The organism is Pseudomonas turukhanskensis, assembly GCF_027922365.1.
In the GTDB taxonomy this organism is placed as follows: domain Bacteria; phylum Pseudomonadota; class Gammaproteobacteria; order Pseudomonadales; family Pseudomonadaceae; genus Aquipseudomonas; species Aquipseudomonas turukhanskensis.
In genome coordinates this window covers 227,626-285,296 of the sequence record NZ_BSFN01000002.1, presented here as the reverse complement: position 1 = coordinate 285,296, position 57,671 = coordinate 227,626, and the positions used below count along the sequence as shown (strand labels likewise).

Genomic DNA, 57,671 nt, shown 5'->3' with positions numbered 1-57,671 from the left:
ACGTCGGTGCCCAACTTGTAGCCAGCGTTGGCAACGGCTTCGGCGATGGCAGCCAGGGCGTCTTCGTTGGAGGCCAGGTTCGGCGCGAAACCACCTTCGTCACCGACCGAAGTGCTCAGGCCGCGAGCTTTGAGAACGGCTTTGAGGTGGTGGAAAATTTCGGTGCCCATGCGCAGGCCGTCGGCGAAGGTCTTGGCGCCTACTGGCTGAACCATGAACTCTTGAATGTCGACGTTGTTATCGGCGTGCTCGCCGCCGTTGATGATGTTCATCATCGGCACCGGCATGGAGTATTGGCCCGGGGTGCCGTTGAGGTTGGCGATGTGCGCGTACAGCGGCAGGTCCTGGTCCTGGGCAGCGGCTTTGGCAGCGGCCAGGGACACAGCGAGGATAGCATTGGCACCCAGGCTGGCTTTGTTCTCGGTGGCGTCGAGGCCGATCATCGCCAGGTCGAGGGCTTTCTGGTCTACCGGGTCTTTGCCCAGCAGCAGGGAGCGAATCGGGCCATTGATGTTGGCGACTGCCTTGAGTACGCCTTTGCCCATGTAACGGCTCTTGTCGCCATCACGCAGTTCCAGCGCTTCGCGCGAACCGGTGGAAGCACCCGACGGCGCGCAGGCGCTACCGACGATACCGTTGTCGAGAATGACGTCTGCTTCGACGGTCGGGTTGCCGCGGGAGTCGAGAACTTCACGACCTTTGATGTCGACGATCTTTGCCATTGTTGATAACACTCCAAAATATGACGAAAACGGCGCTGCAGAGAGGTTGATGCAGGCAGCTTGAAACCAAACCAGCCCGCTCGACGACTCTCTGACTCACGGGTCAGAGCTCGCCCGAGCGGCACTTTACCGAAAGTTGCTGCGCTTAGGCAGTCTCAATCGGCGGGAAGCTCTTGACCAGGTCGTCCAGGGCCTTGAGCTGAGTGAGGAACGGCTCCAGCTTGTCCAGGCGCAGGGCGCACGGACCATCGCACTTGGCGTTGTCCGGGTCCGGGTGGGCTTCGAGGAACAAGCCCGCCAGGCCTTGGCTCATACCGGCCTTGGCCAGGTCGGTAACCTGGGCACGGCGGCCACCGGCGGAGTCGGAACGCCCGCCCGGCATTTGCAAGGCGTGGGTCACGTCGAAGAACACCGGGTATTCGAACGACTTCATGATGCCGAAGCCGAGCATGTCCACCACCAGGTTGTTGTAGCCGAAACTCGACCCGCGCTCGCACAGGATGAGCTGGTCGTTCCCGGCTTCGACGCATTTGGCCAGGATATGTTTCATCTCTTGTGGGGCGAGAAACTGGGCTTTTTTGATATTGATGACCGCGCCAGTCTTGGCCATGGCCACAACCAGGTCGGTTTGCCGGGAGAGGAAGGCCGGCAGCTGGATGATGTCGCATACCGCGGCAACCGGAGCGGCTTGCTCAGGCTCGTGTACGTCGGTGATAACCGGCACGCCGAAGGTTTTCTTCACTTCTTCGAAAATCTTCATGCCCTCTTCCAGGCCTGGGCCACGGAAGGAGCTCACGGAGGAGCGGTTGGCTTTGTCGAAGCTGGCCTTGAACACGTACGGGATACCGAGTTTCTCGGTAACGCGTACGTACTCTTCGCAGGTTTTCATTGCCAGGTCGCGCGATTCAAGAACGTTGATACCACCGAACAGCACAAAGGGTTTGTCGTTGGCGATGTCGATGTTGCCAACCTTGATGACTTTCTGGGTCATGCCTTTCTCGCTTTCTGCGCCAGTGCGGCGTTAACGAAACCACTGAACAATGGGTGACCATCGCGCGGGGTGGAGGTGAACTCCGGGTGGAACTGGCAAGCCACAAACCACGGATGATCCGGTGCTTCAACCACTTCAACCAGGGCGCCATCGGCGGAGCGGCCAGTGATTTTCAGGCCGGCCTCCTGCAGTTGCGGCAGCAGGTTGTTGTTCACTTCGTAGCGGTGACGGTGACGCTCAACGATGGTTTCCTTGGCGTAGCAGTCGAACACTTTCGAGCCTTCGATCAGGTGGCAGTCCTGCGCGCCGAGGCGCATCGTGCCGCCCAGGTCGGACGCTTCGGTACGAATTTCCACACCGCCTTCGGCGTCTGCCCACTCGGTGATCAAGCCGACAACCGGATGGCCGCTGACTTTGTCGAATTCGGTGGAGTTGGCATCCGTCCAGCCCAGCACGTTACGGGCGAACTCGATAACCGCGACCTGCATGCCCAGGCAAATGCCCAGGTACGGAATCTTGTTTTCACGGGCGTATTGCACCGTGGTGATCTTGCCTTCCACGCCGCGCAGACCGAAGCCGCCCGGTACCAGAATGGCATCCACACCTTCGAGCAGACCGGTGCCTTGCTGTTCGATATCTTCGGAATCGATGTAACGCAGGTTGACCTTGGTGCGGTTCTGGATGCCGGCGTGGCTCATCGCTTCAATCAGCGACTTATACGCGTCCAGCAGCTCCATGTATTTGCCGACCATGGCGATGTTGACTTCTTTTTCCGGGTTCAGCTTGGCATCGACGACGCGGTCCCACTCGGACAGGTCGGCGCCGCCGCACTCCAGGCCGAAGCGCTCGACGACGAAATCGTCCAGGCCCTGAGCGTGCAACACGGAAGGAATCTTGTAGATGGTGTCGACGTCTTCCAGACCGATTACCGCGCGCTCTTCCACGTTGGTGAACAGGGCGATCTTGCGGCGCGAGGACACATCGATTGGGTGGTCGGAACGGCAGATCAGCACGTCAGGCTGCAGACCAATGGAACGCAGTTCTTTTACCGAGTGCTGAGTTGGCTTGGTCTTGGTTTCGCCGGCGGTGGCGATGTACGGCACCAGGGTGAGGTGCATCAGCATGGCACGCTTGGCGCCCACTTCCACACGCAGTTGGCGGATGGCTTCGAGGAACGGCTGGGACTCGATGTCGCCAACGGTACCGCCGATTTCCACCATCGCCACGTCAGCATCGCCAGCACCTTTGATGATGCGGCGTTTGATTTCGTCGGTGATGTGCGGAATGACCTGGATGGTGGCACCCAGGTAATCACCACGGCGCTCTTTGCGCAGCACGTCTTCGTAGACGCGGCCGGTGGTGAAGTTGTTGCCCTTGGTCATGGTGGTGCGGATAAACCGCTCATAGTGGCCAAGGTCGAGGTCGGTCTCGGCACCGTCGTGAGTGACGAACACTTCACCGTGCTGGAACGGGCTCATGGTGCCCGGATCGACGTTGATATAAGGGTCCAGTTTGAGCATCGTGACCTTCAGGCCCCGCGCCTCCAGGATAGCCGCCAATGAAGCCGAGGCGATGCCTTTCCCCAATGAAGAAACAACACCGCCCGTGACGAATATGTAGCGCGTCATGAAAAACCCTAGAAGTCTGCGTTTAGGCGGTTTGCGCCGCCGGGGAAAGCTGAAGGAGGGCTGCTGCCCACCCATTACCGACAAAGCCAAAGACGATGCCGTAAAAATTGATAGCCGTGCAGAGAATCCAGAAGACTCCGCATTAGCTGTATGAGACGGGAGCGTAGTCTACCGGAACTACCCTTTCAGCTCAAACGTTGGTCATTCGTCGGCGCCTGCCACTGCAATTGCCAGTGCACCTCAGCAGGGCCGCGGATTGCAGGCAGATTGGCCACCGCCAACAACTCATCATCACGGAACAACAATGGCAATCGAGCGCGAACAAATGCAGGAATTGCGTGTTCGTTCAGTAGCCGTTTGAGGTCGCGATGGCCACGGCCGGGAATATTGAGGACCTCGCCACCTTGGCGGTAACGAACCTGCAAGGGGCCTTGCGGTGCTTCGCCCTGAAAGCGCAGCTGGCCGTTGGCAGCCAGGTGCAACGCCTCAGTCGTCTCCAGCCAACTGGGCGGCTGTCTTGGTGCCCTCAGCCAATCACCGCTCAACCACCACAGCCGTCCACCTTCGCGATGCAACTCACCCTGCGCCAGGCGCCAGATGGGTTTGGCATCGCTGGCGGCATCGCGCAGGTCAGTCCAGCCGGCCCAGTGTTCGCTGTCCGGCAGCAGGGTCAGCGGCGCTAGCCAATGGCGCAGGGCATTGCGTTGGCGTTCTGGCGAGAGATCGAGCAGCGGCTGCAACGCCAGTGACGGCAGCCTGAGCCAACTGAAGGGCGATTGGCTTTGCGCGGGCGCCAGATCCAGCGCTGCCAGATCATCGAGCAAACCCTGCGCCTCACGCAGATGGGCCGCACTGCGCGCCAACGTCTGCGCGGCCTGTGGCCAATGCGCGGCAAACTGCGGGAACACTTGATGGCGCAGATGATTGCGTGCGTAGCTCGGATCGGCGTTGGTAGGGTCTTCCACCCAGCTCAGCCCGTGCTCCACGGCATAGGCCAGCAGTTGCTCGCGCGAACATTCCAGCAGCGGCCTGATCACCATGCCCCTCCCCAACGGCCGGCTAGCGGGAATACCGGCAAGCCCACGCACACCCGCACCCCGAAGCAAACGGAACAACAAGGTCTCGGCTTGATCGTCGCGGTGCTGGGCAGTGAGCAGCACCTCGCCCTCCCCCACCACCTGAGTAAACGCCTGATAACGCGCCTCACGCGCCGCCCGTTCCACGCTGGCAACCGGCGCGACCTGCACACTGATGATCTGCAACGGCACACCCAACCCGTCACATAATCGTTGGCAATGCGCCGGCCAACCGTCAGCCGCAGCCTGTAAGCCGTGATGGATATGAATAGCGTGAAGAGGTGGCAAGTGCTCGGTATGCCCGAGGGAAGCCAAGAGGTGCAGCAACACAGTGGAGTCCAGGCCACCGGACAAGGCGATATGCCAGGCCGGCGCAGCACGCCAGGGTGCCAGGCCAGCTAGCAACCTGGCGTGCAGACTCATTTAGGCAATGCCGTAGCTCATCAGACGGTCGTAGCGACGTGTCAGCAACGCGTCGATATCGAGCTTCTGCAAGGTGGCCAGTTGTTCGCCCAATGCCGCACGAATCGACTCAGCGGCTACCGCCGGTGCCGAATGCGCGCCGCCCAGTGGCTCGTCAATCACCTTGTCGACAATGCCCAGGCCTTTCAGACGCTCAGCGGTGATGCCCATGGCTTCGGCAGCTTCGGGCGCCTTCTCGGCGGTTTTCCACAGAATGGAGGCACAGCCTTCCGGCGAGATCACCGCATAGGTGGAGTACTGCAGCATATTCAGTTGGTCGCATACGCCAATGGCCAGTGCACCGCCGGAACCGCCTTCACCGATAACGGTGGCGATGATCGGGGTTTTAAGCCGCGCCATGACGCGCAGGTTCCAGGCAATTGCTTCGCTCTGCCCGCGCTCTTCGGCGTCAATGCCCGGGTAGGCGCCCGGTGTGTCGATAAAGGTCAGGATCGGCATCTTGAAGCGTTCGGCCATTTCCATCAGGCGGCAGGCTTTGCGGTAGCCCTCAGGGCGCGGCATGCCGAAGTTGCGGCGAACCTTCTCGCGCACTTCGCGGCCTTTTTGGTGGCCGATGACCATCACGGGCTGATCGTTCAGACGGGCAACACCGCCCACGATGGCCGGGTCGTCGGAGAAGTGACGGTCGCCGTGTAGTTCGTCGAACTCGGTGAAGATATGTTCGATGTAATCGAGTGTGTAAGGCCGGCGCGGGTGACGCGCGAGCTTGGCGATCTGCCAACTGGTCAGGCTGCCGAAGATGCTGGCAGTGAGCGTGTTGCTCTTGTCTTGCAGACGGGCAATTTCATCGCTGATGTTCAGCGAATTGTCGTTACCGACCAGGCGCAACTCTTCGATCTTGGCTTGCAGATCGGCAATCGGCTGTTCGAAATCGAGAAAATTCGGGTTCATAGTCATCCGTCTTGCGCCTGGCCGGAGCCGGCGGCTGAGTCCGTTGAGCGCCTTACCTTACGGGAACAGGCGCATTCAGGTCGAGGGTAAAAATGGGCGCCCATGCACAGCGAGCGCCACTCGCTTGTTAGCGATAGTGCAAAAAGACGTTGTCGCGCCCGAACTGGTCACGCAATGTTTGAATCAATCCATCCGCCGGGTCGATTCGCCAGCCCTCACCAAACTGCAACAAGGCCTTCGCTTCGCTGCCGGTGTAGTCGAGGGTGATCGGGCAACCGCCTCGGTGTTTCTTGCACAACTCGGCCAGCCAACGCAGGCGATCGCCCTTCAAAGCATCGCTTTTGACCCTCACACGCAGGCTTTCGGCCAGGCCCGTACGGGCATCCTCCAGGCTCATTACGCGCTTGGCACGCAGGCGCAGGCCGCCGGAGAAATCGTCGTTGCTTACCTCGCCTTCAACCACTACCAGGGCGTCGGTTTGCAGCAGCGCCTGCGCCGAGTTGAACGCGTCGGCAAACAAGGAGGCTTCAATACGCCCCGAGCGGTCGTCGAGGGTGATAAAGCCCATCTTGTCGCCCTTTTTGTTCTTCATCACCCGCAGGTTGACGATCAGACCGGCAATGGTCTGGGTGTCACGCGCAGGTTTCAGGTCGATGATGCGCTGACGGGCAAAGCGGCGAATCTCGCCTTCGTACTCGTCAATCGGGTGCCCGGTCAGGTACAGGCCCAGCGTTTCTTTCTCGCCGCGCAGACGTTCTTTAAGAGAAAGCTCTTTGGCCTTTTTGTGCTTGGCGTAGACGTCCAGATCGGCGTCGCCAAATACCCCGCCAAACAGGTCGGCGTGGCCGCTGTCATGGCTGCGAGCGGTTTGCTCGGCGGCTTGAATCGCTTCTTCCATCGAGGCCAGCAGCACCGCGCGGTTGCGGTCGATGTTGGCTTGATAGGCTTTGATTTCATCAAAGAAGTACGGACCCAGACGGTCCAGCGCGCCACTGCGGATCAGCGCGTCGGTGGTGCGTTTGTTGATGCGCTTGAGGTCGACACGTGCGCAGAAGTCGAACAGGTCCTTGAACGGCCCGGCCTGTCGCGACTCTACAATCGCCTCCACCGGCCCTTCGCCCACGCCCTTGATCGCGCCGAGGCCGTACACAATGCGGCCGTCATCGTTCACGGTGAACTTGAATTCAGAGGTGTTCACATCCGGCGCGTCGAGGCGCAGCTTCATGCTGCGGCACTCTTCGATCAGGGTCACGACCTTGTCGGTGTTGTGCATATCCGCCGACAACACCGCCGCCATAAAGGGCGATGGATAGTGGGCTTTAAGCCACGCGGTCTGGTACGACACCAGGCCATAAGCGGCGGAGTGGGATTTGTTGAAGCCGTAACCGGCGAACTTTTCCACCAAGTCGAAAATGTTACCGGCCAGGTCTGCGTCGATATTGTTCTTGGCGCAACCCTCAATAAAGCCGCCCCGTTGCTTGGCCATTTCCTCGGGTTTTTTCTTACCCATGGCGCGACGCAGCATGTCCGCCTCACCGAGGGTGTAACCGGCCATGACCTGGGCGATCTGCATCACCTGTTCCTGGTACAGGATGATGCCGTAGGTGGGCAGCAACACCGGCTTGAGGCCGTCGTACTGGTAGTCCGGGTGCGGGTAAGCCAGCTCGGCACGACCGTGTTTGCGGTTGATAAAGTCATCCACCATGCCCGATTGCAGAGGGCCCGGACGGAACAGGGCCACGAGGGCGATCAGGTCTTCCAGGCAGTCGGGCTTGAGCTTTTTAATCAGCTCTTTCATGCCGCGCGATTCAAGCTGGAACACCGCGGTGGTTTCGGCTTTCTGCAGCAACGCGTAGGTGGGCTTGTCGTCCAGCGGAATGAAGTCGATGTTCAGCGGCGCTTCGCCAACCTTGGCTTTGTCGCGGTTGATGGTCTTCAGTGCCCAGTCAATGATCGTCAGGGTACGCAGGCCGAGGAAGTCGAACTTCACCAGGCCGGCGGCTTCCACGTCGTCTTTATCGAACTGGGTTACCAGGCCGCCGCCCTCGTCGTCGCAATAAATGGCGGCGAAGTCAGTGAGCTTGGTCGGCGCGATTACCACACCACCGGCGTGCTTGCCGACGTTACGGGTAACGCCTTCCAGCTTCTTGGCCATCTCCCAGATTTCGGCGGCTTCCTCGTCGACCTTGAGAAAGTCGCGCAGAATCTCTTCCTGCTCGTAGGCTTTTTCCAAGGTCATGCCGACCTCGAACGGAATCATCTTCGACAGACGATCTGCCAGACCGTAAGACTTGCCCTGCACCCGCGCCACGTCACGCACCACCGCTTTGGCCGCCATGGTACCGAAGGTGATGATCTGGCTAACCGCGTTGCGCCCGTATGCCTGGGCCACGTATTCGATCACGCGGTCACGGCCGTCCATGCAGAAGTCGATATCGAAGTCAGGCATCGATACCCGCTCCGGGTTCAGGAACCGTTCGAACAGCAGGTCGTACTGCAGCGGGTCGAGGTCGGTAATCTTCTGTACGTAAGCCACCAGGGAACCGGCACCTGACCCCCGGCCCGGGCCGACCGGAATACCGTTGCGCTTGGCCCACTGGATAAAGTCCATCACGATCAGGAAGTAACCGGGGAACCCCATCTGGATGATGATATCCAGCTCGAAATTGAGGCGGTCGACGTAGACCTGGCGCTTCTCTTCATAGTTGGGCGTGGTCTCTTTCGGCCACAGCACCGCCAGGCGCTCTTCCAGGCCCTCGAACGAGATCTTGCGAAAGAACTCGTCCATGGTCATGCCGTCCGGCACCGGGAAGTTGGGCAGGAAGCTCTTGCCCAGCAGAATCTCGATATTGCAACGCTTGGCGATTTCGACGGTGTTTTCCAGCGCCTCTGGAATATCGCTGAACAACTCCCACATTTCTTCCGGCGATTTCAGGTACTGCTGATCGCTGTAAGTACGGGCGCGGCGCGGATCGTCCAGGGCACGGCCTTCACCGATGCACACACGGGTTTCGTGGGCTTCGAAGTCGCTCTGCTTGATAAAGCGCACGTCGTTGGTGGCCACCAGCAGGGCATCGCAGCGGCCCGCCAGTTCAACGGCCAAGTGCAGATATTCTTCGTCATTGACGCGGCTGGTACGTTGCAGCTCCAGGTAGAAGCGGTCGGGGAACACGGCCTGCCATTCACGCAGCGACGCTTCGGCTTCCTGGGTATTGCCGGCCAGCAGCGCCAGGCCGATCTCGCCCTCTTTGGCACCGGACAAGGCGATCAGGCCTTCGGAGGCTTCCTTGACCCACTCGCGCTCAATGATCACTTCGCCATTGCGCTGGCCTTCGGTAAAGCCGCGCGAGATCAACTCGGTGAGGTTGCGATAGCCCTTGGCATTCATCACCAGCAAAGTGATGCGGCTCAACGGGCCGTCTTCGTCTTTGCTGGCCAGCATCAGGTCCGCGCCACAGATCGGTTTGATCCCGGCGCCCATGGCGGCTTTGTAGAACTTCACCAGCGAGCACAGATTGCGCTGGTCGGTGACGGCCACGGCTGGCATACCAGAGGCGGCGGCGGCTTTGACCAGGGGTTTGACCCGCACCAGACCGTCAACCAGGGAAAACTCGGTATGCAAACGCAGATGAACAAAGGTGGCCGGCATGCTGATCCTATAAAGCGCAAAAACGACAAGGCCCGGATTGTACCGGGCCTTGGCGCAAACATCAGCTTGCGGTTGTTACACGTCGGTCAGATCGACACTTTCCAACGCGCGGCGTACCGGCGCGAAAGAGCGCCGGTGGATGGGCGTGGGCCCCAGGCGCTGCAGTGCGTCCAGATGCATCGCGGTCGGATAGCCCTTGTGCCCGCCGATGCCATAACCTGGGTATAGCGCTTCCATTTCCTGCATTTCTCGGTCACGGCTGACCTTGGCCAGAATCGAGGCCGCGGCAATGGCCGGCACCTTGCTATCGCCCTGCACCACCGAAGCGCTGGGCACCTTGAGCTTGGGGCAGCGATTGCCGTCGATCAGCGCCAGTCGCGGGGTCACGCTCAAGCCTTCAACGGCACGCTGCATGGCCAGCATGGTGGCGTGGAGAATATTCAGCTGATCGATTTCCTCGACCTCGGCACGGGCGATGCACCAGGCCAGGGCTTTTTCCTTGATTTCATCGAAGAGCTTTTCGCGCTTGGCTTCGGTGAGCTTCTTTGAGTCGTTAAGCCCAAGGATCGGCCGCGCCGGATCGAGGATCACCGCCGCCGTCACCACCGCGCCACACAGCGGACCACGGCCCACTTCGTCGACGCCGGCGACCAATTCTTCAACCAGAGTGAAATCCAGACCCAGTTGCATCAGCGCGCTCCTGCCAGCTCGAGAACAGCCTTGGCCGCCTCGGTGGAGGCGTCGCGGCGCAAGGTGCGGTGAATCTGGTCGAAGCCTTCGGTTTGTGCTTCGCCGCCGTTCAGCAGTGGCGCCAGCGTGTGGGCCAGTGCATCCGGCGTGGCAGCATCCTGCAACAGCTCGGGCACCAGGAGGCGGCCGGCGAGCAGGTTGGGGAGAGACACATACGGGCTTTTCAGCATGCGCTTGAGAATGCGATAGGTCATCGGCGCCACGCGGTAGGCCACCACCATCGGCCGCTTGTACAACAACGCCTCCAGGGTGGCAGTGCCGGAGGCGATCAATACCGCATCGCAGGCGGCCAGCGCGGTGTGCGATTGGCCGTCGAGCAAGGTAACGGGAATATCGTGGCCGGCCAATTGCGCTTCAAGCTGGACGCGCCGCTCGGGGCTCGCGCAGGGCAACACGAAACGTACGCCAGGGCGCAGCGCGCGCAGGCGCACGGCGGCGTCAAGAAACAACCCGCCGAGCCGCGAGACTTCACCGCCACGACTGCCGGGCATCAAGGCGACCACCGGGCCGTCGGCCGGCAAATTCAGTTCGGCGCGTGCAGCGGCGCGGTCAGCTTCAAGGGGAATGGCGTCCGCCAGGGTATGGCCGACGAAACGCACAGGCACCTGGTGCTCGTCGTAAAACTTCGCCTCGAAGGGAAACAGGGTGAGCATCAGGTCGCAGGCTTCGCGAATTTTCAGCACACGCTTCTGGCGCCAGGCCCAGACCGAAGGGCTGACGTAGTGCACGGTCTTGATGCCGGCACGCCGCAGCTTGAGTTCGAGGTCGAGGTTGAAGTCTGGGGCGTCGATGCCAATAAACACATCAGGCTTGGCCGCGATCAGCGTCTGGATCAGGCGCTTGCGCCGCGACAGCAGCTCCGGCAACCGGCCTAGCACTTCAACCAGGCCCATTACCGACAGCCGCTCCATCGGGAAATAGGAATTCATGCCCTCGGCCTGCATACGCGGGCCGCCTACGCCGATGAACTCAACCTCAGGATGCTGCGCCTTGAGGGCGTGCATCAGGCCCGCGCCAAGGATGTCGCCCGACGCCTCACCGGCGACGATGGCGATACGTAATGGAGCGCCCATGATCAGCGAGTGATGCCGCGAGACGATGCTTTGATGGAGTCGATAAACACCGCGACTTCCGGATATTGCGCAGCGGAGTCAGCCAACTCGGCGAGCGCCTTGTCAACCGTCAGCCCCTGGCGATAGACCACTTTATAGGCACGACGCAGGGCCTGGATGGCGTCTTCGCTGAAACCCCGACGGCGCATGCCTTCGAAGTTCATGCTGCGGGCTTCGGCCGGGTTGCCAAACACCGTCACGTAAGCGGGTACGTCTTTGCCGATGGCGGTACCCATACCGGAGAAGCTGTGGGCACCGATATGGCAGAACTGATGCACCAAGGTGAAACCGGACAGGATCGCCCAGTCATCCACGTGTACATGGCCAGCCAACGCAGTGTTGTTGACCAGAATGCAGTGGTTGGCGATGACGCTGTCGTGCCCGACATGGGCATAGGCCATGATCAGGTTGTGGTTGCCGATGGTGGTTTCCGCGCGGTCCTGAATGGTGCCGCGGTGGATGGTCACGCCTTCGCGAATCACGTTGTGATCGCCGATCACCAGGCGGGTGTCTTCGCCTTTGTACTTGAGATCGGGCGTGTCTTCGCCTACCGACGAAAACTGGTAGATGCGGTTGTGCTTACCAATGCGCGTGGGCCCTTTGAGAATCACGTGGGGCCCAATAACCGTACCCTCGCCGATTTCCACACCGGGACCGACGATCGACCAAGGACCGACTTCTACGCCGTCGGCCAGCTTGGCAGTCGGATCGATGATCGCTCGAGGGTCAATCAAACTCATAGTTTCCTTTCCGCACAGATGATTTCTGCCGAGCACACTTCTTTGCCATCAACGCTGGCGCGGCAGGCGAACTTCCAGATGCTGCGTTTGGAGCTGATGAACGTGGCTTCGAGGATCAACTGGTCGCCCGGGGTAACGGGTTGACGAAAACGCAGCTTATCGGAGCCGACAAAGTAGTAAAGAGTGCCATCAGCCGGCTTCACGTCAAGCATCTTGAAACCAAGGATGCCGGCCGCCTGGGCCATGGCTTCGATGATCAGCACGCCCGGCATGATTGGGTGCTCAGGGAAGTGGCCGTTGAAGAAAGGCTCGTTGATGCTGACATTCTTGTAGGCGCGAATGGTCTTGGTGTCTGCCACATCCAAGTCGACCACACGGTCTACCAGCAGGAACGGGTAGCGGTGCGGCAAGTACTCGCGGATCTGGTTAATGTCCATCATGTTCGGAAAAGCCTGTAATAGAGGAAGGGGACTGACGAATGCCGTCAGTCACGCATCAGATGAAGCATCGTCGGCCGGGGTCACGGCGGCCAGACGCTTTTCTAGCTGCTGCAGGCGACGCGCCATGTCATCCAGGGTGCGGAAACGGGCCGCGCTTTTGCGCCACTCCGCTGCCGGCTGCATGGCGGTGCCGGAAGAATACGAGCCAGGCTCGGTAATAGAGCGGGTCACCATGGTCATGCCAGTGACGAATACGCCATCGCAGATCTCGATATGCCCCACCAGCCCAACGCCGCCGGCAAGCATACAGTGCTTACCGATCTTGGTGCTGCCGGAGATACCGACGCAGGCGGCCATGGCGGTGTGATCACCAACCTGAACGTTATGCGCGATCATGATCTGGTTATCCAGCTTCACGCCGTTGCCAATGATGGTATCCGCCAGTGCGCCACGGTCGATGGTGGTGTTGGAGCCCACTTCCACGTCATCACCCAGGGTGACGCCGCCGATCTGGGCAATTTTCTGCCACACACCTTTTTCGTTGGCAAAGCCGAAGCCTTCACCGCCGATGACCGCGCCCGACTGAATCACCACGCGTTTACCAATGTGCACGTCGTGGTACAGCGTCACGCGTGGCGCCAACCAGCCGCCCTCACCCACAACAGTACGCGCGCCAACAAAGCACTGCGCGCCAATGGTCACGCCAGCACCGATCTGCGCACCGCTCTCGATCACCGCGTAGGCACCGACACTGGCAGAGGCATCAACCACAGCATCTGCCGCCACGATGGCCGTGGCGTGAACGCCGGCAGCCGCGCGCGGTTTGCGGTCGAACAGATGGGAAAGTTCGGCATAGGCCAGATAGGGGTTGGCCACAATCAATGCCGCGCCGGCATAGCCCTCGGCATCGGCCGCAGTCAGCAGGACCGCACCGGCTTTGCAATCGGCGAGAAATTTGCGGTATTGGGGGTTGGCGAGGAAGCTCAGATGAGCCGGGCCAGCCTCATGCAAGGTGGCCAGGCCGGTAATGCTGGTGTCCGCGGCGCCACGCAGGGTGGCGCCTAGACGCTCGGCCAACTGGCCGAGGGAGAACACTATCGCAGTCATGATTAACGCGACTGGTTCATGCGCTCGATGACTTGGCGGGTGATGTCGTACTGAGGTTTGACATCAATCACCGCACCGCGCTCCAGCACCAGGTCGAAGGCGCCGTTCTTGATCACGTCTTCAACGGCTTTATCCAGAGTCGGCTTAAGCTTCTTCAGCATTTCACGGTCGGCAGCGGCTTTGGCTTCGTTCAGTTCCTTGGACTGAAACTGGAAGTCGCGGGCCTTTTGCTTGAATTCAAGCTCCAGACGCTCACGCTCGCCTTGCTGCATTTTCTCGCCTTCTTTTACCAGGCGGTCCTGAATGCCTTTGGCGCTGGTTTCCAGAGACTTGAGCTTGGTCAGTTGCGGACCGAATTTCTTCTCGGCATCCACTGCGTATTTCTTCGCAGCGTCCGACTCGAGCAGTGCCTGCTGATAGTTCAGCACGGCAATTTTCATGTCGGCGAAGGCCGGGCCTGCCAGAACGGCAGCGCTTAACAGTACCAATTGGATCAACTTGCGCACGATGAACTCCTGCAAAACCGTTGTCGTTATAAATGATCAGGTAATTAGAACGTCTGACCGAGAGAGAACTGGAATACCTGGGTGTCGGCGTCGTCCGGCTTCTTGATCGGCATGGCCAAGCTGAAGCTGAGCGGGCCCAGTGCAGTAATCCAGGTCACACCAACACCTACGGAGCTGGCCAGACTGTTCAGGTCGAGGTCACAACCGCTATCACCACGTTTTTTCTGCGTGGAACTGCAGTTGGTATCAAACACATTACCCACATCCCAGAACAACGAGGTACGCAGGGAACGCTGGTCTTTCACGAAAGGCAGCGGGAAGAGGTATTCCGCACCACCCTGGATCAACACATTACCGCCGAACGGCAGCGGATCTTGGTCCGGGTCAGTGTAGCGACCGTATTTGTCGCGGCCACCACCAGGTACATAACTCGGGGTACTGCGCGGACCCAGGCTGCTGTCTTCGAAGCCGCGCACCGAGTTGAAACCACCGGCGTAGTAGTTCTCATAGAACGGCAGGCCAGAGGTGCCACCGTAACCGTCGCCATAACCCAGTTCGGTATGGAAACGCATGGTGGTGTTGGTGGTCAGCGGCGCGAAGATCTGGGCGCGGTAGTCCAACTTGTAGAAGGACAGATCGCTACCGGGCAACGTGGTCTCCAGCACCAGGCTTTGCGAGTGACCACGGTTGGCAAGTACACCACGGTTCAGGGTGGACTCGGACCAGCCGACGGAGCCTTTGAAGTTGAGGAAGTTATCCCCTTCCTGGTCGAGGAAGTTGATGATTTCGTCAACGGTGTAGTCACCGGTCTTGATTTCGTCTTCCTGCACGGTCAGACCGAAGGTCAGACGCGCAGTTTCGCTGATGGGATAGCCAACGGTGACACCACCACCAAAGCTGTCCACCGCATAGCTGGAAACGTCGGTGTCCAATTCGTCATAGTCGGTGGTGCGGTAGAAGGCGTTGTAACCCAGGCTCACGCCGTCGACGGTCCAGTAGGGGTCAACGAAGCCGAAGTTGTAGCGGGTCTGGTACTCACTGCGGGTCAAGCCGATGCTGACCTTGTTACCGGTACCGAGGAAGTTGTTCTGGCTAATCGAACCACCGAGGATCAAACCGGCGTTCTGAGCGAAACCGACGCTGGCAGTGATCGAACCCGAAGCCTGCTCTTCCACGCTGTAGTTCACGTCTACCTGGTCGTCGGTACCCGGCACTTGCGGGGTTTCAACGTTTACTTCTTTGAAGAAGCCCAGACGCTCCAGACGGGTTTTGGACTGGTCAATCAAGTAAGTCGAAGCCCAGCCACCTTCCATCTGACGCATTTCACGGCGCAGCACTTCGTCTTCGGACTTGGTGTTGCCACGGAAGTTGATGCGGTTTACGTAGGCACGTTTGCCCGGGTTGACGCCGAACGTGATCGACACGGTGTGGTCTTCGTCGTGCGCTTCCGGCACGCCGTTGACGTTGGCGAAGGTGTAACCCTCGTTACCCAGACGACGGGTGATGAGCTCGGACGTGGTGGTCATCAGCTTGCGCGAGAATACCTGGCCTTTTTTCACCAGCAGCAAGGCTTTGACTTCGTCTTCGGGCACCTTGAGGTCGCCGCTCAGTTTTACTTCACGAACGGTGTACTTCTGACCTTCATCCACGTTGACGGTGATGTAGACGTGTTTCTTGTCCGGGGTGATGGATACCTGGGTGGAGGAGATATCCATGTTGATGTAGCCGCGATCCAGGTAGTAGGAGCGCAGACGCTCAAGGTCACCGGAAAGTTTCTCGCGTGCGTACTTGTCATCGTTCTTGAAGAAGGACAACCAGTTAGTGGTCTTCAGTTCAAACAGATCAACCAGGTCTTCATCCGGGAACACCGTGTTACCCACGACGTTGATGTGCTGGATGGCGGCAACAGTGCCTTCATTGATGTTGATCTTCAGCGCGACGCGGTTACGCGGCTGGGGAATAACTTCTGCTTCGATCTCGGCCGAGTAACGACCCTGAGCCACGTACTGACGCTGCAGTTCGTTACGCACACCTTCGAGGGTGGCGCGTTGGAAGATTTCACCTTCCGACAGACCGGACTGGTTCAACCCCTTGAGCAGGTCTTCACTGGTGATGGCCTTGTTACCTTCGATCTCGATGCTGGAGATCGACGGACGTTCTACTACAGTAATGACCAGCACGTTGCCGTCACGACCCAGTTGAATGTCCTGGAAGAAACCGGTTTTGAACAGAGAGCGAGTGGCTTCGACCAACTGGCGATCATCGGCCGTTTCACCCACGTTCAGGGGCAAGGCGCCGAACACGCTGCCGGCGGAAACCCGCTGCAGGCCGTTGACGCGGATATCGGAGATGGTGAAGGACTCGGCGTGAACTTCGGCGATCATCAGTGCGAAGAGCACCACAGGTAGCAGCAGCAGACGTTTCATGAAGTCCTTTCTTATTCCAACTGACGATAAAAAATCTGCCGCAAAGGGCGGCACTTTTTGTAATTCGGTGAACGCTATAACGGTGAAACTCAGAACCGGCTCAGGTCATTGACCAAGGCCAGCAACATCACCCCAACCACCAGACTGATGCCGATTTGCATCCCCCACCCCTGCACTCGCTCCGACACCGGGCGACCACGCACCCATTCGATCAGATAAAAAAGCAGGTGCCCCCCATCAAGCACGGGAATCGGCAAAAGATTGAGAACCCCCAAACTGATGCTCAGATAGGCCAGGAAATTTAAAAAATCCCCTACCCCGGACTGGGCTGAAGCGCCCGCCACTTTAGCAATGGTTATCGGCCCGCTCAAGTTTTTTACCGAGAGCTCGCCAAAGAGCATTTTCTTCAGCGAATCAAGGGTCAACAGGCTCATCGTCCAGGTGCGTTTAAGCGCCTCGGACACCGATTCCAGCGGCCCAAAACTCACTTCACGAAGCATGTCGGCCGGCCACTCACCCACTTGCGGACCGGCACCCAGGTAGCCCGCCTGAGCCTTGTCGTTGCCCTTGGCAGCCAAGGTAATCGGCAGCTCCACCGGGTGCCCATCGCGCTGGACCACAAGCATCACGCGTTGTCCGGCACGAGGACGCACACCATCGATCAGTTGTTGCCACTCATCGAGCGCAACGCCATCGAGCGTCAGCAGGCGATCACCGACCTTGAGCCCGGCCGCCTGACCTGGGCCATCCGGATCCAGCGTGGCGATGATGGGCTCGATAGCCGGGCGCCACGGGCGAATACCCAGCGATGAAATCGGGTCTGGCTCATCAGCGCCCTTGAGCCAATCCTGCAGTTGAACGGTATGGGTGGTTTCAGAGGTGGAGCCCGGCTCGATCACCTGCACGGCAATCTGCCCGCTCTCGCCGAGACGACGCACCAGTTGCAGGCCGATGTTGCTCCAGCCGGTGGTGCGCTCACCATCGACCGCGACAATTTCCTGCCCCGCTGCCAAACCCGCCTGCGCCGCCAGGCTCTGCGGCTCGACCGCACCAATGACCGGGCGCACCTGCTGACTGCCCATCATGGCCAGCACCCAGAAAAAGAAAATCGCCAATAGGAAGTTGGCGATAGGTCCGGCAGAAACAATAGCGATGCGCTGCAGCACCGGCTTGCGGTTAAACGCGAAAGGAAGATCTTCGGTGGCGATGTGCGCGTCGGTTTCGCGCTCATCCAGCATTTTCACGTAGCCGCCCAGCGGGATCGCGGCTACAACAAACTCAGTGCCGTGTCGGTCATGCCAGCGAACCAGCGGGGTGCCAAAGCCGACGGAGAAGCGCAGCACCTTCACGCCACAGCGGCGGGCGACCCAGAAATGGCCGAACTCGTGGAAGGTAACCAGCACGCCCAAGGCGACCAGCAGACCGCAGACCATATACAGCATGTTCATTTACATCCTCCGAGCTAGCGCCCGTGGTGACTCAGCCAGTGTTCAGCCTGCGCTCGCGCACTGCCATCGGCGGCCAGCACGGTCTCAAGACTGTCTACCGGCTGGGCCGGCTGAGCGTTCAAGACCGCGTCAATCATACTCGCGATCTCGGGGAAACGAATGCGCCGTTCGAGAAACGCCGCCACCGCCACTTCATTGGCGGCGTTAAGCATGGCCGGCGCCGTGCCGCTTGCCTCGGCTGCCTGACGGGCCAGACGCAGGCAAGGAAAGCGCTGTTCGTCGGGCGGCAGAAAGTCGAGACGGGCTATGGCAAACAGATCCAGGGGCAGCACACCCGAGTCAATCCGCTCTGGCCAAGCCAGCGCATGACTGATGGGCGTACGCATATCAGGATTGCCCAACTGCGCCAGCACCGAACCATCGACGTAGTCGACCAGCGAGTGGATAACACTCTGCGGATGGATCACCACCTCGACTTTGGAAGGCGGCGAATCGAACAGCCAGCAGGCCTCGATAAGCTCCAGCCCCTTGTTCATCATGCTGGCCGAGTCGACCGAAATCTTGCGCCCCATTGACCAATTGGGATGGGCGCAGGCCTGTTCGGGCGTCACATGTTGCAGATCGCCCAGCGGCGTTTGCCGGAATGGGCCACCCGAGGCGGTCAGCAGAATTCGCCGCACCCCCACATTGTTAAGGCCGCGCGCGTAGTCAGTCGGCAGGCATTGGAAAATGGCGTTGTGTTCACTGTCGATCGGCAGCAATACGGAGCCGCTTTTGCGCACCGCCTGCATAAACAACGCGCCGGACATCACCAGCGCTTCTTTATTGGCCAGCAATACTTTCTTGCCAGCCTCGACGGCGGCCAGTGTTGGCTTCAACCCGGCGGCGCCAACAATGGCAGCCATCACGGCATCCACGTCAGGATGAGCCGCCACTTCGCAGAGGCCGCCCTCCCCTTCCAGCACCTCTGTTGCCAAACCGGCACCCTGCAAGGCACCGCGCAACTTGGCAGCCGCCGCTGCGTCAGCCACTACCGCATAGCGCGGACGATGCTGCAGGCACAACGCCTCAAGTTCGGCGAGTCGCGAGAAACCGCTAAGGGCAAAAACCTGATAACGCTGCGGGTGGCGAGCGATGACATCCAGCGTACTAAGGCCAATGGAACCAGTCGCCCCGAGAACGGTGATCTGTTGCGCCGAGCTCACAGCGAACCCCAGCCCGCACCCCAGAGCAACACGGTAAACAGAGGAATGGCTGCGGTCAGGCTGTCGATGCGATCCAGCACGCCGCCGTGGCCCGGCAGCAGGTTGCTGCTGTCTTTCAGGCCGGCCTGGCGCTTGAACATACTTTCGGTGAGATCACCGACCACCGACACCATCACGACCAAGGTCACACCGAGCAGGCCGAGCAAAAACTCGCCACCACTCCAACCACGGTACACGCCTACACCGACAGCGATCAGCAAACACGTGAGCAAGCCGCCAAAGACACCTTCCCAGCTCTTACCTGGACTGACCTTGGGCGCCAGCTTGCGCTTGCCAAAGGCACGACCGGAGAAATAGGCACCGATATCAGCACCCCATACCAGAATCATCACCGCGAAAATCAGCCAGTTCGCCAGCGGCCACTGCTTGATCAGCACCAGACCTTGCCAGGCAGGCAACAGAATCAGCAAACCGATCACCAGCTTGATGGGCGTACCCGCCCAATATCGGCTGCTCTCGGGAAAATTGACCACCAGAAAGGTCGCCGTCAACCACCAGCCCACGCCGACCAGCAGCACAACTGGCGCCAGGGCAGGAACCTGATAAAGCACGAATAGCAGAACAGCCACAGCAGAGGCGTAGGCCACGCGCACTGGCTGCGCTTCAAACCCGGCCAAGCGTGCCCACTCCCATGCACCCAAAGTCACCACCGCACCGATAAACAATGCGAAGGCCGAGCCACTAAGCAGAAAAAAACCGCCTAGAGCGATGGGCGCCAGAATCAGGGCGGTGATGATGCGTTGCTTCAACATTGTGCGCGTGCCTCAGCTGCCACTTGCTCGCTGGTTTTACCAAAGCGGCGCTGGCGGGTAGCGTAATCGGCCAGCGCATTGCGCATGGCGTCGTGTTTGAAGTCCGGCCAGAACAGGTCGGAAAAGTACAGCTCGGAATACGCCAGCTGCCAGAGCAGGAAATTGCTGATGCGATGCTCACCACCGGTGCGAATGCACAGGTCTGGCAACGGCTGATCGCCGGTTGCCAGAAGGCCCTGAAGCAAACGCGGGGTGATGTCTTCGGGCCGTAAATGGCCTGCCTGCACCTGGTGCGCCAACTGCTGAGCAGCCTGAGCGATATCCCACTGACCGCCATAGTTGGCCGCCACTTGCAGGACAAAACGGTCATTGCCGGCCGTCAGCGCTTCGGCTTCACGCATGGCGCTTTGCAGCTCCGGGTGAAAGCGCGAACGGTCGCCGATGATACGCAGGCTGATGCCATTGGCGTTGAGCCGCTTCGCCTCGCGCCGCAAGGCAGAGAGAAACAGCTCCATCAGGGCGCCGACTTCCTCAGCCGGCCGATCCCAGTTTTCACTGGAGAAGGCGAACAGGGTCAGCACCTCGACGCCTTCCTCGGCACACACCTCAATTACCGCGCGCACCGCATCGACGCCGGCCTTGTGCCCGGCAACGCCAGGCAGCAAGCGTTTCTTGGCCCAGCGGTTGTTACCATCCATGATGATTGCCACATGTCGTGGCACGCCCGGCGAACCGGTCTTGACGGTCTTTTCCATGACGAAACCGGCCGTTAAACGGCCATCAGATCCGCTTCTTTCTGCTTCACAGCCACTTCAATCTCGCCGACGAACTTGTCCGTCAGTTTCTGGATATCGTCGGCCGCACGGCGCTCTTCGTCTTCGCTGATTTCTTTCTCTTTCACCAGGTCTTTCAGCTGGCTCAGCGCGTCACGGCGAATATTGCGCACCGCTACACGACCATCTTCTGCCGCATCGCGTGCCTGCTTGGTGAAGCCCTTGCGGGTTTCCTCGGTCAGGGCAGGCATGGTGACCAGCAGCAGCTCGCCCAAGTTGGTCGGGTTCAGACCCAGACCCGAACTCTGAATGGCTTTGTCGACAGCACTGAGCATATTGCGCTCGAACGCGACAATCTGCAGGGTACGGGAGTCTTTAACGGTTACGTTGGCAACCTGGTTCAGTGGGGTATCGGCGCCGTAGTAAGGCACCATCACGCCGCCGAGCACGCTTGGGTGCGCCTGGCCGGTGCGGATGCGGCTAAAAGCGTGGACAAGCGATTCCAGGCTTTTTTGCATGCGCTCTTGGGCATCTTTCTTGATTTCGTTGATCATTGCTCGCCTTCCTCGATCAGGGTTCCTTCCGCGCCACCCACTACTACGTTCAGCAGTGCGCCGGGCTTGTTCATATTGAAGACCCGCAGCGGCATCTTGTGGTCGCGACACAGACAGATGGCCGTCAGGTCCATCACGCCTAGCTTACGGTCCAAGACTTCGTCATAGGTCAAACGGTCGAACTTTTCAGCATTCGGGTCTTTGAACGGGTCGGCGGTGTACACGCCGTCCACTTTGGTCGCCTTCAGCACCACATCGGCATCGATTTCGATGGCACGCAGGCAGGCTGCGGAGTCGGTGGTGAAGAACGGGTTACCGGTACCGGCGGCGAAAATCACCACGTCCCCGGAGTTCAGATGACGAATGCCTTTGCGACGATCGTAATGGTCGGTAACGCCAACCATGGAAATCGCCGACATCACGATAGCGGGGATATTTGAGCGCTCAAGCGCGTCGCGCATGGCCAGGGCGTTCATCACCGTGGCCAGCATACCCATGTGGTCGCCGGTGACGCGATCCATGCCGGCAGCGCTCAATGCGGCGCCGCGGAACAGGTTACCGCCACCAATCACCAGACCAACCTGTACCCCTATTCCGACCAGTTGGCCGATTTCCAGGGCCATGCGGTCGAGCACTTTGGGGTCGATACCGAAGTCTTCCGACCCCATCAAGGCTTCGCCGCTTAGTTTGAGCAGAATGCGTTTGTAGCGAGGTTGGCGACCACTCACCTGCTGAGCCATGCGTATCTCTCCTGCGGCGTTTGAATTCTGAACAGGCGATATGCCTGCATTGATCGAGCGCTTGGACAGCGCTCACGGCATTTGGTGCAGCACAGTGCACCAATACCTCTTACACATGCAATTGTCGGCCCCATTTCGACAAAGAGGCTGCGCGCGTGAGCGGGCAGCCTCTTCGGGGCGACAGGTAAAACCTGTCTTACTGCTTGCTGGCAGCCAGTTGAGCCGCTACTTCGTCTGCGAAGTTGGATTCAACTTTCTCGATGCCTTCGCCTACGCCGTAACGTACGAAGGAAACGATTTCAGCGCCGGCTTTCTTGGCCAGAGCACCAACGGTGACTTCCGGATCTTTAACGAAAGACTGCTCTACCAGGCTGGCTTCGGCCAGGAACTTGGAGATACGACCTGCAACCATCTTCTCGACGATCTCGGCTGGTTTGCCTTTGATCTTGTCTTCGTTGAGGCTCAGGAAAACGCCTTTCTCACGCTCGATGGCTTCGGCGGAAACTTCCGACGGCAGCAGGAACTCAGGGTTGCTGGCAGCAACGTGCATAGCGATGTCGCGAGCCAGTTCTGGAGTACCGCCTTTGAGCGAAACGATAACGCCGATTTTGTTGCCGTGAACGTAGGCACCCAGCACGTCGCCTTCAACAGCGGTGAGACGGCGAATGTTGACGTTCTCACCTACTTTGGCAACCAGCTCAACGCGGGCTGCTTCGCGGGACGCGATCAGCGGCTCAACGGAGGTCAGGTTTTCGGCCAGAGCCTGGTCGATGCTGTCGGCGACGAATTTCTTGAAGTCATCTTGCAGAGCCAGGAAGTCGGTCTGCGAGTTCACTTCCATGATCACGGCGCGCTTGTTGTCAGCAGCAACCTTGACCGCGATGGCGCCTTCGGCAGCCACGTTACCGGCTTTCTTGGCGGCCTTGATGGCACCCGAAGCACGCATATCGTCGATGGCTTTCTCGATGTCGCCGCCAGCCTTGGTCAAGGCCTTTTTGCAATCCATCATGCCTTCGCCAGTACGTTCACGCAGTTCTTTGACCAGCGCTGCAGTAATCTCTGCCATTTCGAAATCCTCTTGGATAAGTCCCACCCGGCGGGCCGGATGATGATCAATTCTAAGGTGGCAAAAAGGGGGCCTAGCCCCCTTTTTGCTAACCGAGAGACGCTAGAAGCGGTCTACTCAGCCTTCAGCTTGTTCAGCAGCAACAGGAGCCTCGACGAATTCGTCGGTGCCGCCGTTGGCGTTGCTGCGGCCACGCACTACTGCGTCAGCCATTGCACCCATGTACAGCTGAATGGCGCGAATGGCGTCATCGTTGCCTGGGATGATGAAATCAACACCTTCCGGGCTGCTGTTGGTATCGACTACGCCGATAACCGGGATGCCGAGCTTGTTAGCTTCGGTGATAGCGATGCGCTCGTGATCAACGTCGATTACGAACAGGGCATCAGGCAGGCCGCCCATGTCCTTGATACCACCCAGGCTGCGATCCAGTTTTTCCAGATCACGAGTACGCATCAAAGCTTCTTTTTTGGTCAGCTTGGTGAAAGTGCCGTCTTGCGACTGAACTTCCAACTCACGTAGACGCTTGATCGACTGACGGATGGTTTTGTAGTTGGTCAGCATGCCGCCCAACCAGCGGTGATCCACGAACGGCGAACCGCAACGTGCTGCTTCTTCAGCAACGATCTTGCCAGCGGAACGCTTGGTGCCGACGAACAGAATCTTGTTTTTGCCCGAAGCCAGTTTTTCAACGAACGACAGAGCGTCGTTGAACATCGGCAGGGTTTTTTCCAGGTTGATGATGTGGATCTTGTTGCGCGCGCCGAAAATGTACTTGCCCATTTTCGGGTTCCAGTAACGGGTCTGGTGGCCGAAGTGCACACCGGCCTTCAGCATATCGCGCATATTGACTTGGGACATGATAGTTCCTTGATAAGTCGGGTTAGGCCTCCACGTATCCCAATGACCAACCTTCAGCAATTAACTGCGAGCAATTAACTGAAAGGCACCCAGGCCATCGTGTCGATACGTGTGTGGGGTTTAGGCTTTCGAGCTGATGCCCGGAAAGCGGCGCATTTTATACCACAGCAAGCGGAGAAACGGAACCCGAAACTACGGTCCGGCTGGCAACAGGCCGGACACAAATCGTCCCACTACTATAAGGAAAGTATCCCGAGCCTGTAGGGAACCGCCCACAGCTGGATAGTTAGGCTGCTTGGAATGCTAGAATCGCGCTTTCCGTATTTTTGCCGAGCGCCAACGGGCGCTGAGAGAGCTTGTATGACCGTCACTATCAAGACGCCCGAAGAAATCGAAAAAATGCGCATCGCCGGCCGTCTGGCCAGTGAAGTGCTGGAAATGATTGGCGAATACGTCAAGCCGGGCGTGACCACCGAAGAACTGGACCGCATCTGCCACGACTATATCGTCAACGTTCAGCAGGCTATTCCTGCACCGCTGAACTACAAGGGTTACCCGAAATCCATCTGCACCTCGATCAACCACGTGGTGTGCCACGGTATTCCTAACGAGAAGCCCCTCAAGGATGGCGATGTGCTGAACATCGACATCACTGTGATCAAAGACGGCTACCACGGCGACACCAGCAAGATGTTCCATGTCGGCAACGTGCCGGAATGGGCCGTGCGCCTGTCCAGGATCACCCAGGAATGCATGTATAAAGGCATCGAGCTGGTAAAACCGGGCGCTCGTCTGGGTGATATCGGCGAAGTGATCCAGAAGCACGCCGAGAAGAACGGTTTTTCGGTGGTTCGCGAATACTGCGGCCACGGCATCGGCAAGGTGTTCCACGAAGAGCCGCAAGTGCTGCACTACGGCCGCGCAGGCACCGGGATGGAATTGAAAGAAGGCATGACCTTCACCATCGAGCCGATGATCAACCAGGGTCGCGCCGAAACCCGTCTACTGGGCGACGGCTGGACCGCCATCACCAAGGACCGCAAGCTCTCGGCCCAGTGGGAACACACCATTCTGGTGACCGCCACCGGCTACGAGATCTTCACCCTGCGCACCGATGACACCATCGCACGCACCTCGGCCTGATCGATCACGCAACCTGACTGCCCTTATATAAATAGAAAGGAACGCAACTGAATGCCGCAGGTGGATCCCGAGTTGTTCGACCGCGGCCAGTTCCAGGCGGAACTGGCGCTTAAAGCCAGCCCCATTGCGGCATTCAAGAAAGCCATCCGTCGCGCCCATGAGGTGCTCGACGAGCGCTTCAAGGAAGGCCGCGATGTCCGGCGTCTGGTGGAAGACCGTGCCTGGTGCATCGACCAGATCCTGCGCGAAGCCTGGGCCCAGTTCGACTGGAGCGAAGACGCCGATATCGCCCTGCTGGCGGTCGGCGGCTACGGCCGTGGCGAGCTGCACCCTTACTCGGACATCGACCTGCTGCTGTTGCTCGACAGCGCCGACCACGAAATCTTCCGCGATTCCATCGAACGTTTCCTGACCCTTTTGTGGGACATCGGCCTGGAAGTGGGCCAGAGCGTGCGCTCGGTAGACGAATGCGCCTCCGAAGCCCAAGCCGACCTGACGGTGGTCACCAACCTGATGGAAAGCCGCACCATTGCCGGCCCCGAGCGTCTGCGCCAGCGCATGATCGAGGTCACCAGCACCAGCCGGATGTGGCCGAGCAAGGATTTTTTCCTCGCCAAGCGCGATGAACAGACCGCACGCCACGCCAAGTACAACGACACCGAGTACAACTTAGAGCCGAACGTCAAAGGCTCGCCCGGTGGCCTGCGCGATATTCAGACCATTCTCTGGGTCGCACGCCGGCATTTCGGCACCCTGAACCTGCACGCCATGGTCGGCCAGGGCTTTTTGCTGGAAAGCGAATATTCGCTGCTGGCCTCCTCCCAGGAATTTCTCTGGAAGGTGCGCTACGCCCTGCATATGCTCGCCGGCCGCGCTGAAGACCGGCTGCTGTTCGATCACCAGCGCGCTATCGCCAAGCTGCTGGGCTTTGAAGACAGCAACGGCAAGCTGGCCATCGAACACTTTATGCAGAACTACTACCGCGTAGTAATGAGCATCTCCGAGCTCAGCGAGTTGGTGGTGCAGCATTTCGAAGAAGTGATTTTGCGCCACGAAGACAGTGGGCAGGTGCAGCCGCTCAACAGCCGCTTCCAACTGCGCGACGGCTATATCGAAGTCACCGCCGCCAGCGTGTTCAAACGCACACCGTTCGCCATGCTCGAAGTGTTCGTGCTGATGGCGCAAAACCCCGAGATCAAAGGGGTGCGCGCCGACACCGTGCGCCTGTTGCGCGAACATCGACACCTGATCGACGACGACTTCCGCCAGGACATCCGCAACACCAGCCTGTTTATCGAGCTGTTTAAGTGCGAGATTGGCATTCACCGCAATCTGCGGCGGATGAACCGTTACGGCATCCTCGGCCGTTATCTGCCCGAGTTCGGCGATATCGTTGGGCAGATGCAGCACGACCTGTTCCACATCTACACCGTCGATGCGCACACGCTGAACCTGATCAAGCACCTGCGCAAACTGCAGTACACGCCGATTTCCGAGAAATTTCCGCTGGCGAGCAAGCTGATGGGCACCCTGCCGAAGCCGGAACTCATCTATATGGCCGGTCTGTACCACGACATTGGTAAAGGCCGTGGCGGTGACCACTCGGAGCTGGGCGCGGTCGATGCGCAGGCCTTCTGTGAGCGCCACCAACTGCCGGCGTGGGACTCGCGACTGATCGTATGGCTGGTGCAAAACCACCTGGTGATGTCCACTACCGCGCAGCGCAAGGATTTGTCCGACCCGCAGGTGATCCACGACTTCGCCCAACTGGTGGGCGATCAAGTGCACCTCGACTACCTGTACGTGCTGACTGTGGCCGACATCAACGCGACCAACCCCACACTCTGGAACTCCTGGCGTGCCAGCCTGCTGCGCCAGCTGTACAGCGAGACCAAGCGCACCCTGCGCCGTGGCCTGGAGCACCCGGTAGACCGCGAAGAACAGATTCGCCAAACCCAGAATGCCGCGCTGGATATTCTGGTGCGCAGCGGCACCGACCCTGACGACGCCGAACAGCTGTGGTCGCAACTGGGCGATGACTATTTTCTGCGTCATACCGCCGGCGATGTGGCCTGGCACACCGATGCGATCTTGCAGCACACCTCCGCGCACGACCCGCTGGTATTGATAAAGGAAACCACCCAGCGCGAGTTCGAAGGCGGCACCCAGATTTTTATTTACGCTCCCGACCAACACGACTTCTTCGCCGTGACCGTGGCGGCCATGGACCAGCTGAACCTGAACATTCACGATGCCCGCGTCATCACCTCCAGCAGCCAGTTCACGCTCGACAGCTATATCGTGCTCGACACGGACGGCGGCTCGATCGGCGACAACCCGGCGCGCATCAAGGAAATTCGCGAGGGCCTGGTCAACGCGCTAAGCCACCCGGACGATTACCCGACCATCATCCAGCGCCGCGTTCCGCGCCAGCTCAAGCACTTTGCCTTCGCCCCACAGGTGGTGATTTCCAACGACGCCGGTCGCCCGGTCACCGTGCTGGAACTTACCTCGCCGGACCGTCCGGGCCTTCTGGCACGGATCGGCAGGATTTTCCTGGACTTTGACCTGTCGCTGCAGAACGCCAAGATCGCCACCCTGGGCGAGCGCGTGGAAGACGTGTTCTTCGTCACCGACGCCAACAACCAGCCGTTGTCCGACCCCGATCTGTGTGCCCGTTTGCAGGACGCGATCATCGAACAACTGTCCGACGCCGACGGCAACCGCGTCGAGCTCTCCCGAATCAGTATTTGAATAACGACGCCCGCACATGAATGACGCCCTGAACCACCTGCAGCCCTACCCGTTTGAAAAGCTTCGCGCCCTGCTCGCCGGTGCCCTGCCGCCGGCCGAGAAAAGCGCGATTGCCTTGTCGATTGGCGAACCCAAACACCGCTCGCCCGAGTTCGTGGCCAAGGCATTGAGCGATAATCTCGACCAGCTTGCCGTCTACCCGACCACGCTGGGTATTGCCGCGCTGCGCGAGTCCATCGCCACGTGGTGCGAGCGCCGCTTCAACGTGCCGGCCGGCTGGCTCGATGCAGGCAAGCACGTGCTGCCGGTAAACGGCACCCGTGAAGCGCTGTTCGCCTTCACCCAGACCGTGGTGCAGCGCAGCGACGACGGCCTGGTGGTCAGCCCCAATCCGTTCTACCAGATCTATGAAGGTGCGGCCCTGCTGGCCGGCGCCAAGCCCCACTACCTGCCGTGCCTGGAAGAAAATGGCTTCAACCCGGACTTCGACGCCGTGTCAGCCGATATCTGGCAGCGCTGCCAGATTCTGTTCCTGTGCTCCCCCGGCAACCCCACCGGTGCGCTGATCCCCCAAGCCACGCTGCAAAAACTGATCATGCTGGCCGATCAGTACGACTTCGTGATCGCCGCCGACGAGTGCTACAGCGAGCTGTATTTTGACGAAGCCAACCCACCGGCCGGCCTGCTCAGCGCCTGCGCCGCCATGGGCCGCAGCGATTTTGCACGCTGCGTGGTGTTCCATAGCCTGTCCAAGCGCTCCAACCTGCCGGGGCTGCGTTCCGGTTTCGTGGCCGGCGATGCCGCAATCCTGAAATCATTCCTGCTGTACCGTACCTACCACGGCTGCGCCATGCCGGTGCAAACCCAGCTAGCCAGCGTGGCCGCCTGGAACGACGAGGCCCATGTACGCTCCAATCGCGACCTGTACCGGGAAAAGTACGACGCCGTGCTGGATATCCTGCAGCCGGTAATGGACGTGCAACGCCCCGACGGTGGCTTTTACTTGTGGGCGAAAACGCCGATGGACGACGCCGACTTTACCCGTGAACTGTTCGCTAAAGAGCACGTCACCGTGGTGCCCGGCTCCTATCTGTCGCGCGAAGTGGACGGCTTCAACCCCGGCGCCGGCCGTGTGCGCATGGCCTTGGTCGCCCCCCTGGCCGAATGCGTGGAAGCCGCCACGCGGATTCGCGCCTTTATTCAGAGCAAGGCAAACGCATGAGCATCACCCTCTACGGCATCAAAGCCTGTGACACGATGAAAAAAGCCCGTACCTGGCTGGAGGAGCACAAGGTCGATTACGCCTTTCACGACTACAAAGCCGTGGGCATCGACCGTGAGCACCTGCAGCAATGGTGCAGCGAACATGGCTGGGAAAGCGTGCTGAACCGCGCCGGCACCACCTTTCGCAAGTTGAGCGACGCTGACAAAAGCGACCTCGACCAGGCCAAGGCGGTTGAACTAATGGCGGCCCAGCCATCAATGATCAAACGCCCGGTATTGGACTTGGGCAGCAAGACGCTGCTGGGTTTCAAACCCGAGAAGTACGCCGCCGCATTCGAATAAACCGCTGCCGGGCTTTGCCCGGGCAAGCGGCAGAAAAACACCGTGACTGCCGCCGCCAACCGGCGCGTCGACCTAATTCAGCAAGAGGAAACACCATGTCCAATTCCCTGTTCAGCCTGGCCTTCGGCGTCGGCACCCAAAACCGCGAAGGCAACTGGCTGGAAGTGTTTTACGCCCAACCGCTGCTTAACCCGGCAAGCGATCTGGTCGCCAAAGTCAGCGAAAAGCTTGGCTACCAAGGCGGCAACCAGGCCATCGCCTTCACCAGCAACCAGGCCACCGAACTGGCCGACCTGTTGAAAAACGTGGACAGTGCACAAGCGGCCCTGCTCACCCGCCTGGCCGAAAGCCAACGCCCACTGGTGGCCACCCTGCTGGCCGAAGATGCCGCGCTGACCTCCACGCCTGAGGCTTACCTGAAGCTGCACCTGCTCTCCCACCGTCTGGTGAAACCGCACGGCCTGAGCCTGGCGGGCATTTTCCCGTTGCTGCCAAACGTAGCCTGGACCAGCCAGGGCGCCGTGGACCTCAGCGAACTGGCCGAACGTCAGCTGGAAGCCCGCTTGAAAGGCGAGCTGCTGGAAGTGTTCTCGGTGGACAAGTTCCCGAAAATGACCGACTACGTGGTGCCGGCCGGCGTGCGCCTGGCTGACAGCTCGCGTATCCGCCTGGGCGCTTATGTAGGCGAAGGCACCACCGTCATGCACGAAGGCTTTATCAACTTCAACGCCGGCACCGCAGGCCCGGGCATGATCGAAGGCCGCGTATCGGCCGGCGTATTCGTGGGCAAGGGCTCGGACCTGGGCGGCGGTTGCTCCACCATGGGCACCCTGTCCGGTGGCGGCAATATCGTGATCAGCGTCGGTGAAGGCTGCCTGATCGGCGCCAACGCCGGTATCGGCATTCCGCTGGGCGACCGCAATACTGTGGAATCGGGCCTGTACATCACCGCCGGCACCAAAGTGGCGCTGCTGGACGACCAGAACCAACTGGTAAAAGTACTTAAGGCCCGCGACCTGGCTGGCCAGCCAGACCTGCTGTTCCGCCGCAATTCGCAGACCGGTGCCGTAGAAGCCAAGTCGCACAAGACCGCGATCGAGCTGAACGCAGCCCTGCATGCGCATAACTGATAGGTTTATTCCTATCTGAAATCTGCCCCCCCGTTACTCCCGCGCGGGCGGGAATCCAGAGTCGCTCATGTGACCACGTAACTGGATTCCCGCCCGCGCGGGAGTAACGGTGCAAGAACCCTAGCGGCGGTCATTCCATGCCAATCCTCTCTCCATGGCGCTCTGACTTCCCGGCCCTGGCCGCTCTCGCCGCCGATAGCCAGACCTACCTCGACAGCGCCGCCACCTCGCAAAAACCCCAGGCCATGCTTGATGCCTTGCTGGGTTATTACCGCGCGGGCGCTGCGAACGTTCACCGTGCCCAGCACCTGCCTGGCGAGCGAGCCACCCGCGCATTCGAAGAGGCGCGTGGCAAAATCGCGCGCTGGCTGAATGCGGCCAGTCACGACGAAATCATCTTCACCCGCGGCGCCACCGAAGCGCTGAACCTGCTCGCCTACGGCCTGGAAGAACACTTCCACGCTGGCGATGAAATTGTTATCAGCGCCCTGGAGCACCACGCCAATCTGTTGCCATGGCAGCAGCTGGCGCAACGGCGTGACCTGGCCTTGATCGTGCTGCCGGTCACCACCAGCGGGCAGGTCGATCTGGTTGCGGCCAAGCACCTGATTGGCCCGCGTACGCGCCTGTTGGCGGTTAGTCAGTTGTCCAACGTGCTGGGCACCTGGCAGCCACTGTCCGAGTTGCTGGCGCTCGCCAACACCCATGGCGCCATCACCGTGGTCGACGGCGCGCAGGGCGTGGTGCACGGCCGCCACGATATGCAGCAACTGGGCTGCGACTTTTATGTCTGCTCCAGCCACAAGCTGTACGGGCCCGATGGCGTCGGCGTGCTCTACGGCCGCGCCGCCACCTTGCAGCGCGTGCTGCCCTGGCAGTTTGGCGGCGAGATGCTGCTGCAAACCGATTACTACACGGCCAAATTCCGCCCGGCACCGCTGGGCTTTGAAGCCGGTACGCCGGCGGTGTCCGCCGTGATTGCCCTCGGCGCCACGCTGGATTACTTGGCCAGCCTCGATGGCGCTGCGGTGCTGGCCCACGAAGCCGCCCTGCACGCCGAACTGCTCGCCGGCCTTGGCGCGCGCCCAGGTGTGCGGGTTCTGGGAGCCCCACAAACTGCCCTCGCCAGCTTTGTAGTCGAGGACGTGCACAGCGCCGACCTCGCCCATTTGCTTACCGAACAAGGCATCGCCGTGCGCGCCGGCCATCACTGCGCCATGCCCTTGCTGCGGGGCCTGGGTTTGCCGGGGGCGATTCGGGTGTCGCTGGGGCTGTACAACGACAGCGGCGACCTACAGCGCTTTTTCGCCGCGCTCGATCACGCGTTGGAGATTCTCGGATGAGTGCCCTTCCCGCGGCTGCCGAACAAGCGCTTGAAACCTTTAGCCAACCCATCAGTTGGGAGCAACGCGCCCGCCTGCTAATGGCCTGGGGCGAGCAACTTGAGCCACTGACCGACGACGAACGCAGCGAGCCCAATCGGGTAGATGGCTGTGAAAGCCTGGTGTGGCTGGTGGGTCATTTCAGCGAGGGGCACTGGCAGTTTCGCGCCAGCGGCGATGCCCGTCTGATTCGCGGCCTGCTGGCCCTGCTGCTAGTGCGGGTCAACGGCTTGCCCGCCGACGAACTGAGCACGCTGGACCTGGCTGCCTGGTTTAGCCAGCTCGGCCTGGCCCGCCATCTCTCGCCTTCGCGCACCAACGGCCTGCAAGCCGTGCTGACACGAATGCGCGAGTTGACCCTTAACGCCCCTCGATAGAGGCGCCCGGGCCGATGGCCTGAACGGCGTCATTGGCTAACCAAGCCTTGGCTTCGGCGGAATGGCGCAGCGTGGCGTCGAGGAACGCCGTACTGACCGTCTGCACGTTAGCGACCTGATGGGCATCGAACCAGTTCTGGCTGTCCTGACCGTGGCCCATGGTGTCCGGGCGAGGACGACGCTTGGGCCCCTCACCACCGTCGGCGCCGGGTGGGCCGCCGGAGCCATCGCGGCCGCCAGCGCCGGCATCCATATCTGCATCGCGCTTGGGACCTTTACGGTCGGCTTCATCCGCGCTCGGCAATTCATCCAGCGAGCCACTGAACAATTGATGCTGGGCATTCTTGGCGATCAGTTGGTAACTGCCGGGGTTCGGATTACCCCGCCACATGGCCAGGCGCCGCTCGGGTGAATCCACCCAGCTAAACGGGTCTTCGTCATGCGGGCCGGTCACGCTCAGCAGCGGTGTATCCACGCGCGCCACCGGGCTGCCGGGGCCCACGTACGGGCTTAGCAGAATCACCGCCTTGGGTTGCCAATCCCTGAGCAGGCTATCGCCCGCCAACGCGGCGGCGGTCTGGGCGCCCAGGTCGTAACCGGCAAACACCACGTTGTTCCAGTCCACACCGGCCACCTGCGCGTCGCCGGCCTGGCCGCGCACGCGCAATTGGCTAAGCACCTGGTGAACCACGGCGATGCGTTCGTTCAGCGCCTTATCAGAATAGGCTCGCTGAGCAATGCCGCGGAATGTACCGGCCTGCGCTTCGCTACTGGAATAAATGCCACGGCCATACTGCTGCGGCTGAATCGATACCACGGCATAGCCGGCGTCGGCCCAGGTACGGCGCCATTGCAAACCAGCACGGGCGCCCTCGCCCAGGCCGGGCAGAAACACCACCAGCGGCGCGGCGTTGGCCGTTTGCGCCGGAGCCAGCCAACTGACTTCGATGGGTTGTTCGGCCACCGTGAAGTCGGCATCCCAACCCTGAGTTGGGTTCTGTTGGGGCGCCTGATAGGACTTTTCGGCGAAGGCCGCGATGGCCTCGTGGGGATTACGCAAGTCATTGGGTTTACTGGCGCACGCGCCTAGCAGCGCGCTGGCCAGCAGCAACGCTACGGGCAGGCGACAGGCCTGAAAAGAAAAGTTGGACATGCAAGGTATCCGCGAAGAAATCCGGCTAACCGGGGACCTGCGCAGTGTGCCTCAAGCGCTGTGAAAAGCGGGTAATGACTGGGTAATCGGCAGGTAAATTTCCTGATACACAGGGCCCGTGGGGTGGCTGTGCGCACTGAAGCGTTACGACTTAAATCGGCTGGTTGGCGGAGCGCACCCTACGAAAAACGCTACGAACGTTCCGAAGGGCGGCGAATGCCGGCCACCAACTTATCCACAGCTTTCGCCGCTGCCACCATGCCGAAGGTAGCGGTCACCATCATCACCGCGCCAAAGCCACCGGCGCAGTCGAGTTTGACACCGTCGCCGACGAACTTTTTCTCCAGGCAAATGCTGCCATCGGGTTTGGGGTAGCGCAGCTGCTCGCGCGAATACACGCACGGCACGCTGTAATGGCGGCCCGGCGTGCGAGAGAACCCGTAATCACGGCGCAGCGCCGAGCGTACGCTGGAGGCCAGCGGGTCGTTGACCGTTTTATTGAGGTCGCCCACCTGGATCAGCAACGGGTCGATCTGCCCGCCTGCACCGCCGGTGGTGATGATCTGGATCTTGCGCCGCTTGCACCAGGCAATCAGGGCCGCCTTGGCGTTAACGCTGTCGATGCAATCCACCACGCAGTCCAGCGCGGTGGTGATGTACTGGGCCATGGTGTCGCGGGTCACGAAGTCGCTCACCGCATGCACCACGCAATGGGGGTTGATGGCGCGGATGCGCTCGGCCATCACTTCGACCTTGGGCTGGCCGATGGCACCCTGCATCGCGTGAATCTGCCGGTTGGTGTTGGTAACGCAGACGTCATCCAGATCGAACAGCGAGATCTCGCCCACGCCACTGCGCGCCAAGGCCTCGGCCGTCCATGAACCCACGCCACCGATGCCGACCACCGCCACATGGGCAGCCGCCAGCCTGGCCAGGCCGTCGCGGCCATACAGGCGGGCAATGCCGCCAAAGCGTTGTTCATCTGTACCCATCACACCACCTCTATACCGCGCCCTTATAGAGAGACGCGTCCGGCAAATCGGCGCGCATTATATGAAGCGTCATCTGCACATGCCACGCCGCTGGTACAAGTATGGTTCAACACGTGCGCCGCGATGCTTGCCTATGCTTAACTGCCACCGGCACTTAGATCCCGCAACATGCCAGTAAAACGCCAGCTTGCCGTGGCCTGCGCCGAACTAAAAACAGACGACGCTGACCAAGGTTTGCGGGCAATAAACCCGGTAGCTATACAGCAATTTGACGCCGGAGTAGGATGCGCGCCGACCGGCGCTCGCCGGCATCTCTCCGTTCCACCCTTTGGAACCTGAAACGTCTATGTCATCGCGTAAATTTGGACTCAACCTGGTGGTATTCGTGGCAATCGCCGCGCTCTTCACCGGCATATGGGCGCTGTACAACCGTCCGGTCACTGCACCCGACTGGCCCGAGCAAATCTCCGGTTTCTCCTTCTCGCCGTTCCGGCTCGATCAGAACCCGCAGAAGGATCAATACCCCACCGACGAGCAGATGCGCGAAGACCTCGGGCTTCTCGCCAAGCACACCGACAACGTGCGTACCTACTCGGTAGACGGCACCCTGGGCGACATTCCCAAGTTGGCCGAAGAGTTCGGCCTGCGCGTTACGCTGGGCATCTGGATCAGCCCGGACGAGGAGCGCAACGAGCGCGAAATCGCCCGCGGCATCGAGATTGCCAACTCCTCGCGCAGCGTTGTGCGGGTAGTGGTGGGTAACGAGGCATTGTTCCGCCGCGAAGTAACCCCCAAGCAACTGATGGCCTTTATCGACCGCGTACGCGCGCAGGTAAAAGTGCCGGTGACCACCTCCGAGCAGTGGCACATCTGGGAAAAATACCCGCAGTTGGCGAACCACACCGACCTGGTGGCCGCGCACATCCTGCCTTACTGGGAATTCATTCCCATGGAAGACTCCACGCAGTTCGTGCTCGATCGTGCGCGCGACCTGAAACGTATCTTCCCGAAAAAACCGCTGCTGCTGTCCGAGGTGGGCTGGCCGAGCAACGGCCGTATGCGCGGTGGTGCTGACGCCACACAGGCGGACCAGGCCATTTACCTGCGCACCCTGGTAAACACGCTTAACGCCAAAGGCTACAACTACTTTGTGATCGAAGCCTTTGACCAGCCGTGGAAGGCCAGCGATGAGGGGTCGGTCGGCGCTTACTGGGGCGTGTTCAACGCGGCCCGACAGCAAAAATTTGCCTTCGAAGGCCCGGTAGTGGCCATTCCGCAATGGCGCGTGCTGGCCATCGGTTCGGTGGTACTGGCCATGCTCGCCCTGGCCTTGCTGCTGATCGACGGCAGCGCCCTGCGTCAACGCGGCCGCACCTTCCTGACCTTCGTTGCCTTCGCCGGCGGCTCGGTACTGGTGTGGATCGGCTACGACTACAGCCAGCAATACAGCACCTGGTTCAGCCTGACCGTGGGCTTGCTCCTGGGTATCGGCGCCATCGGCGTGTTTATCGTGCTGCTCACCGAAGCCCATGAACTGGCCGAGGCCGTGTGGGTGCACAAACGTCGTCGGCCGTTCAATCCGGTGATCGGCGACAGCACCTACCGGCCGAAAGTGTCGATCCATGTGCCGTGCTACAACGAGCCGCCGGAGATGGTCAAACAGACCCTCGACGCGTTGGCCGCCCTGGACTACCCGGACTTTGAGGTGTTGATCATCGACAACAACACCAAAGACCCAGCGGTTTGGGAGCCGGTACAGGCCTACTGCGAAAACGTCCTGGGCCCGCGCTTCCGCTTCTTCCACGTGGCACCGCTGCATGGCTTCAAAGGCGGCGCGCTGAACTACATCCTGCCGCACACAGCGCCCGATGCCGAAGTGGTGGCGGTGATCGACTCGGACTACTGCGTCGACCCCAACTGGCTCAAGCACATGGTGCCGCATTTTGCCGACCCCAAAATCGCCGTGGTGCAATCGCCGCAGGACTACCGCGACCAGAACGGCAGCGCCTTCAAAAAGCTCTGCTACGCCGAATACAAAGGCTTCTTCCATATCGGCATGGTCACCCGCAACGACCGCGACGCGATCATCCAGCACGGCACCATGACCATGATTCGCCGTACCGTGATGGACGAGCTGAAGTGGGCCGACTGGACCATCTGTGAAGACGCCGAATTGGGTCTGCGTGTATTCGAAAAAGGCTACTCCGCCGCCTATGCCTACGACAGCTTCGGCAAAGGCCTGATGCCGGATACCTTTATCGACTACAAGAAGCAGCGCTTCCGCTGGGCCTACGGCGCCATTCAGATCATGAAAGGCCACGCCCGGGAACTGTTCCGCGGCAAGAACACCGAACTCAAGCGCGGTCAGCGTTACCACTTCGTGGCCGGTTGGCTGCCATGGGTGGCGGACGGTCTGAACATCTTCTTCACCGCCGGTGCCCTGTTGTGGTCGGCGGCGATGATCATCGTGCCGCAACGTGTCGACCCGCCGCTGCTGATTTTCGCGATCCCACCATTGGCGCTGTTCTTCTTCAAGTTCGGCAAGATCGTGTTCCTCTACCAGCGTGCCGTGGGCGTTAACCTCAAGGACGCGTTCTGCGCGGCCCTGGCAGGTCTGGCGCTGTCGCACACCATCGCCAAGGCGGTGCTGTACGGCTTCTTCACCACCAGCATCCCGTTCTTCCGCACGCCGAAAATGCGCTCCAGCCACGGATTCATGGTGGCCATGGCCGAGGCGCGTGAAGAGGTGTTCATCATGCTGCTGCTATGGGGCGCGGCGATTGGCATCGGCATCGTGCAGGGTTTCCCGAGCAACGACGTGAAGTTCTGGGTAGCAATGCTGCTAGTGCAGTCCTTGCCTTACCTCGCGGCACTGATCATGGCGCTGCTGTCGTCCTTGCCCAAGCCGCCGGAAACGCCGGAAGTGGCGTTAGCCGAGTAATGTGATAGCAATGAAAAAGGGCAGCCAAGTGGCTGCCCTTTTTCATTGCCGCAAAAAAATGCATTTTTTCTACTTCACATCCTTCCTCCAGACGGAAGCACCTGACGCCTGCCAACGAGCCCGGCTGCATACGCAAAATTGCTAACGATTAGTCTTGGCCCACACCAATCGTTAAGGAAGTATGTCCATGGAACGTTTCCCTCGCCTACCAACCTCAGCCACCCCACCGCATGCTGTAACGAGCCACGGCGCTCGTTTTCAGCCTGGGCCTAGCTGGCTGTTGTTACTGGCGATGTCTCTGCCAGGCCTTACCATGGCCGAAATAAAATTGTCAGCTAATACCTCGCCTGGCCAAAAGATCGGCATGGCCAACGGCGTACCAGTCATTGGAATTGCCAACCCCACCAGCAAAGGCCTCTCGCATAATCGCTTTGAGCAATTCAATGTCGACAAACCCGGTGTAGTTTTCAACAACAGCCTGAGCGCCGGCACCAGCAAGCTCGCTGGCAACCTTGAAGCCAACCCCAACCTCGCCCAGGCCGCCAAGGCGATTCTTACCGAAGTGACTGGCAATAAGCCGAGCACGTTGGCGGGGACGATGGAAGTGTTCGGCGCCAAGGCCGATGTGATAGTGGCCAACCCCAATGGCGTCACCCTCAACGGCGTCAGCACCGTGAATATGCGCGGCTTCGTCGCGACTACCGGCGTGCCGGACCTGGCCGACGCGCGACACCTCAATGTGCAGAACAACGCAGCACAAGTGATAGTGGGTAACTTGGGGGTCGATACGCGAGACCTTAGTTACTTCGATATCGTCTCCCGCGTGGTGACGCTCAACGGCAGCGTGGGCACGCCGGACAGCAGGGCTGACGTCCAGGTTGTCGCCGGCCTGAATCGCTACGACAGCCAACTGCGCACCGCCTCCCGACTGCAGGGCACCGCAGAGAACACTCCGGGAATCGCGATAGACGGAAGCCTGGCTGGTGCGATGCATGGTGGCCATATCACGCTTATCAGCACTGAAAGCGGCGTCGGCGTTCGCCACGCGGGGCTGATACACAGCGAGCGAGACATTCGCATCATGGCCGACGGTGATATTGCGCTAACCCGGGTCGATGCCGGGCGCGACCTCACTGTGCAAACGAGCGGTGATTTGGCACTTTCAAAGATGAGTTCGATCGCTGGCATGACGGCCGCAGGCGATATTCACATCACCGCCGACGACGTCCACTTGAGCGCCGCCACCAACAGCAGCCGCTTTACCGCGAACGCCAAGACCTTAAATGTGCACGGCACCACGCTGAAAACCACTGCCAATGATCCACACACCGCGGCCCTGTCCATCAAGGTCGACGAGCTGAACCTGACAGGTACGCTCGTAGGTTATGACTACAACGGGCGCATTGCCCAGTTCGTGAAACCGCTCGATGGAGCTCTAGTCGTTCTTGAAAACGGCATACCCAACGGGACCCCCAGTAAGATAGTGAGCAGCGCAACGATCGAATCGGCAGGCGGCATGGACATCACTGCCAGGCGGCTCAATAACACGCGAGGCATTATCGACAACCATGGTAGCCAAGGCCTGCGCATTGCTGCCGACACGCTGAACAACACCGGCATAGTGCGAAGCAATGCCGCGATTGATGTGGCCACCCAAACCTTCAATAACCACTGCACTCGCGGCGCGATGCAGACGTTTTGTGGCGGCATTTTCGGAGGTACAACGGCCGTCCTAAAAACCGACGCGCTGTATAACGAGGGGGCGTTGAGCGCCGCAGGAGATTTGACTCTGCACCTGGGACACGGGCGCCATACCAACGCGTACTGGGCTGAGTTCTATTCTGGCAACAACCTGCTAATCACTCGCCGAGCACCGGGCATTACCGCCGACTTGCTGAACTACGGCCAAATTGCCGCCAAAAACAACCTGATTATCAACCAGGACAATGTCACGGTTGGCAAAAGTGGCTCACTGGCGGCGCATGGAGACGTGCGTGTACGCGCCAACTCCTCTTTCAGCAACAGCAGCAACTGGGTGGTAGCCGGCAATGACCTTACCATCACAACGCAGGTGATGCGCCTGTGGGAAGGCTCTAACCTGCTGTCCGGGGGCAGTTTAAGCCTGAGCGCGGATACCAGCTTTGCCAGTGAACAAGGCTCGGGAATAGTCGCTCGGCAAGGTGATATGACTCTCACCGCCGGCCACCTTTACAACGGCGGTAATATGTATTCCGCAGGAGGCAACCTGGTCGTTCGTGCGGGTGGAAATCTGACTAACACCGGCACCGTTCTAGCCAGCAATGACACCCACATCAGCAGCGATGGCATTCTGCGAAACACGGACTCTGGCATTATCGCCAGCGACGGCGCCCTATCCCTGACCGCCAAAGGCAACATCTTCAATACCAACGGGTCCATTATTGCGGGCGAGGACGTAACGTTCACTACCCCTGGCAGCATTCTCAACGATGGTGGCTCGTGGATCGACGGTATGCTGCTGACGTTCAACGGCGGCGTCCTGCACAACCGAGCGCACTCGGTCATCTATGCTCATGAGCGGCTGGAACTCGGCGACGGCATCACACTGCTTAACACCGATGGCGCCATGATCTCCATCAATGGCGAAATTCACTCGGAAGCCGAACCGGGGAAAACGTTGCTGTAACCTTTCCCGCGCTAGCCGTGCCCATGATCGGGCGCGACTAGCGCGAGGCGCGTTCAGTCAATACGAAACGAATCGGCATCCAGATGCGCCGGGAAGCGCTCGCGGTACGCTGCCAGGTCGGTGGCTTTGAGGGTTACGTGCAATACGCCGTCGCCGGCTTGAGCCTCAAGCAACGGTTCGCCCTGAAAGTCGAGCACTTGGCTATCACCGCTGTAAGGGTGGCCTTTACCATCGTTGCCCACACGGTTTACCGCAGCGACAAAACACAGGTTTTCGATGGCCCGCGCTGGCAGCAAGCGATTCCAGTGCAAACGCCGTGCAGCGGGCCAGTTAGCGGTGTATAGAAGCAGATCGGTGTCATGGGGGTCGCGGCTCCACACCGGGAAACGCAGGTCGTAGCAAATCAGTGGGCGAATGCGCCAGCCATGCAATTCCATCTGCACCTGACGTTCTCCGGGGCTGTAGTGCTTGTGCTCGCCAGCCATGCGGAACAGGTGGCGTTTGTCGTAGTGCAGCATTTCGCCATCAGGGCGAGCCCAGAGCAGGCGATTGCGGTGGCTGCCGTCAGCAGCCTGAATGATCACGCTGCCGGTAATCACCGCATCGAGCCGTTTGGCTTGCGCACGCAGCCAGGCGTAACTGGCGCCCTCCTCCGGTTCGGCCAAGGCTTCGGCGTCCATGGAAAAACCGGTGGTAAACATCTCCGGCAATACGATCAGGTGCGCGCCCCGGGCTTGCTCCAGCAACGCCTCGAAATGGGCAAAGTTCGCGGCCGGGTCATGCCAGACCAAGGTAGTTTGCACCAGGGCGAGTTTGAGATCGGGCAGATTTTTTATATCGCGCCCGCTGTTTAGATTCGACATAGCTTCTCCGCTGCCTGAATCAGGGTCTCTTCACGCTTGGCAAAGCAGAAGCGCACCAGACGCAGATTCTTCAGAGGCTCCTGATAGAAAACCGAAATGGGGATGACCGCCACGCCGTGCTCGCGGGTCAGCCATTCGGCCATCGCTACGTCATCGAGGTCGTCACGAATGGCCGAATAGTCGGCCAGTTGGAAAAAGGTGCCGGCGGCGCGGGTGAAGCGAAATTTCGACTGTTCCAAGCGATCGCAGAACAGGTCGCGCTTGGCCTGGTAAAACGCTGGCAGCTCGCTGACGTGCTGCGGGTTGGCGGCCATAAAGTCAGCCAGCCCCCATTGCAGCGGCGTGACGCCACAGAAGCTCACGTATTGGTGCACCTTGCGCAGCTCCGTGCTCAACGCGGGCGGCGCCACCACATAGCCAGTTTTCCAGCCGGTAACGTGGTAGCTCTTGCCGAACGAGCTGACTACGAAGGCGCGCTGATAAAGCTCCTCATGGGCCAACACGCTGTCGTGTTTGGCGCCGTCGAACACCAAGTGCTCGTAGACCTCGTCGCTGATCAGGTAGATGTCGCGGGCGCGAATCAGCTCGGCCAGTTGGTCGAGGTCACGGCGGGTGAGCAGCGCGCCGCTGGGGTTGTGCGGGCTGTTGAGAATGATCAGGCGGGTGCGCGGGGTGATGGCATCAGCCAAGCGTTGCCAATCGATGGCAAAGTCCGGCTGGCTCAGTGGCACATGCACACAGCGACCACCGGCCAGATCTACCGAGGGCTCGTAACTGTCGTAGCTGGGGTCGAAGACGATCACTTCATCGCCGGCACGGATCAGGGTTTGAATCGCGCAGAAAATCGCCTGAGTGGCGCCGGGAGTGATGGTGATTTCGCTATCGGCGCTGACGCTACGGCCGTAGCAGGCAGCAATTTTCAGCGCGACTTGTTCACGCAATGCCGGCAGGCCGGTCATGGGCGCGTATTGATTGTGGCCGCTATGCACATGGCGGGCGACGGCGTCGAGCAATGCCTGCGGGCCATCGAAATCGGGGAAGCCCTGGGACAGATTCAGCGCACCCACCTCGTTGGCCAACTGCGACATGCGCGTGAAAATGGTGGTGCCGATGTTGGGCAACTTGCTGGTGATCATCACACTTTCCTGTTTGATCTGTCACGGCACGGCTGGAGCCATAGGGACAGGCAGGATAGCGGATCAACTGGGCATGAAAAAGGGCACCCGAAGGTGCCCTTTTGCATATCGCTAGAACCTTTTAACCGCACGGTTTTGCGAGCGTAGGGCGAATATCACCGCTCCCACTTGCGAATCGGCGGATATCCGCTGCGCGGATATTCGCCCTACACCAGCGAGCGTGGAACACACTCTCAACGCAGCAATGTCGACGCGCAGCCGACCTTATTTCTTATCGCGGCGTTTCTTGTCGGCTTTTTTGTGGTGCGACATAAGCCGGCGCTTCTTGTTGACTTGGCGATCAGTCAGGGTGTTTTTCTTGCCTTCGTACGGGTTCTCGCCGCCTTTGAATTCGATGCGAATCGGCGTACCGACCAGCTTCAGTACACGACGGTACGTGTTTTCCAGGTAGCGCACATACGACTTCGGCACCGCCTCCACCTGGTTACCGTGAATCACGATCAGCGGCGGGTTGGCACCGCCCAAGTGGGCGTAACGCAGTTTAATACGGCGGCTGCCAACCATGGGCGGTGCGTGCTCGCTCACGGCATCTTCGAGAATCTGGGTCAGGCGGCTGGTCGGCCAGCGGGTAACCGCCGACTTGAAGGCGTTCTGTACCGACTGATACAGATTGCCCACACCGGTGCCGTGCAAGGCCGAAATAAAGTGGATGTCGGCAAAGTCGACGAAGAACAACCGGCGTTGCAGCTCGGTTTTCACGTAGTCGCGCTCGCTAGGCTCCATGCCGTCCCATTTGTTCAGGGCGATAACCAGAGCGCGGCCGGACTCCAGGGCAAAGCCCAACAGGTTGAGGTCGTGGTCGACCACGCCTTCGCGGGCGTCCATTACAAAGATCACCACGTTGGCGTCTTTTATGGCCTGCAGGGTTTTGACCACGGAGAATTTTTCGACTTCCTCGTGGATCTTGCCGCGCTTGCGCACCCCCGCGGTGTCGATCAGGGTGTACTTCTCTTCGTTGCGCTCGAAGGGAATGTAAATGCTGTCGCGGGTAGTGCCGGGCTGGTCGTAGACGATTACCCGGTCTTCACCGAGCATGCGGTTGACCAGGGTCGACTTACCGACGTTAGGGCGACCGATGATGGCGATCTTGATGCCGTCTTTCTCACTCGGGCCGGGAATGCGCTTGGCTTCCTGACCTTCGGCAACGACTTCCTCTTCCTCGCCTTCGGCCGGCTCTTCCACGTCCTTGGGGAAGCCGCCCAGGGCGATTTCCATCATCTGCGCGATACCGCGGCCGTGGGCGCCGGCAATCGGGATGGCATCGCCCATGCCCAGTGGCGAGAATTCGGCGCGGGCCAGATCGGGGTCAATGTTGTCGACCTTGTTGGCCACCACGTAGGAGGTTTTATTGCGCTTGCGCAGGTGCTCGCCAATCATCTGGTCGGCGGCGGTAAAGCCTGCGCGCGAGTCCACCAGGAACAGGACAACGTCGGCTTCTTCAATGGCCAGCAGCGATTGCTCGGCCATCTTTTCGTCCATGCCATGCTCGTCACCGGAGATACCGCCGGTGTCGATCAGGATGTAGGTTCGCCCTTGCCATTTGGCTTCACCGTACTGGCGATCACGGGTCAGACCGGCCAGGTCGCCAACGATAGCGTCGCGACTTCTGGTCAGGCGGTTAAACAGGGTGGACTTGCCGACGTTAGGACGGCCCACCAGGGCGATTACGGGAACCATACGGCCCCTCCACTCAATTGCAGAAAATACAAAGGCCGCTACCGTCAAACGGCAGCGGCCGAACTCATTGTTGCGCAGGCCTACTGCCTGACGAAGCCCACCATCGCGGCGGTCATCGTCAGCGCGGCAAGTCCTACTTCTTGATGGTCAGCGCAACCAGCTCACCGCTGTTACCGAAAGCATAGAGCCAATCGGCGACCACCAATGGGCGAGCGCGCAGACCGTCACTGTCGATACGGGTGCGGCCGACGAAACGACCATCTACCTGGCTGACCAGGTGCAGATAGCCTTCGAAATCACCAAAGGCTACGTAGCTGGAGAACACTTCCGGCGCCGACAGCTGACGACGGGCCAGCGCTTCGTTGCTCCACAGCGAGGACGCGGAACGCTCGTCGACGCTTTCTACAGTGCCGTTGGCCAGGCACAGGTAAACGTTGCCGATGCTTTCAGCCAGGCCGACGTTACTGGAGGCTTCTTTCTGCCAGATGATGCGGCCATTGGAAGCGTCCAGACCGGCAACGCGACCCTGATAGCTCACAGCGTAGAGGGTATTGCCGGACAGCAGCAGGCCGCCGTCGATATCCACCACGCGGTCCAGCTCGGAACGGCCTTGCGGCACAGCTACGCGTTGTTCCCAGGCCGGCAGACCGCGCTGGGTGTCCAGGGCAATCACCTTACCGGTCGACAGGCCGGCGTAGGCCAGGCTGTCAGTCACGATAGGAGCACCCGTACCACGCAGGGTCAGTACGGCCGGGGTGTTTTCGTAGATCCAACGCTGGGCGCCGGTGCTGGCTTCAAGGCCGATCACGCGGTCGTCCTGGGTTTGCACCACTACCACATCACCGTTGGTGGCCGGCGGTGCCAGCACTTCGCTGGTTACCTTGGCGCGCCATTTCTCTTCACCGGTGGCGCCGTCCAGGGCAACCACTTCACCCTTCAGGGTGCCGACCAGCACCAGGCCGCTACCGGCGCCGACAGCGCCCGATACCGGCAGGTCGAGGTCGGTTTCCCACAGCTTGTCGCCAGAGAAACGGTTGATCGCCATGACTTCGCCATTTACGTCGGCGGCGAAGATGGTGTCGCCGTCGATAGCAGGGACCAGCATATTAAAAGTGTCGCCCTGGCCATCGCCAACCGAGCGGCTCCATTCTTTATGCAGTTCGACTTCTTCGGTGAAGTCAGGCAGCTCGGCCGGTGGCAGTTCTTTCTTGCTAGTGCTGCTGCAACCCGTGGCAAGAACGGCCAGGGCCAACAGTGCGGCATATTTCCAGCGCATCACTTCACGCATCCCCTTTGGCCAGATCGTCGAGCTTCATTTGCAAGCCACCCACTGCCGCTTCATCGGACAGGGCTGCCTTGGCCTTCTCGTATGCACTGCGGGCGTCGTCGTTACGGCCGACTTTCACCAGCAAATCGCCTTTGAGCTCTTCGCGGCTGGCAACGAACGCTTTTTCAGCATCGCCATCAAGGAGCTTGAGGCCCTCTTCGGCCTTGCTCTGAGCAGCCAGAACACGGGCCAGACGCTGACGCGCCAACTCACCGATGGTGGCATCGGCAGGTTTGGCCACCACGCTTTGCAGCTCGGCAGCCGCGTCGTCGAGCTTGCCGGCGTCCACCGCAGTCTTGGCAGCGAATAGGCTGGCGTACTGGGCGTAATAGGTGCCGGCGTATTCGCTTTTCAGCTTGTTGGAAAGCTCGGCAACCTTGGCCACATCCGGTTTGCCGGCTGGGTCAAAGGTGGTTTCCAGCAGTTGCTGATAGAGCATCGAGGCATTCTGCGCCTGGGTGCTTTGATACTTGTGCCAGGTGTTCCAGCCCACCACGACCGCCAGGGCCAGCACGCCACCGGTCAACAGCGGCTTGCCGTTGCGGTCCCACCAGTCCTTTAGGTCCGCCAGTTGTTCGTCTTCGGTACTCGACACGCCAATGCTCCTTAAACCCGCTGAATGCTCAAACCTTGAGTTTAAAACCCGGTTGTTTTTGAACCTGCCTGTCAGCCTTGCTGCAAGCTGGTTTCCAGGTGCTCGGCCAGAGCATCCCAGGCAATATTTTGTTGTTCGCCCTGACCACGGAGCGGTTTGAAACCTACCACTTGCTGACCCAGTTCGTCTTCGCCCAGAACCACAGCGAACAGCGCACCGCTCTTGTCGGCTTTCTTCAGCTGGCTTTTGAAGCTGCCTGCGCCGGCATTGACCACCAGACGCAAGCCCGGCACCTGATCACGCAGACGTTCAGCCAGTTGCAGCCCGGCGAGTTCAGCGGCATCGCCAAACGCACACAGATAAACGTCTACCTGACGGGCGATTTCTTCCGGCACTTTTTCCAGGGTTTCGAGCAGCAGAATCAGGCGCTCGATACCCATGGCAAATCCCACGCCGGCAGTCGGCTTGCCGCCCATCTGCTCGACCAGACCGTCGTAACGACCACCAGCACACACGGTGCCCTGGGCGCCTAGCTTGTCGGTAACCCATTCGAAAACGGTTTTGCTGTAGTAATCCAGGCCGCGTACCAGCTTGGTATTGAGTACGTAGGGAATGCCGGCTGCATCCAGACGGGCCTTCAGGCCCTCGAAGTGCAGGCGCGAGGCCTCGTCCAGGTAGTCGGCCAGCTTGGGAGCGTCGGTGAGCAGGGCCTGGGTTTCCGGCACCTTACTGTCGAGCACGCGCAGTGGGTTGCTGAGCAGGCGGCGTTTGCTGTCTTCGTCGAGTTGGTCGGCACGGGCCGACAGGTAAGCCACCAGGGCTTCACGATAAGTGGCGCGCGCCTCGCTGGTGCCCAGGCTGTTGAGCTCGAGTTTGACTGCGTCACGAATGCCCAGCAGGCCCCAGAGACGCCATGTGAGCACGATCAGCTCCGCATCAATGTCCGGGCCGTCGAGGTTGAAGACTTCCACACCAATCTGGTGAAACTGGCGATAACGGCCTTTTTGCGGACGCTCATGGCGAAACATCGGGCCGATGTACCAGAGCTTCTGCACCTGACCGCCGCCGGAAATACCGTGCTCCAGCACCGCGCGTACGCAGCTGGCAGTGCCTTCGGGGCGCAGGGTGAGGGAGTCGCCGTTGCGGTCGTCGAAGGTGTACATCTCTTTTTCGACGATGTCGGTGACTTCACCGATAGAGCGTTTGAACAGTTCGGTGGCTTCAACGATGGGCATGCGAATCTGCCGATAGCCGTAGCCATCGAGCAGGCGTGCCACGCTATTTTCGAAATAACGCCAGAGCGGGGTTTGCTCCGGCAGGATGTCGTTCATGCCACGGATGGCTTGCAGGGACTTACTCACACAGAATCCTTAACGTTCTTTTTATCAGCCACGGGCGATAAGCGCTGCGTCGGCTTCGACCTTTTCGGCCGCTTTCTGGCGGATCAGCTGTTCGAGCTCATCCACCAGATTGTCGTTGGTCAGCTTGGAGGCCGGCTTGCCGTCGATGTACACCAGATTGTTCGGCGTGCCACCGGTCAGGCCGATATGAGCTTCCTTGGCTTCGCCAGGACCGTTGACGATACAGCCGATTACGGCCACGTCCAGCGGAACCAGCAAGTCTTCCAGGCGCCCTTCCAACTCGTTCATGGTTTTCACCACGTCGAAGTTCTGCCGCGAGCAGCTCGGGCAGGCAATGAAGTTGATGCCGCGCGAACGCAGACGCAAGGATTTGAGGATGTCGTAGCCGACTTTCACCTCTTCAACCGGGTCTGCCGCCAGCGAGATGCGGATGGTATCGCCAATTCCGTCGGCAAGCAGCATGCCCAAGCCCACGGCCGATTTCACCGTGCCCGAACGCAGGCCACCGGCTTCGGTGATACCCAGGTGCAGCGGCTGTTCAATCTGCTTGGCCAGCAAGCGGTAGGCCGCTACGGCCATAAACACATCCGAAGCTTTTACGCTGACTTTGAAGTCGGGGAAGTTCAGACGGTCTAGGTGCTCGACGTGGCGCAGGGCGGATTCCACCAAGGCTTCGGGCGTAGGTTCGCCATACTTCTTCTGCAGGTCTTTTTCCAGCGAGCCGGCGTTGACGCCAATACGGATGGGAATACCGCGGTCACGGGCAGCTTCTACAACTGCTTTTACGCGGTCTTCACGGCCGATATTACCCGGGTTGATACGCAGGCAATCGACCCCAAGCTCAGCCACGCGCAGGGCGATCTTGTAGTCAAAGTGAATATCGGCAACCAGCGGTACTTTTACCTGCTGCTTGATCTTGCCGAACGCCTCGGCGGCATCCATGTCGGGCACGGAAACGCGCACGATATCGGCGCCGGCTTCTTCCAGGCGGCGGATTTGCGCGACGGTTGCGGCCACATCGCAGGTGTCACTGTTGGTCATGCTCTGCACGGCAATCGGGGCATCACCACCGACCGGCACGGAGCCGACCCAGATCTTGCGCGAGACGCGACGGATGATTGGTGATTCGGCGTGCATGCTTATTGTCCCAACTTGATACGGGCGGTTTCGCCACTGGTGAACGGTGCGGCGTCAACCGGCTGGCCGTTGTAGCGCACCTGAGCGCCGCGGGCAAAACCCAGGCGCAGTTCAAGCGGCGCCTTGCCGGAGACTTCGAGTTTTTCACCAGCACGCTTCAAACCGCTGACCACCACCTTGCCGTTGGCATCGGTAAGCGAAATCCAGCAGTTGGCGCTGAAATCGATTGCGACCACACCTTCGCCAGCGCCAGCAACTACGGGGGTGGCTGGCGTAGCAGGCGCCGCTGCTGGCGCCGGCGCCACCGGAGCGGTGGGCGTAACCGGGGCAGCAGGTGCGGGTGCGGCTACGGTCGGAGCAACTGGCACGGCAACACTGCCAGCTGGCGCGGCAGGTGCGGCAGGCGCTTGGGTAGCGGCCTGGGCCTCCGGTTGGGCAGCCAGCTCCGGCGACACTTGCGCTGGCGCGCTTTCGCCCTGGTCTTCAGCGTCGGCTACGGCTTGATCTTCCGGCTCGTCGAGCGGGTGAATTTCGGTAGTGCCGTCAGCACCATCCACTTCTACATGGCCCAGGCTGATGCCTGCCGTTTCACCACCACGGCTCGCCGACTGGTCCTGCCACCAGAGAAAGCCACCGCCGGCCAGCGCCAGCAACAGCACAAAGCACACCAGACGCAGCAGGTTCTGCGACAAGCGCATCGGTTCTTCGATGCGACCCAGACCATGAACATTGCTGCCCGTGGCATTGGTGCCGGTGTATTGGTCGAACTCCTGAACGATCAGGGTCTGATCCATACCCAGCAATTTGGCATAGGCGCGGACGTAGCCACGGGCAAAGGTATGGCCTGGCAATTGATCGAACTGGCCGGCTTCCAACTGGCCAAGGCGCTGGCTGGTCAGGTTGAGCTGACCGGCAACATCAGCCAGGGACCAGTTCTTGTTTTCGCGGGCCTTGCGCAACGTCTCGCCAGGGTTGCTGCGAGAAACCGCTAGAGCTTCGGGATGCACCGCTTTCATCATTGCTCCGACATGTATTGCTTGTATTCCGGCGTACCGGGATAAAGACGTTTGAGCTGCAGACCGAGCGTTGCCGCTTTGTCCCGGTCGTCAAATACCTTGGCCAGACGCACACCCAACAACAGGCTCTCGGCGTTCTGCTCGCTGAGCTTGCTGAAACTGTCGTAGTACTTGCGTGACGGCACGTATTGTTTCTCGTCGTAAGCCAGCTTGGCCAATTCCAGCTGCGGACGGGCTTGACGCTTGTTCAAGCGGATGGAGCGCTCGAAATACTGCTTGGCGCCATCGCGGTCGTTGAGTTTCAGCGCCACCATGCCCAGATTCTGGAACACCCGCGAACGCTCGGGGTACATGTTGTCTTTGACTGCCTGCAGGTAGCGTTCCTTGGCTTCGGCATAACGCCCCTGGTCGTACAGGAACACTCCGTAGTTATTCAGGAAACGCGAATCCGGGCGGCTGGCGATGGCTTTGTGAAAATGCTCATCGGCTAGCTCCGGCTCCATTTCGGTCTGAAACAGAATCGCCAGCGCACCGTTGGCATCGGCGTTGGAAGGGTCGATTTCCAGTGCTTTTTTCAGGGGCACCTTGGCCTGCTCGGTATTGCCCTGGTTCAGATAGCCGATACCCAACTGAATATACGCATCACGCGCTTCATCACGCCCTTTGTCGGTCTTCATCGGATCGACATGACCCGTCGATACACAGCCAAACAGTAAGCCAGTGAACAGAAGCAGCAGCGCAGTGCGCAATGTCATAGGTTTCCTACCTTAGGTTCGGTTTGTAGCAGCGTGCGCGGCGTCGGCTTCGGCGTTCAGTTGACGCACCGCGATATAGCGTTCGCTACGGCGAGTGCGGTCCATGACCTGGCCGACCAGTTGCCCACAAGCTGCATCAATGTCCTCGCCGCGCGTGGTGCGCACGGTGACGTTGTGCCCTGCTTTATACAGCAGGTCCTGGAAGCGACGAATACTGTTGTTGCTGGGTCGCTCGTAACCGGAGTGAGGGAACGGGTTGAACGGGATCAGGTTGATCTTGCAAGGAATGTCCTTGAGCAACGCGATCATTTCCTCAGCGTGCTCGGTGCGATCGTTGACGTCCTTGAGCAGCGTGTACTCGATGGTCAACACGCGTTTTTCGCCAAGGCGCGCCACATAGCGCTTGCAGGCAGCCAGCAGCATCGCCAGAGGATACTTCTTGTTGATCGGCACGAGTGTGTTACGCAGCGCATCGTTCGGTGCGTGCAGCGACAAGGCCAGGGACACGTCGATGACTTCGCCAAGCTTGTCGATCATCGGCACCACGCCGGAGGTGGACAGGGTCACCTTGCGTTTGGAGATGCCGTAACCGAGGTCGTCCATCATCAGTTTCATGGCGGCGACCACGTTGTCGAAGTTCAGCAGCGGCTCGCCCATGCCCATCATCACCACGTTGGTGATGGCGCGATCAATCTTCGCCGGCACACTGCCGAACGATTTGTTGGCGATCCACACCTGGCCGATGATCTCGGCCGCCGTCAGATCGCTATTGAAACCTTGTTTGCCGGTAGAGCAGAAACTGCAATCCAGCGCGCAGCCAGCCTGCGACGAAACGCAGAGGGTGCCGCGGTTACCCTGGGGAATGTACACGGTCTCGACACAGCTGCCGGACGCCACGCGCACTACCCATTTGCGGGTTCCGTCGGTGGAGATGTCTTCACTCACCACCTCCGGCCCACGAATGAAGGCTCGGGCCTCGAGCTTCTCGCGCAAGGCCTTGCCCACATTGGTCATGGCGGCGAAATCATCGACGCCAAAGTGGTGAATCCACTTCATCACCTGACCGGCACGGAAACGCTTCTCCCCGATAGAGTCGAAGAATTCTTCCATCTCAGGCTGGGTCAGGCCCAGGAGATTGATTTTGCCGGTAGCTTCAGTCATGTCTTCACCCTCGCCCGTTCGCTGATCAGCGAGTACGTGCAGTTACTTCGGTAGCAGCGAAGAAGTACGAGATTTCGCGAGCAGCAGCAGCTTCGGAGTCCGAACCGTGAACGGCGTTGGCGTCGATCGAGTCGGCGAAGTCAGCGCGGATGGTGCCGGCAGCAGCTTCTTTAGGGTTGGTAGCGCCCATCAGTTCGCGGTTTTTGGCAATGGCGTCTTCGCCTTCCAGAACCTGAACAACAACCGGGCCGGAGATCATGAAAGCAACCAGTTCGCCGAAGAAACCGCGAGCGCTGTGCTCAGCGTAGAAGCCTTCAGCTTCGGCTTTGGACAGTTGTTTCATTTTCGAAGCAACGACGCGCAGGCCGGCTTTTTCGAAACGGGTAACGATCTCGCCGATTACGTTTTTAGCAACGGCGTCGGGCTTGATGATGGAGAAAGTACGTTGAACAGCCATGTGAAGCTCCAGAAACTATGAGTTAAGCCAAAAATTAAACCCGCGAATTATACGCGGGTTCCGGTTAAATGCGTAGGGCTCGCGCCCAGCCGTGGTGCGGCCGAATGTGACGGATTCAGTCGGCCTCTTCGATCCAGGCCGATTGAATAGCCTCCAGGACCTTCTCGCCACCGCGCTTGGGATCGTCGCTGAATTCCGGCAGCGCAATCACCCAGCGCTGCAGGTCGACGAAATTGACGTAGCGCGGGTCTACATCCGGCTTGCTGTCTGCCAGTTGAATGGCGATTTCCAATACATCAGTCCACTTCAGACTCATGTCAGTTCCTTGAAATCAGTGCGGCGCTTCGGCAGCGTGGTTGAGCGAGTATTTAGGGATTTCGACGGTAATGTCTTCGGTGCCGACAATCGCCTGGCACGCCAGCCGCGACTGCGCCTCCAGCCCCCAGGCGCGATCAAGGAAGTCTTCTTCCAGCTCGTCGGCCTCTTCCAGCGAATCGAACCCTTCGCGCACGATGCAATGGCAGGTTGTGCACGCACAGACGCCACCACAGGCGCTTTCCATCTCGATATGGTGCTCGTGCGCCAGATCCAGAATAGACGTACCCGGCTCAGCCTCTACAACCATGCCGTCGGGGCAAAACTTCGGGTGGGGCAGAAATATGACCTGCGGCATCAGTTATCCTCGATTTCGTTCAGATTGCGCCCCGCCAGCGCGGCTTTCACCGTCGAGTCCAGGCGGCGGGCAGCAAAGGCGTCGGTCACCTGCGACAGCCGTTTGGTCTGCTGCTCGATGGCGTAACCATCGGTACCTTTCATCAATTCACTCAGTTCCTGCACCTGCAAGTCGATGACCATGCGCTCATCGGCATCCAGCAAGCGCTCGCCGTCGGCTTCCAGCGCCGCCTGCACTGCTTCGATCAGACGCTGGGCATCCACTTGCTGCTCGCGCAGTACGCGGGCGACCTTGTCGTCACCGGCATTCTGGAAAGAATCCTGCAGCATGCGGGCGATTTCGCCGTCGGTAAGGCCGTAGGACGGCTTAACCTGAATGCTTGCTTCAACGCCAGATGCCAGCTCACGCGCCGCAACGCTGAGCAAACCGTCGGCATCGACCTGGAAGGTCACGCGAATTTTCGCAGCGCCGGCGACCATCGATGGAATGCCGCGCAGCTCGAAACGTGCCAGCGAGCGGCAGTCGCTGATCAGCTCACGCTCACCCTGCAACACATGAATCATCATGGCCGTCTGGCCGTCTTTGTAGGTGGTGAAGTCCTGCGCACGCGCCACGGGAATAGTGGTGTTGCGCGGAATGACCTTCTCCATCAGGCCGCCCATGGTTTCCAGCCCCAGGGACAGCGGAATCACGTCGAGCAGCAACAGCTCTTCGCCATCGCGCTTGTTGCCGGCCAATGTATCGGCCTGAATGGCGGCGCCGATGGCGACCACTTGATCCGGGTCGATATCGGTCAACGGCTGACGGGCAAACAACTCGCCCACCACAGTGCGTACACGCGGCACACGGGTCGAACCGCCAACCATCACAACCGCTTCGACTTCTTCAATTTCAATACCGGCATCGCGCACCGCGCGGCGACAAGACTTGAGGCTGCGCTGCAGCATCGGCTCGATAAGGCTGTCGAAATGGGCGCGGGTCAGCTCGCCGCTCCACTGGCCATAGCTGACGGCCACTGCATCGGCGCTGGTCAACGCTTCCTTTGCGGCACAAGCGGCCTGCAAGAGACTGCGCTGCTCGCCCGGCGCGATATCAGCGGAAATACCCGCTTGTTCGACGATCCAGCCGGCAATCGCATGGTCAAAATCATCACCGCCCAGCGCGCTGTCGCCGCCGGTGGCAAGCACTTCGAACACACCGCCGGTGAGGCGCAGGATCGAGATATCGAAGGTGCCGCCGCCCAGGTCATAAATCGCGACCACGCCTTCAGCTTTTTGATCGAGACCATAGGCAACTGCCGCAGCCGTTGGCTCATTGAGCAGGCGCAGCACGTTGAGCCCAGCCAAACGCGCGGCGTCTTTGGTGGCCTGGCGCTGGGAGTCATCGAAATAGGCCGGAACGGTGATAACCGCGCCCACCAGTTCGCCACCCAATGCGGCTTCGGCCCGCACGCGCAGCACTTTGAGAATATCGGCAGACACCTCTACCGGGCTTTTCGGGCCCTGCACGGTGTCGATAAACGGCATGTGGGATTCGCCGCCGACAAAGCGGTAGGGCAATTGCTCGCCCAACTGCTTCACATCTGCCAGGCCACGGCCCATCAGGCGTTTGACCGACAACACGGTATTGAACGGATCACTCGCTGCCGCGGCTTTGGCCGCGCGGCCCACTTCAACGCGGTCGCTGTGATAACGCACCACCGAAGGCAAAATGACCTCGCCATCGGCATCGGCCAACGGCGCGCAAATGCCACTGCGCAGCGCGGCTACCAGCGAGTTGGTGGTGCCCAGGTCGATACCAACGGCCAGGCGGCGTTGGTGCGGTTGCGGGCTTTGCCCGGGTTCAGCGATCTGCAGTAATGCCATGCTTGTCTGCGCATCAGGCGCGCCACGGAAGCGGCGCGGAAGTTAATCGTCGAGGCGCTCTTCCAGCTGGCGCACTTCGTAGCTGAGCTTGTCGAGGAACTGCATGCGACGAACCAGGCGCTCGGCCTCTTCATGGCGTGCAGTCACATCCCAACAGGCTGCAAAACTGTCATTGAGCTCTTCCTGAGCAACCTTCAAGCGACGCTTGAAAGTAGCGACGCCGGCAAGGTCGACACTGTCTTGCAACTCTTCCAATTCCTCACGCCATTGCATTTGCTGCATGAGGAACTCGGGGTCTTGCACAGTGACTTCCAGCGGCAGCTCGTGACCGCGCAACGCCAGCAGATAACGCGCCCGTTTCGGTGCGCTTTTCAGCGTCTGATAGGCCTCGTTCAAGCTCGCGGAATGCTCCAGCGCCAGACGCTGCTCGCGCTCGGTGGCGTCGGCAAAACGGTCGGGGTGAACACTGCGCGCCAGCTCGCGGTAACGCGCGGCCAGTTGATCGAGGTCCAGACGGAAGCTGGGTTGCAGTTCAAACAACGCAAAGTGACAAGGGGTACCCACAGCGAGCCTCAGATGTTGAAGCTCTCGCCGCAGCCACATTCACCGCGCACGTTAGGGTTGTTGAACTTGAAGCCTTCGTTCAAACCTTCTTTGACGAAGTCCAGCTCCGTACCATCAAGGTAAACCAGGCTTTTGGGGTCGATAATCACTTTCACGCCGTGACTTTCGAACACCTGATCTTCGCTTTGCGCTTCGTCAACGAACTCCAGGACGTAGGCCAGGCCCGAGCAACCGGTGGTGCGAACACCCAGACGAATGCCGTCACCTTTGCCACGCCCGTCGAGGGAGCGGCGAACGTGTTGGGCCGCCGCTTCGGTCATGCTGATAGCCATGAGAACTCCTTGGTCGTAAACGACTGCTGGTTAGAGCAGGCCTTTCTTCTGCTTGTAGTCGCGAACGGCAGCCTTGATGGCGTCTTCAGCGAGTACCGAGCAGTGAATTTTCACCGGTGGCAAAGCCAGTTCTTCGGCCAGCTGGGTGTTCTTGATGGTCTCGGCTTCATCCAGAGTCTTGCCCTTCATCCACTCGGTGGCGAGGGAGCTGGAAGCGATAGCCGAGCCGCAGCCGTAGGTCTTGAACTTGGCGTCTTCAATCACGCCTTGATCGTTAACCTTGATCTGCAGGCGCATCACGTCGCCGCACGCCGGTGCGCCGACCATGCCGGTGCCGACATCAGGATCTTCCGCGTCCATCTTGCCGACGTTGCGCGGGTTCTCGTAGTGGTCGATGACCTTTTCGCTATAAGCCATTTTGAAGTCCTCTAAATCTCATCAGGGTGCCGCTCTTTGGCAGCTTATTAATGTGCCGCCCATTCCACCTTGGAAATATCGACACCCTCTTTGAACATGTCCCACAGCGGCGACAATTCGCGCAGCTTGGTGACGGCCTCGCGAACTTTCGCAGCGGCGTAATCAACCTCTTCTTCGGTGGTGAAGCGGCCGAAGGTGAAACGGATGGAGCTGTGTGCCAATTCGTCGTTGCGGCCCAAGGCGCGCAGTACGTACGAAGGCTCAAGGGACGCCGAGGTGCAGGCCGAACCGGACGAAACAGCCAGGTCCTTGAGCGCCATGATCAGCGACTCGCCTTCTACATAGTTGAAGCTCAGGTTCAAGTTGTGCGGAACGCGCGCGGTGCTGCTGCCGTTCACATACAACTCTTCCAGACCATCAACCTGCTTGAAGAAACGCTCGCTCAGGGCCGCAATACGCTGGTTTTCCTGGGCCATTTCTTCTTTGGCAATACGGAATGCTTCGCCCATGCCGACGATCTGGTGGGTCGCCAGGGTGCCGGAACGCATGCCGCGCTCGTGGCCGCCACCGTGGGTCTGAGCTTCCAGACGAACACGTGGCTTACGGCTGACGTACAGCGCGCCAATGCCCTTGGGGCCATAGGTTTTGTGCGCCGAGAAGGACATAAGATCGACTTTCAGCTTGCTGAGATCGATCTCGACCTTGCCGGTGGACTGCGCCGCATCAACATGGAACAGCACGCCACGCGAGCGGGTCAGCTCGCCAATCGCAGCGATGTCGTTTATCACGCCGATCTCGTTGTTGACGTGCATGATCGAAACCAAAATGGTGTCTTCACGCAACACCGCTTCGATCATGGCCGGGGTGATCAGGCCATCTTCCTGCGGGTCGAGATAGGTCACTTCGAAACCTTCGCGCTCCAGTTGGCGCGTGGTATCGAGCACCGCTTTGTGCTCGATCTTCGAGGTGATGATGTGCTTGCCTTTGCTCTTGTAGAAGTGCGCGACACCTTTGATGGCCAGGTTGTCGGACTCGGTGGCACCGGAGGTCCAGACGATTTCGCGCGGGTCGGCGCCCACCAGCTCAGCCACCTGACGGCGACCGTTCTCTACTGCTTCCTCGGCTTTCCAGCCAAAGACGTGGGAACGCGAGGCCGGGTTACCGAAGTTACCGTCGACCAGCAGGCATTCGCTCATTTTCTGCGCAACACGGGGATCAATCGGCGTGGTCGCGGAGTAATCGAGATAAATCGGCAATTTCATTGATGTCTCCTAATCAGGTGTAGGCCAATCAGCCTGGCGCCCTACTCAATCGATGGCGGACGCTTCAATTTTATCCATGCGAGGCGTTCTGCCTGAGCAGTGACGCTGGTCCTGGCGTCTGGCGATGTCCTGCACCTCGTGGCGCGTGACGAGATCGGCCAAACTGATACCGCTAAGAAATTCGTGAATCTGCTGGCTGAGGTCGGACCACAGGTGGTGGGTCAGACAGGTGTCGCCATCGTGGCAGCCACTCAAGCCTTGGCAGCGGGTGGCATCCACGGACTCATTGACCGCGTCGATCACCTGGACGACCTGGATGCCGCGCATGTCACGCGACAACTGATATCCGCCACCGGGACCACGAACACTCGACACCAGATTGCCGCGACGCAGCTTGGCGAATAATTGCTCGAGATAGGACAGGGAAATCCCCTGACGCTCGGAAATATCCGCCAAAGAAACCGGACCATGCTGGGCATGAAGCGCCAGATCGAGCATGGCGGTTACGGCGTAACGGCCTTTGGTAGTCAGTCGCATGGCTTGTACCGCAAGATCACTGAATATGCCGTAAGTATGCTATTCCCGAGTATTTAGGTCAACTATAAGACCTATTAAATTACTCGGGATTACGCAGAATGAGGGGCGCGAATCATAGCAAGAAACGCGCTGGCGCGGGCATCAGGCCGCCGGCTTGTCGTCCAGACCTTTGCAGACGTCGGTGAAATCTTCGTCGCGCAGCGCCGGCAATTCCTGGGCGCAGTAGTCGCTGCCCAAGGCGCTGAGCGCCGAGCACATGCCCTCCAGGCGACCGTCAACCGCTTGCAAATGGTCAAGTAGCTGGCCAATGGCCTTGGCGATAGGGTCGGGCATGTCCTGACTGACGCCGTACGCGTCGAAACCAAGCTTTTCGGCGATGGCCTGGCGCTTGGC

52 protein-coding genes (2 of these 52 only partly in view) are annotated in these 57,671 nt (G+C 60.0%); 9 read left to right on the top strand and 43 right to left on the bottom strand.

Features of this window, described 5'->3' with window-relative positions; genetic code table 11:
• The 21 genes from eno to rpsB all read right to left on the bottom strand — a co-directional run.
• Nucleotides 1–722, bottom strand: partial view of a phosphopyruvate hydratase gene (gene eno, locus PKE98_RS05100; RefSeq protein WP_271194190.1) — the 5' portion only. The gene continues 568 nt to the left of window position 1, outside the view; only the first 722 of its 1,290 coding nucleotides appear in the window; it begins with the start codon at nucleotides 720–722; its stop codon lies beyond the left edge, outside the window.
• Nucleotides 723–867: 145 nt separating this feature from the next.
• A complete protein-coding gene (gene kdsA / locus PKE98_RS05095; protein WP_271194189.1) occupies nucleotides 868–1,713 on the bottom strand; it encodes a 3-deoxy-8-phosphooctulonate synthase in 846 nt (281 codons plus the stop codon).
• Nucleotides 1,710–3,341 (bottom strand): CTP synthase, encoded by a 1,632-nt coding sequence (gene pyrG, locus PKE98_RS05090; RefSeq protein WP_271194188.1) that lies wholly within the window; start codon nucleotides 3,339–3,341, stop codon nucleotides 1,710–1,712. Before pyrG ends, kdsA begins: the two co-directional genes overlap by 4 nt.
• 185 nt (nucleotides 3,342–3,526) lie before the next feature.
• On the bottom strand, nucleotides 3,527–4,840 hold the full coding sequence (gene tilS, locus PKE98_RS05085) for a tRNA lysidine(34) synthetase TilS (protein WP_271194187.1): 1,314 nt from the start codon (nucleotides 4,838–4,840) through the stop codon (nucleotides 3,527–3,529).
• On the bottom strand, nucleotides 4,841–5,791 hold the full coding sequence (locus PKE98_RS05080; RefSeq protein WP_271194422.1) for an acetyl-CoA carboxylase carboxyltransferase subunit alpha: 951 nt from the start codon (nucleotides 5,789–5,791) through the stop codon (nucleotides 4,841–4,843).
• A gap of 127 nt (nucleotides 5,792–5,918) precedes the next feature.
• Nucleotides 5,919–9,440, bottom strand: a complete 3,522-nt coding sequence (dnaE, locus tag PKE98_RS05075; protein ID WP_271194186.1) for a DNA polymerase III subunit alpha — start codon at nucleotides 9,438–9,440, stop codon at nucleotides 5,919–5,921.
• A 75-nt stretch (nucleotides 9,441–9,515) separates the two neighbouring features.
• The gene (gene rnhB, locus PKE98_RS05070; protein WP_271194185.1) at nucleotides 9,516–10,130 is read right to left on the bottom strand and encodes a ribonuclease HII; all 615 of its coding nucleotides are present in this window, start codon (nucleotides 10,128–10,130) and stop codon (nucleotides 9,516–9,518) included.
• Entirely contained in the window at nucleotides 10,130–11,263 is a 1,134-nt protein-coding gene (gene lpxB / locus PKE98_RS05065) for a lipid-A-disaccharide synthase (protein ID WP_271194184.1), read from the bottom strand. Before lpxB ends, rnhB begins: the two co-directional genes overlap by 1 nt.
• Nucleotides 11,264–11,265: 2 nt before the next feature.
• Nucleotides 11,266–12,042 (bottom strand): acyl-ACP--UDP-N-acetylglucosamine O-acyltransferase, encoded by a 777-nt coding sequence (lpxA, locus tag PKE98_RS05060; protein ID WP_271194183.1) that lies wholly within the window; start codon nucleotides 12,040–12,042, stop codon nucleotides 11,266–11,268.
• The gene (gene fabZ, locus PKE98_RS05055) at nucleotides 12,039–12,482 is read right to left on the bottom strand and encodes a 3-hydroxyacyl-ACP dehydratase FabZ (protein ID WP_108095934.1); all 444 of its coding nucleotides are present in this window, start codon (nucleotides 12,480–12,482) and stop codon (nucleotides 12,039–12,041) included. Before fabZ ends, lpxA begins: the two co-directional genes overlap by 4 nt.
• Before the next feature lie 48 nt (nucleotides 12,483–12,530).
• Entirely contained in the window at nucleotides 12,531–13,589 is a 1,059-nt protein-coding gene (gene lpxD / locus PKE98_RS05050; RefSeq protein WP_373877809.1) for a UDP-3-O-(3-hydroxymyristoyl)glucosamine N-acyltransferase, read from the bottom strand.
• Nucleotides 13,590–13,591: 2 nt separating this feature from the next.
• Nucleotides 13,592–14,095 (bottom strand): OmpH/Skp family outer membrane protein, encoded by a 504-nt coding sequence (locus PKE98_RS05045; RefSeq protein ID WP_271194182.1) that lies wholly within the window; start codon nucleotides 14,093–14,095, stop codon nucleotides 13,592–13,594.
• 44 nt (nucleotides 14,096–14,139) lie between these two features.
• On the bottom strand, nucleotides 14,140–16,521 hold the full coding sequence (bamA, locus tag PKE98_RS05040) for an outer membrane protein assembly factor BamA (RefSeq protein WP_271194181.1): 2,382 nt from the start codon (nucleotides 16,519–16,521) through the stop codon (nucleotides 14,140–14,142).
• 89 nt (nucleotides 16,522–16,610) lie between these two features.
• On the bottom strand, nucleotides 16,611–17,969 hold the full coding sequence (rseP, locus tag PKE98_RS05035) for a sigma E protease regulator RseP (RefSeq protein ID WP_271194180.1): 1,359 nt from the start codon (nucleotides 17,967–17,969) through the stop codon (nucleotides 16,611–16,613).
• Nucleotides 17,970–17,983: 14 nt separating this feature from the next.
• Complete coding sequence (gene ispC, locus PKE98_RS05030) at nucleotides 17,984–19,174, bottom strand: 1-deoxy-D-xylulose-5-phosphate reductoisomerase (protein ID WP_271194179.1); 1,191 nt, start codon at nucleotides 19,172–19,174, stop codon at nucleotides 17,984–17,986.
• Nucleotides 19,171–19,986, bottom strand: coding sequence for a phosphatidate cytidylyltransferase (locus PKE98_RS05025; RefSeq protein WP_271194178.1), 816 nt, complete (start codon nucleotides 19,984–19,986; stop codon nucleotides 19,171–19,173). Before PKE98_RS05025 ends, ispC begins: the two co-directional genes overlap by 4 nt.
• Nucleotides 19,980–20,741: a polyprenyl diphosphate synthase gene (uppS, locus tag PKE98_RS05020; protein WP_271194177.1), complete on the bottom strand. Its 762-nt coding sequence runs from the start codon at nucleotides 20,739–20,741 to the stop codon at nucleotides 19,980–19,982. The genes PKE98_RS05025 and uppS overlap by 7 nt, the downstream gene beginning before the upstream one ends.
• Nucleotides 20,742–20,755: 14 nt before the next feature.
• The gene (frr, locus tag PKE98_RS05015; RefSeq protein WP_108095942.1) at nucleotides 20,756–21,313 is read right to left on the bottom strand and encodes a ribosome recycling factor; all 558 of its coding nucleotides are present in this window, start codon (nucleotides 21,311–21,313) and stop codon (nucleotides 20,756–20,758) included.
• On the bottom strand, nucleotides 21,310–22,053 hold the full coding sequence (gene pyrH / locus PKE98_RS05010) for a UMP kinase (protein WP_271194176.1): 744 nt from the start codon (nucleotides 22,051–22,053) through the stop codon (nucleotides 21,310–21,312). Before pyrH ends, frr begins: the two co-directional genes overlap by 4 nt.
• Nucleotides 22,054–22,249: 196 nt before the next feature.
• A complete protein-coding gene (tsf, locus tag PKE98_RS05005; RefSeq protein ID WP_271194175.1) occupies nucleotides 22,250–23,119 on the bottom strand; it encodes a translation elongation factor Ts in 870 nt (289 codons plus the stop codon).
• 117 nt (nucleotides 23,120–23,236) lie between these two features.
• Nucleotides 23,237–23,980: a 30S ribosomal protein S2 gene (gene rpsB / locus PKE98_RS05000; protein WP_108095945.1), complete on the bottom strand. Its 744-nt coding sequence runs from the start codon at nucleotides 23,978–23,980 to the stop codon at nucleotides 23,237–23,239.
• A 360-nt stretch (nucleotides 23,981–24,340) separates the two neighbouring features.
• Here rpsB and map point away from each other — a divergent pair, with 360 nt between their 5' ends.
• From map to PKE98_RS04965, 7 genes are all read left to right on the top strand, one after another.
• Entirely contained in the window at nucleotides 24,341–25,123 is a 783-nt protein-coding gene (gene map, locus PKE98_RS04995; RefSeq protein ID WP_271194174.1) for a type I methionyl aminopeptidase, read from the top strand.
• 51 nt (nucleotides 25,124–25,174) lie between these two features.
• Entirely contained in the window at nucleotides 25,175–27,877 is a 2,703-nt protein-coding gene (locus tag PKE98_RS04990; RefSeq protein WP_271194173.1) for a [protein-PII] uridylyltransferase, read from the top strand.
• 16 nt (nucleotides 27,878–27,893) lie between these two features.
• Entirely contained in the window at nucleotides 27,894–29,099 is a 1,206-nt protein-coding gene (dapC, locus tag PKE98_RS04985; protein WP_271194172.1) for a succinyldiaminopimelate transaminase, read from the top strand.
• Nucleotides 29,096–29,443 (top strand): ArsC family reductase, encoded by a 348-nt coding sequence (locus PKE98_RS04980; protein WP_271194171.1) that lies wholly within the window; start codon nucleotides 29,096–29,098, stop codon nucleotides 29,441–29,443. The genes dapC and PKE98_RS04980 overlap by 4 nt, the downstream gene beginning before the upstream one ends.
• A gap of 95 nt (nucleotides 29,444–29,538) precedes the next feature.
• The gene (gene dapD / locus PKE98_RS04975; protein ID WP_271194170.1) at nucleotides 29,539–30,573 is read left to right on the top strand and encodes a 2,3,4,5-tetrahydropyridine-2,6-dicarboxylate N-succinyltransferase; all 1,035 of its coding nucleotides are present in this window, start codon (nucleotides 29,539–29,541) and stop codon (nucleotides 30,571–30,573) included.
• Between the two features lie 137 nt (nucleotides 30,574–30,710).
• Nucleotides 30,711–31,916: an aminotransferase class V-fold PLP-dependent enzyme gene (locus tag PKE98_RS04970; protein ID WP_271194169.1), complete on the top strand. Its 1,206-nt coding sequence runs from the start codon at nucleotides 30,711–30,713 to the stop codon at nucleotides 31,914–31,916.
• Nucleotides 31,913–32,332 carry a SufE family protein gene (locus PKE98_RS04965; protein WP_271194168.1) on the top strand — a complete coding sequence of 140 codons (420 nt, stop codon included), beginning with the start codon at nucleotides 31,913–31,915 and terminating at the stop codon, nucleotides 32,330–32,332. Before PKE98_RS04970 ends, PKE98_RS04965 begins: the two co-directional genes overlap by 4 nt.
• On the opposite strand, the gene PKE98_RS04960 is transcribed toward PKE98_RS04965, so the two are convergent.
• Together PKE98_RS04960 and tcdA are read right to left on the bottom strand one after the other, a co-directional pair.
• Complete coding sequence (locus tag PKE98_RS04960; RefSeq protein ID WP_271194167.1) at nucleotides 32,316–33,485, bottom strand: alpha/beta hydrolase; 1,170 nt, start codon at nucleotides 33,483–33,485, stop codon at nucleotides 32,316–32,318. The genes PKE98_RS04965 and PKE98_RS04960 overlap by 17 nt on opposite strands.
• A gap of 191 nt (nucleotides 33,486–33,676) precedes the next feature.
• A complete protein-coding gene (gene tcdA, locus PKE98_RS04955) occupies nucleotides 33,677–34,477 on the bottom strand; it encodes a tRNA cyclic N6-threonylcarbamoyladenosine(37) synthase TcdA (RefSeq protein WP_271194166.1) in 801 nt (266 codons plus the stop codon).
• A gap of 346 nt (nucleotides 34,478–34,823) precedes the next feature.
• Between tcdA and PKE98_RS04950 the strand changes: the two genes are divergently transcribed.
• Together PKE98_RS04950 and PKE98_RS04945 are read left to right on the top strand one after the other, a co-directional pair.
• Nucleotides 34,824–37,418, top strand: coding sequence for a glycosyltransferase (locus tag PKE98_RS04950; protein WP_271194165.1), 2,595 nt, complete (start codon nucleotides 34,824–34,826; stop codon nucleotides 37,416–37,418).
• 313 nt (nucleotides 37,419–37,731) lie between these two features.
• The gene (locus PKE98_RS04945) at nucleotides 37,732–40,083 is read left to right on the top strand and encodes a filamentous hemagglutinin N-terminal domain-containing protein (RefSeq protein ID WP_271194164.1); all 2,352 of its coding nucleotides are present in this window, start codon (nucleotides 37,732–37,734) and stop codon (nucleotides 40,081–40,083) included.
• Nucleotides 40,084–40,136: 53 nt separating this feature from the next.
• Here the strand turns inward: PKE98_RS04945 and PKE98_RS04940 are convergent, their stop codons facing one another.
• From PKE98_RS04940 to cysE, 20 genes are all read right to left on the bottom strand, one after another.
• Nucleotides 40,137–40,946 (bottom strand): amidohydrolase, encoded by an 810-nt coding sequence (locus PKE98_RS04940; RefSeq protein WP_271194163.1) that lies wholly within the window; start codon nucleotides 40,944–40,946, stop codon nucleotides 40,137–40,139.
• The gene (locus tag PKE98_RS04935) at nucleotides 40,934–42,082 is read right to left on the bottom strand and encodes a pyridoxal phosphate-dependent aminotransferase (protein ID WP_271194162.1); all 1,149 of its coding nucleotides are present in this window, start codon (nucleotides 42,080–42,082) and stop codon (nucleotides 40,934–40,936) included. The genes PKE98_RS04940 and PKE98_RS04935 overlap by 13 nt, the downstream gene beginning before the upstream one ends.
• Nucleotides 42,083–42,346: 264 nt before the next feature.
• Nucleotides 42,347–43,819: a ribosome biogenesis GTPase Der gene (gene der, locus PKE98_RS04930; protein ID WP_271194161.1), complete on the bottom strand. Its 1,473-nt coding sequence runs from the start codon at nucleotides 43,817–43,819 to the stop codon at nucleotides 42,347–42,349.
• 133 nt (nucleotides 43,820–43,952) lie between these two features.
• A complete protein-coding gene (gene bamB, locus PKE98_RS04925) occupies nucleotides 43,953–45,107 on the bottom strand; it encodes an outer membrane protein assembly factor BamB (protein ID WP_271194160.1) in 1,155 nt (384 codons plus the stop codon).
• Entirely contained in the window at nucleotides 45,100–45,741 is a 642-nt protein-coding gene (locus PKE98_RS04920) for a YfgM family protein (RefSeq protein WP_271194159.1), read from the bottom strand. The genes bamB and PKE98_RS04920 overlap by 8 nt, the downstream gene beginning before the upstream one ends.
• Before the next feature lie 71 nt (nucleotides 45,742–45,812).
• Complete coding sequence (gene hisS, locus PKE98_RS04915; RefSeq protein ID WP_271194158.1) at nucleotides 45,813–47,102, bottom strand: histidine--tRNA ligase; 1,290 nt, start codon at nucleotides 47,100–47,102, stop codon at nucleotides 45,813–45,815.
• 24 nt (nucleotides 47,103–47,126) lie between these two features.
• Nucleotides 47,127–48,239, bottom strand: a complete 1,113-nt coding sequence (ispG, locus tag PKE98_RS04910; RefSeq protein ID WP_271194157.1) for a flavodoxin-dependent (E)-4-hydroxy-3-methylbut-2-enyl-diphosphate synthase — start codon at nucleotides 48,237–48,239, stop codon at nucleotides 47,127–47,129.
• Between the two features lie 2 nt (nucleotides 48,240–48,241).
• Nucleotides 48,242–49,255 (bottom strand): RodZ domain-containing protein, encoded by a 1,014-nt coding sequence (locus PKE98_RS04905; protein WP_271194156.1) that lies wholly within the window; start codon nucleotides 49,253–49,255, stop codon nucleotides 48,242–48,244.
• Nucleotides 49,255–50,010 carry a type IV pilus biogenesis/stability protein PilW gene (gene pilW / locus PKE98_RS04900; protein WP_271194155.1) on the bottom strand — a complete coding sequence of 252 codons (756 nt, stop codon included), beginning with the start codon at nucleotides 50,008–50,010 and terminating at the stop codon, nucleotides 49,255–49,257. The genes PKE98_RS04905 and pilW overlap by 1 nt, the downstream gene beginning before the upstream one ends.
• A 12-nt stretch (nucleotides 50,011–50,022) precedes the next feature.
• Nucleotides 50,023–51,171: a dual-specificity RNA methyltransferase RlmN gene (gene rlmN / locus PKE98_RS04895; RefSeq protein ID WP_271194154.1), complete on the bottom strand. Its 1,149-nt coding sequence runs from the start codon at nucleotides 51,169–51,171 to the stop codon at nucleotides 50,023–50,025.
• A gap of 25 nt (nucleotides 51,172–51,196) precedes the next feature.
• A complete protein-coding gene (ndk, locus tag PKE98_RS04890; RefSeq protein ID WP_108095966.1) occupies nucleotides 51,197–51,628 on the bottom strand; it encodes a nucleoside-diphosphate kinase in 432 nt (143 codons plus the stop codon).
• A gap of 115 nt (nucleotides 51,629–51,743) precedes the next feature.
• Nucleotides 51,744–51,944: a Fe-S cluster assembly protein IscX gene (gene iscX, locus PKE98_RS04885; protein ID WP_271194153.1), complete on the bottom strand. Its 201-nt coding sequence runs from the start codon at nucleotides 51,942–51,944 to the stop codon at nucleotides 51,744–51,746.
• A gap of 15 nt (nucleotides 51,945–51,959) precedes the next feature.
• Nucleotides 51,960–52,301 (bottom strand): ISC system 2Fe-2S type ferredoxin, encoded by a 342-nt coding sequence (gene fdx / locus PKE98_RS04880; protein WP_108095968.1) that lies wholly within the window; start codon nucleotides 52,299–52,301, stop codon nucleotides 51,960–51,962.
• Entirely contained in the window at nucleotides 52,301–54,166 is a 1,866-nt protein-coding gene (hscA, locus tag PKE98_RS04875; protein WP_271194152.1) for a Fe-S protein assembly chaperone HscA, read from the bottom strand. The genes fdx and hscA overlap by 1 nt, the downstream gene beginning before the upstream one ends.
• Before the next feature lie 42 nt (nucleotides 54,167–54,208).
• A complete protein-coding gene (gene hscB, locus PKE98_RS04870) occupies nucleotides 54,209–54,730 on the bottom strand; it encodes a co-chaperone HscB (protein ID WP_271194151.1) in 522 nt (173 codons plus the stop codon).
• A gap of 8 nt (nucleotides 54,731–54,738) precedes the next feature.
• Nucleotides 54,739–55,062 carry an iron-sulfur cluster assembly protein IscA gene (gene iscA / locus PKE98_RS04865; protein ID WP_110616475.1) on the bottom strand — a complete coding sequence of 108 codons (324 nt, stop codon included), beginning with the start codon at nucleotides 55,060–55,062 and terminating at the stop codon, nucleotides 54,739–54,741.
• 30 nt (nucleotides 55,063–55,092) lie between these two features.
• On the bottom strand, nucleotides 55,093–55,479 hold the full coding sequence (gene iscU, locus PKE98_RS04860) for a Fe-S cluster assembly scaffold IscU (protein WP_108095972.1): 387 nt from the start codon (nucleotides 55,477–55,479) through the stop codon (nucleotides 55,093–55,095).
• Between the two features lie 47 nt (nucleotides 55,480–55,526).
• Nucleotides 55,527–56,741, bottom strand: a complete 1,215-nt coding sequence (locus PKE98_RS04855; protein ID WP_271194150.1) for an IscS subfamily cysteine desulfurase — start codon at nucleotides 56,739–56,741, stop codon at nucleotides 55,527–55,529.
• A 45-nt stretch (nucleotides 56,742–56,786) separates the two neighbouring features.
• Nucleotides 56,787–57,278: a Fe-S cluster assembly transcriptional regulator IscR gene (gene iscR / locus PKE98_RS04850; RefSeq protein ID WP_110616477.1), complete on the bottom strand. Its 492-nt coding sequence runs from the start codon at nucleotides 57,276–57,278 to the stop codon at nucleotides 56,787–56,789.
• Nucleotides 57,279–57,419: 141 nt separating this feature from the next.
• Nucleotides 57,420–57,671: the end of a serine O-acetyltransferase gene (gene cysE, locus PKE98_RS04845; RefSeq protein WP_271194149.1), read on the bottom strand. The gene runs 528 nt beyond the window's last position; only the last 252 of its 780 coding nucleotides appear in the window; its start codon lies off the right edge, out of view — the gene reads right to left on this strand; its stop codon occupies nucleotides 57,420–57,422.

Coding starts and splice junctions, on each gene's coding strand:
- kdsA (WP_271194189.1), bottom strand. CDS start 1,713: ATGACCCAGAAAGTCATCAAGGTTGGCAACATCGACATCGCCAACGAC.
- pyrG (WP_271194188.1), bottom strand. CDS start 3,341: ATGACGCGCTACATATTCGTCACGGGCGGTGTTGTTTCTTCATTGGGG.
- tilS (WP_271194187.1), bottom strand. CDS start 4,840: ATGAGTCTGCACGCCAGGTTGCTAGCTGGCCTGGCACCCTGGCGTGCT.
- PKE98_RS05080 (WP_271194422.1), bottom strand. CDS start 5,791: ATGAACCCGAATTTTCTCGATTTCGAACAGCCGATTGCCGATCTGCAA.
- dnaE (WP_271194186.1), bottom strand. CDS start 9,440: ATGCCGGCCACCTTTGTTCATCTGCGTTTGCATACCGAGTTTTCCCTG.
- rnhB (WP_271194185.1), bottom strand. CDS start 10,130: ATGCAACTGGGTCTGGATTTCACTCTGGTTGAAGAATTGGTCGCCGGC.
- lpxB (WP_271194184.1), bottom strand. CDS start 11,263: ATGGGCGCTCCATTACGTATCGCCATCGTCGCCGGTGAGGCGTCGGGC.
- lpxA (WP_271194183.1), bottom strand. CDS start 12,042: ATGAGTTTGATTGACCCTCGAGCGATCATCGATCCGACTGCCAAGCTG.
- fabZ (WP_108095934.1), bottom strand. CDS start 12,482: ATGATGGACATTAACCAGATCCGCGAGTACTTGCCGCACCGCTACCCG.
- lpxD (WP_373877809.1), bottom strand. CDS start 13,589: ATGACTGCGATAGTGTTCTCCCTCGGCCAGTTGGCCGAGCGTCTAGGC.
- bamA (WP_271194181.1), bottom strand. CDS start 16,521: ATGAAACGTCTGCTGCTGCTACCTGTGGTGCTCTTCGCACTGATGATC.
- rseP (WP_271194180.1), bottom strand. CDS start 17,969: ATGAACATGCTGTATATGGTCTGCGGTCTGCTGGTCGCCTTGGGCGTG.
- PKE98_RS05025 (WP_271194178.1), bottom strand. CDS start 19,986: ATGTTGAAGCAACGCATCATCACCGCCCTGATTCTGGCGCCCATCGCT.
- uppS (WP_271194177.1), bottom strand. CDS start 20,741: ATGGAAAAGACCGTCAAGACCGGTTCGCCGGGCGTGCCACGACATGTG.
- frr (WP_108095942.1), bottom strand. CDS start 21,313: ATGATCAACGAAATCAAGAAAGATGCCCAAGAGCGCATGCAAAAAAGC.
- pyrH (WP_271194176.1), bottom strand. CDS start 22,053: ATGGCTCAGCAGGTGAGTGGTCGCCAACCTCGCTACAAACGCATTCTG.
- tsf (WP_271194175.1), bottom strand. CDS start 23,119: ATGGCAGAGATTACTGCAGCGCTGGTCAAAGAACTGCGTGAACGTACT.
- rpsB (WP_108095945.1), bottom strand. CDS start 23,980: ATGTCCCAAGTCAATATGCGCGATATGCTGAAGGCCGGTGTGCACTTC.
- map (WP_271194174.1), top strand. CDS start 24,341: ATGACCGTCACTATCAAGACGCCCGAAGAAATCGAAAAAATGCGCATC.
- PKE98_RS04990 (WP_271194173.1), top strand. CDS start 25,175: ATGCCGCAGGTGGATCCCGAGTTGTTCGACCGCGGCCAGTTCCAGGCG.
- dapC (WP_271194172.1), top strand. CDS start 27,894: ATGAATGACGCCCTGAACCACCTGCAGCCCTACCCGTTTGAAAAGCTT.
- PKE98_RS04980 (WP_271194171.1), top strand. CDS start 29,096: ATGAGCATCACCCTCTACGGCATCAAAGCCTGTGACACGATGAAAAAA.
- dapD (WP_271194170.1), top strand. CDS start 29,539: ATGTCCAATTCCCTGTTCAGCCTGGCCTTCGGCGTCGGCACCCAAAAC.
- PKE98_RS04970 (WP_271194169.1), top strand. CDS start 30,711: ATGCCAATCCTCTCTCCATGGCGCTCTGACTTCCCGGCCCTGGCCGCT.
- PKE98_RS04965 (WP_271194168.1), top strand. CDS start 31,913: ATGAGTGCCCTTCCCGCGGCTGCCGAACAAGCGCTTGAAACCTTTAGC.
- PKE98_RS04960 (WP_271194167.1), bottom strand. CDS start 33,485: ATGTCCAACTTTTCTTTTCAGGCCTGTCGCCTGCCCGTAGCGTTGCTG.
- tcdA (WP_271194166.1), bottom strand. CDS start 34,477: ATGGGTACAGATGAACAACGCTTTGGCGGCATTGCCCGCCTGTATGGC.
- PKE98_RS04950 (WP_271194165.1), top strand. CDS start 34,824: ATGTCATCGCGTAAATTTGGACTCAACCTGGTGGTATTCGTGGCAATC.
- PKE98_RS04945 (WP_271194164.1), top strand. CDS start 37,732: ATGGCCGAAATAAAATTGTCAGCTAATACCTCGCCTGGCCAAAAGATC.
- PKE98_RS04940 (WP_271194163.1), bottom strand. CDS start 40,946: ATGTCGAATCTAAACAGCGGGCGCGATATAAAAAATCTGCCCGATCTC.
- PKE98_RS04935 (WP_271194162.1), bottom strand. CDS start 42,082: ATGATCACCAGCAAGTTGCCCAACATCGGCACCACCATTTTCACGCGC.
- der (WP_271194161.1), bottom strand. CDS start 43,819: ATGGTTCCCGTAATCGCCCTGGTGGGCCGTCCTAACGTCGGCAAGTCC.
- bamB (WP_271194160.1), bottom strand. CDS start 45,107: ATGCGTGAAGTGATGCGCTGGAAATATGCCGCACTGTTGGCCCTGGCC.
- ispG (WP_271194157.1), bottom strand. CDS start 48,239: ATGCACGCCGAATCACCAATCATCCGTCGCGTCTCGCGCAAGATCTGG.
- PKE98_RS04905 (WP_271194156.1), bottom strand. CDS start 49,255: ATGAAAGCGGTGCATCCCGAAGCTCTAGCGGTTTCTCGCAGCAACCCT.
- pilW (WP_271194155.1), bottom strand. CDS start 50,010: ATGACATTGCGCACTGCGCTGCTGCTTCTGTTCACTGGCTTACTGTTT.
- rlmN (WP_271194154.1), bottom strand. CDS start 51,171: ATGACTGAAGCTACCGGCAAAATCAATCTCCTGGGCCTGACCCAGCCT.
- ndk (WP_108095966.1), bottom strand. CDS start 51,628: ATGGCTGTTCAACGTACTTTCTCCATCATCAAGCCCGACGCCGTTGCT.
- iscX (WP_271194153.1), bottom strand. CDS start 51,944: ATGAGTCTGAAGTGGACTGATGTATTGGAAATCGCCATTCAACTGGCA.
- fdx (WP_108095968.1), bottom strand. CDS start 52,301: ATGCCGCAGGTCATATTTCTGCCCCACCCGAAGTTTTGCCCCGACGGC.
- hscA (WP_271194152.1), bottom strand. CDS start 54,166: ATGGCATTACTGCAGATCGCTGAACCCGGGCAAAGCCCGCAACCGCAC.
- iscA (WP_110616475.1), bottom strand. CDS start 55,062: ATGGCTATCAGCATGACCGAAGCGGCGGCCCAACACGTTCGCCGCTCC.
- iscU (WP_108095972.1), bottom strand. CDS start 55,479: ATGGCTTATAGCGAAAAGGTCATCGACCACTACGAGAACCCGCGCAAC.
- PKE98_RS04855 (WP_271194150.1), bottom strand. CDS start 56,741: ATGAAATTGCCGATTTATCTCGATTACTCCGCGACCACGCCGATTGAT.
- iscR (WP_110616477.1), bottom strand. CDS start 57,278: ATGCGACTGACTACCAAAGGCCGTTACGCCGTAACCGCCATGCTCGAT.